The sequence below is a fragment of the Pararhizobium sp. PWRC1-1 genome (assembly GCF_049897905.1).
Lineage (GTDB): Bacteria > Pseudomonadota > Alphaproteobacteria > Rhizobiales > Rhizobiaceae > Pararhizobium.
On record NZ_JAFCXE010000002.1, the window covers coordinates 1 to 55,411 of the forward strand.

Consider the following 55,411-nt stretch of genomic DNA (forward strand, 5'->3'; position numbering starts at 1 on the left):
TTGTATTCGCCGAAATACTTCGTGATCGCTGCCGTCAGCGACGTCTTGCCATGGTCGACGTGGCCGATCGTGCCAATGTTAACGTGCGGCTTATTGCGCTCAAATTTGCTCTTTGCCATGGGGTCAAGTTTCCTGTGATCAATGAGAATGCACCATACCGGCGGCGCCGGTTTGGGGAGGCGTTTAAGGGTTTCGGGCGGAATGCGCAAGACTTAATTATTTTGCGCGCCGTCAGGCCCTTGCGGCCTGGATGATGCGTATGTGGGGATGGTAACGCCCGATTCCAATGCCAACCACATCAAACGCGGAAACCGGATCAAAACAACGACTTGCTGATTGATCTTAAAGCAACGCAATAGGCACAGCAGATGGTGGGAGCATTTTGATGGAGCGGGTAGCGGGAATCGAACCCGCGTATTCAGCTTGGAAGGCTGCTGCTCTACCATTGAGCTATACCCGCGGGTCAAGATCCGTGTGACAGAATGGTGGAGGGAGTTGGATTTGAACCAACGTAGGCTGAGCCAACGGATTTACAGTCCGTCCCCTTTAACCACTCGGGCATCCCTCCATTATTCTGTCGGGATCAAGCGACCAAGCTTTGCAGATCAAAGTGTTGTTTGCCGGGGCAAGTCAGCCCTTCAATCTGCGCCGGGTATATGACGGTCCCGTTTCATCCTGTCAACACGGCGTCTCAGAAAAAGTTGGGAAAATCGCGATAAAGATTGCCAGCCGCCGATTTCGCGAAAAACGGTTCCACGCGAACCGCATCGTCAGTATAAGACGGGTATGAGCAAAGATAATCTGGGCGACAAGAACGCCAAAGACACCCATTACGCCACTCTTCGCCGCGCGCATCGCGATGGCAAACGCGAACGCGGCGAAATTCCAACACCTGTGCAGGACAAGCGCAAGAGAAGCGCTGCGCCAGACTGGAAGGCGCCGCAGCTGGCGCCCGATCAGGTGCTGCTCTACGGCATCCACACGGTGCGCGCAGCCCTTGACAATCCCGAGCGCAAGATCACCAAGCTTTCGGTGACGCAGAATGCGCTGGTGCGGCTGGAAACCGGACTGGTCGAAGAACTCGGTTTTCCCGTGGAGATCGTCACGCCGCAGGATCTCGACAAGATTCTGGGACCTGACGCCATCCATCAGGGCGCGATGCTGGAAACCGTGCCCCTGCCCGTCCGCAGCCTTTCGGCGCTCAACGACAGCCCGCTGATCCTCGTTCTCGACCAGGTGACCGATCCGCACAATGTTGGCGCCATCATGCGCTCGGCCGTTGCCTTCAATGCCGGTGCATTGATCACGACGCAGCGCCACAGCCCGACCGAATCGGGCGTCATGGCCAAATCAGCCTCCGGCGCGCTGGAAATGATCCCCTATATCCAGATCACCAATCTGGCCGACGCGCTGGAAGAGCTGCACAAGCTCGGCTTCGTTTCGATCGGTCTTGATTCGGAAGGCCCAGAGCCGCTCGAACAGGCACTCTCCGGTGCAAAGATCGCACTCGTTCTCGGCGCCGAGGGCAAAGGGTTGCGGCAGAAGACGCGCCAGACCGTCAGCACGCTTGCCCGTGTTGAGATGCCGGGCGCCATCAAATCGTTGAATGTATCCAATGCTGCCGCGATCGCCATGTATGCGGCACGCGGCCATCTGGCCAAGGCCTGAGCGGCGGCTACCGGGTCAACGGCAATAGCGCAACCGACAACCGGGCTTCGGGACAACCATCCCGAAGCTTGCGCCATGTGGTGACATTGAGTTCCATTTCGCAACGCGCCAGATAGGCGACATCGCCCACCCGGATACAGGCGGTCTGGCCGAGTTCGAGTTTGGAGCCATCACGGTTTCGGCAGGTGCAGCCCGCATCCGGCGGTGCCGCAAGGGACACGCCAAGAGAGGTTCCGGCAAAGGCCGAAACCAGCGCGACCATCAAGAGTGCCAGAACACATTTCATAAGCAGAGTTTAATACAAAAATTCCGGGCGTCCAGCCCCGGCCGGCCGCCGGGCTCGCGTGGGCCACCGATGCTGGATTTTCCCAGGCCGAATCTTGAACTCAGGCTTTCTTGAGGAACTCCGTGCGCAGCACTAGGCCCTTGATCTTGGCATGCCGGCATTCGACCTCATCCGGATTTCCGGTCAGGTGAATGCCCTTTATCACCGTGCCGCGCTTCAAGGTTTCGGATGTGCCCTTGACCTTGAGATCCTTGATCAGGGTGACATTGTCTCCCTCGGAAAGGATCGTGCCGTTGCTGTCCCTGACATCCGTCATTGCCATTCCAATCTGTAGTCTGAGGGTCGAAGTCCTGTGATCCGGGCTCTATCCCCTCGCGACAGGCGTGTCCAGCCTGCGATGCAACAGCATCGGCAGGACAGGAAAAAGCCCGGCAGCGGATGCCCGGCTCAGACTGTCTGACAAAGTTATTCTCTCACCATTTACCAGGTTGTTTGGGAAATTATGCGATTGCCAAATCCTCCGTCATTCCTGTGCCCGTCACAGGGATCCAGCCAGCTCAAGTCCTTGAGCTGAAAGAGTCTTGTGACCCGACAGACGTCGGGTCGCTGTATCCCCGCCACAAGGGCGAGGATGACGGAGAGTGGGATGCCGATTTCGCCAGATAATCATTTTCAGAGTCTGTCGGCAGCATACCGGCTATCAGTTCACACCGGCTAAAACCGTCTGTTCAGGCCGCGATATCGAAATGCCCGCGGCCGGCAATGGCCTTTTCAGCTTCCGTGATGGCGGCTTCCTTCGAATCCGGGCTGATGGCCAGGCCTTCGGCACGGACGAATTCGACATTGATGATCCCAATGAAACCGAACACCGTGCTCAGATAGGTTTCCTGGTGATCCATGGCGCTGATCGGCGACGTGCCGGAATAATGGCCGCCACGCGTCGAGGCGACGATCACCTTCTTGCCCTTGGCAAGGCCTTCGACGCCCGTCTCTGTGTAACGGAAGGTGGTTCCGGCTACGAGGATGCGGTCGATCCAGGTCTTCAACTGGCTGGGAATGGCGAAATTGTACATCGGCGCACCGATGACGACGACATCGGCAGCAAGAAACTCGTTGAGCGAGGTACGGCCGGCGTCAAGCTCGGACACCAGCGTCGCGTCCAGGCCTTCCGGATTGGCGGAAGCCGCCATCAGGTGCGAGCCGTTGAGATGGGCAAGCGGAGCGGCGGCCAGATCGCGATACGTGACACTATCGCTTGGACGCTCCGCCTTGATCCGTGCGACGATCGATGCCGTCAGGCGGCGGGAAACGGAATGATCTCCGAGAATGCCGGAGTCGATATGGAGAATGTTCATGGTAGGCACCTTCGGTTGATTGTTTAGTCTGCGCTTGTGTGGCGTTTGGGTGCATCACATATGAATTCAAAACAATCGGCCGATAAGCCGCCCCTTTTTCGACAGGCTGTTTCCTGATAGAAACAATAATGGTCAATCATCGATGGACATGAAGGTGTGACATGCAGGATCTGAACGATCTCGCGCTCTTTGCCGCCGTGGTGAAACACAAGGGCTTTTCCTCTGCCGCCCGTGTCCTCAACATTCCCAAATCCAAGCTCAGCAAGCATGTTGCGCGACTGGAGCAGCAGCTCGATGTCCGCCTGATCGAACGCTCGACCCGCAAGCTACGGGTGACCGAAATCGGCCAGGCCTTCTATGAGCGCTGCGAGACGATCCTTTCCGGCGTCGAAGCTGCCGAAGCAGTGGTCGCCGCTGCCAAGAGCGAGCCGACCGGTGTCGTGCGGCTCGCCTGCCCGATCGGCTTTACGCCGTTGCTCGGCCATATCCTGCCGGTCTTTCACCAGCGCTACCCGGGCGTGCGACTGCTGATCACCGCGACCAACCGGCGGATCGATCTCGTCGAGGAGCGCATCGACATCGCGCTGCGGGCACGCGACCAGCTGGATACCGACAATAATCTGATTGTGCGCAAGCTCGGCGAAGCGCGCCAGTTTCTCGTGGCGAGCCCTGCGCTGATGGCGCGGATCGGCAATGTGACGATCGATACGCTGGGCACCTTGCCGACGCTGTCGATGAACGAGCAGCATCTGACCGATACCTGGCAATTGAACCATACCGACGGGACGAAACGCGACATCGCGCATCAGCCCGTGATCGGCTGCGGCGATTTCGGCATTCTGGAGCGGGCCGCCATCGAGGGGGTCGGCATCGCCCTTCTTCCGGATCATCTGTGCAACCGGGGCATCAGGACCGGGGTACTGGTGCCTGTGCTGCCGGAGTGGTGCTCGAACACCACTATCGCTCACCTGGTCTTCACCTCCCGTCACGGCATGCTGCCCTCGGTCCGTGCGCTGATCGATTTCATTGCCGAGAACCTGCCGACTGCAATGTCGCACTGCACCGAACTCGATCCGCCGACAGCCATGCGGGAAGCGGCGGAGTAAGAAATGGCTCTCAAGGGGCCAGGCCTATGATGCGGGCGTTTCACACAATCGAATCATATCCGGCGGAGGCAAAGTAGAATCATGACACGGGAGCGGCGGCGCCGCGTCATCTGGAGACGGCGCACGGGACTGGGCATCGTTCTCGTTGCCGCCATCTCCTTTCTTGCCGGCATGACGGATGCGGCCGGCCTTTTAATTGCCGGCAGCTTCGTCTCCTTCATGAGCGGCAATACCACCCGCGCCGCCGTCGCGCTCGCTGATGGGCAACCGGGCTATGCGGGGATTTTGCTGGGCGCCCTTTGGATGTTCGTCGCCGGCAATGCCCTCGGGATCATCATTGCCCATAACGCGGCCCGGCGCGCGTTTCGCGTCCTTTCCGGCGTTACCGTCCTGCTCTCGCTTGCGGCCATCATCACCGATCCGGATTTTGCAACGCTGCAATTCTACGCGATCGTGCTGGCCATGGGGCTCGTCAATGCCGCCGTCGAACACATCGAAGGATTGCCGATCGGGCTGACCTACGTCACGGGCGCCCTCTCCCGCTTCGGTAAAGGCATCGGCAGCTGGATGGTCGGCGCGCCGCGGCGGGACTGGTCCCTGCAGATCGTCCCCTGGCTTGGTATGGTGTCCGGCGGCATATGCGGCGCCTTTCTCGAACGGGCGCTTGGCGCCAATGTACTTTGGCTGGTCTGTGCGCTGTCGGCAGCGCTGGCGATTCTTACTTTTTTCATCCCCCCGCGCCTGCAGCGGCGCCTTGCGCCCCGCGCGCCGCTGCAGGCGGCAAAAATGCGGCCGACAAAACCCGGCCTGTAATCACCGCAAAACAACGATCGATGCGCACCCAACCGGTGCCGGTGCGAAAAAGCAGCTGCCGGACAGCATTTTTGCTTTACACACGACCAGAATATGCTAATTCCCAGCCGCAAGTGCTGCCCTTATAGCTCAGTTGGTAGAGCACCTGATTTGTAATCAGGGGGTCTCGGGTTCGAATCCTGATGGGGGCACCATTTTTTCTTCCCGCGATGCGATCGTTGGCCCTCACAAGCAGCCGTTGTTTCCACGTTCATCTGCGCCGTTGTTTTCCTTTCATACGTTGATGTTTTATGCATGATACCGGTGGTTTGCTGGCGGTGACATCATCCGTTGGATGCCCAGTTGACGGCAGGGGTGGTTTTGGGCTTTCAGTCCGCTGTCGCCCATTTCATAAAATATGACAGGCATTTCATGGCTCGCACGTTCAAAACCATCGCCTTCGCCGCTTCGGCAACCGACGAGGCACAGGCGGCGGAGGCGGAGCTGGTGGCCCTCTATGGCCAGGAAGATCCGGCCGAAGCGGATGTGATCGTGGCGCTCGGCGGCGACGGGTTCATGCTGCAGACGCTGCACGAGACGATGAATTCCGGCAAGCTGGTCTATGGCATGAACCGCGGCTCGATCGGCTTCCTGATGAACCGGTACAGCACCGATAACCTGCGGGAACGGCTGGCGGACGCCGTGGAAAACACCTTCCGGCCACTGGAAATGCAGACCATCGATACCGACGGCAACAGCTTCAAGGCATTGGCGATCAACGAGGTCTATCTGTTCCGCCAATCCTACCAAGCAGCCAAGCTGCGGGTCGTCGTCGACGATCGCGTGCGGCTGGAAGAACTGATCTGCGACGGGGTCCTGCTCTCCACACCCGCCGGCTCGACGGCTTACAACCTCTCGGCCCACGGCCCAATCCTGCCGCTCGAAGCACCGCTTTTGGCTTTGACGCCGGTCAGCCCCTTCCGGCCGCGGCGCTGGCGCGGCGCGCTGCTGCCCAACAAGGTCACCGTCGATATCGAGATTCTCGAATCGGAAAAACGACCGGTCAACGCGGTCGCCGATCATGTCGAGGTGAAGTCAGTGGTTCAGGTGCGCATCGCCGAATCGGAAAACATCACTGCGCATATTCTTTCGGATCCGGATTATTCCTGGTCGGACCGCATTCTTGCCGAACAGTTCTCCAACTAGAATCAGCCGGGCGCCCTCGCCTCACGTTGCCGCAATGCCTTGATTTCGAATCGATTTCGGCCGAAGGTTGTGGCAGAGTTGATTGTGTCTTGATGTCCGAGCGGGATAGAGACACCGGGCATCCAGCTTTTCACACGCGTTTACCTGAGGCGAAGACGATGCTCCCTATCCGATGTTTCAGTGCGCCTTTATTCAGGTATGGATTGGCCCCGCGGGCGCATGCGTTTGACGGCCAGAGACGTATGGCCTCTCGTTCCGTGCACCGCCTGGCCGGTCTCCTTCTGATGCTGCCGTTTGCAGCGGGGGCACCTTCTCGCGCGGACGAGACCGTGCTGATGCCTGCCAATATCATTTTCGTGACAAGCACCGGATATTGGGAAGAGAGCGGCGACCCGCTGAGTTCACTTGATCAAAACAGTGCAACGACGACGGAGAACAAACCGGCCTCACCGGCGCCGGCTCAGCGGGGTTATTACAAGCTCGTTGCGGTGCGCCAGCCCGAGGGCAACGCTCACATCTTCCTGCAACAGGTGGCGCTGGATGCCGCAGGGCCGAAGGTGGTGTCGTCAGCGGAGCTTGAAGAGTTTTCCGCGATGAAGGCGTATGTCACCGAAATCAGACCGGAAACATCCGATGGCGTCGCAGCCCAGCCGGGACTGTTTGCCACGGTCTATCTGAAGACGTATCCGACGGCCGGCGACCCTGAGACCTGGACTGTGCTGATAGACGACATCGGCGATATCAAAGTCGAACGCGAAACGAACTGACTGGCCACAGCGATCAAAAGAAAAGCCGGGCGATCGCGCCCGGCTTTTGCAATTTTCAGATGGGTTGGCAATCAGGCTTACGCCAGATCATCGACCACGGCGTCGGCACCGCCGTTGACGCGGTGGGCGAGTGCCGCCTCCATGAATGCGTTCAGGTCGCCGTCCAGCACATCGTCAGGTGCCGTGCTGGCAACCCCGGTGCGCATGTCCTTGACCAGCTGGTAGGGCTGCAGCACGTAGGAGCGGATCTGGTGGCCCCAGCCGATATCGCTCTTCGATGCGGCTTCAGCATTGGCCGCTTCTTCGCGCTTCTTCAGTTCCGCTTCGTACAGACGGGCGCGCAGCATGTCCCAGGCCTTCGCCTTGTTCTTGTGCTGCGAACGTTCCTGCTGGCACTGCACGACGATACCGGACGGCATATGCGTGATGCGCACGGCCGAATCGGTGGTGTTGACGTGCTGGCCGCCAGCGCCCGACGAGCGGTAGGTATCGATACGGCAATCGCTCTCGTTGATATCGATCTGGATCGAATCGTCGATGACCGGGTAGACCCAGATCGACGAGAACGAGGTGTGACGGCGGGCGTTGCTGTCGAACGGCGAGATGCGAACCAGGCGGTGAACGCCCGATTCGGTCTTCAGCCAGCCATAGGCATTGTGCCCCTTGACCAGAAGGGTCGCCGACTTGATGCCGGCTTCTTCGCCGTCATGAACTTCCAGAAGCTCGACCTTGTAGCCCTGGCGTTCGGCCCAGCGCGTGTACATGCGCAAGAGGATGTTCGCCCAGTCCTGGCTCTCGGTGCCACCGGCGCCGGAATGGACTTCCAGATAGGTGTCATTGCTGTCGGCTTCACCTGACAGCATCGCTTCCACCTGTCGGCGGGCCGCTTCGGTGCGCAAGACGCGCAGCGCATCTTCGGCTTCCTTGATGATGTCGGCATCGCCCTCTTCCTCGCCGAGTTCGATCAGGTCGATGGCATCCTGCATCTGCTGCTCGAAGGCGCGGACGCTGGTGATGCCGTCGTCGAGATGCTGGCGCTCGCGCATCAGCTTCTGGGCTTCCGCCGCATCGTTCCAGAGGTTCGGATCCTCCGACTTGTTGTTCAACCAGTCCAGCCGTCTTACCGCCTGATCCCAGTCAAAGATGCCTCCTCAGCAGGCTTATGGCCTGCTTGATTTCGTCGACAATATTCTCGATTTCGGTCCGCATGATCCTGCTTCTTGCGCTCGTATGGAATGTGCGCCGTGAATAGCGACGCCTGCCTCTTATGTAAAGACCGGCAGGCGTCTGCAAATGGGAAGGGTGGGTTAAAACAGGCCGCTGGAGCCACGGTTGATGGCGTCGTTTGCCTGCGGCGACGCCTTCAGGATTTCCTCTGGCGGGATATATTGATCGGCACCACCGATCACCGAGAAGGTGTCGGCCGGGCCGGTGCCGGGCTTGAAGGCCTCGATGATCGTATCCGGATCGCCGTCCGCCGCAGCCATGCCGGTCTTGCGGTTGACCGGGATCAGGCTCATGCCTTCCGGAACGACAAACTGGACCGGGCGCGTGCCCTGCATTGCGGCCTGCATGAAATCGTTGAAGACGGGGGCCGCCAGACCGCCACCGGTCGCACCGCGGCCGAGCGGTGCCGGGCTGTCGAAGCCGAGATAGAGGCCTGCGACCAGGTCCGGCGTATAACCGACGAACCAGGCGTCTTTTTCGTCATTGGTGGTTCCGGTCTTGCCGGCCACCGGGCGGTCGAGCTTAATCTTGCCGGCGGCAGTCCCGCGGGAAATCACGCCTTCCATCATCGAGGTGATCTGGTAGGCGGTCATCGGGTCGAGGACCTGTTCGCGGTTATCGGTCAGAACCGGCTCTTCCTGTTCTTGCCAATCGGCAGCATTGCAATTGTCGCAGGTGCGATCTTCATGACGGAAGATCGTCTTGCCGTAACGGTCCTGGATGCGGTCGATCATCGACGGCTTGATCTGCTTGCCGCCATTGGCGAGCACGGAATAGGCCGAAACCATACGCAGAACCGTCGTTTCGCCCGAGCCGAGCGACATGGCGAGCACCGGCAGCATCTTGTCGTAGATACCGAAACGTTCGGCATATTCGGCAACGAGGTTCATGCCCATGTCGTTGGCAAGCCGCACTGTCATCAAGTTACGCGACTTTTCGATGCCGAGGCGCAGGGTCGAGGGACCGGCCGAACCGCCGCCATAGTTTTCCGGGCGCCAGACCTGACCGCCGGTGACGAGCTCGAAGGGTGCATCAAGGATGACGGATGCGGGCGTATAGCCGTTATCCAGCGCTGCCGCATAGACGAAAGGCTTGAAGGAGGATCCCGGCTGGCGCATCGCCTGCGTCGCCCGGTTGAATTCCGATTGGCCATAGGAGAAACCGCCGGCCATTGCCAGCACGCGGCCGGTCTGCGGGTCCATGGCGACAAGGCCGCCCTGCACTTTCGGCGGCTGGCGCAGGCGATACTCTCCGGCAGCATCGGTTGGCTCGACATAAACAACATCGCCCGGACCAACGACGCCTTCCGGCGATTTTGCCGACTTGCGGTCACCGGCGGAGGAACGGTAGGCCCATTGCATGTTCTTGGCAGTGATATGGCCGGTCAGGCGGTCGGCGCCGACCTTGCCGCCTGCGTCCTTTTCCGGCTGGATGCCGATATCGGCGCCGTTGCCATCGACGGAAAGAACAACTGCCAGCTTCCATTCGGGCACATCGGACAATGCGTTCAGCTTGCCGAGCGGCTCGCCCCAGTCTCCACCGATCTCGATTGCCTTCATCGGGCCATGGAAACCACGGCGCTCGTCATAGGAGACCAGTGCATTCTGCAAGGCCTTGCGGGCTTCGACCTGCAGTCTCGGGTCAAGCGACGTGCGAACGGAGAGACCGCCTTCATAGAGAGCGTTGTCGCCGTAGCGCTGGATGATCTGGCGGCGGACTTCCTCGGCGAAATAGTCAGACGCGAACAGATGCGATCCGCCACGGCGAACGCTGACGCCGAGTGGCTGCTTCTTGGCTTCTTCGCCATCGCTCTTGGCGACGTAGCCATTCTCGACCATGCGATCGATGACCCAGTTACGGCGCTCGATAGCGGCTTCGGCCTTGCGGAACGGATGATAGTTTGCCGGCCCCTTCGGCAGGGCTGCAAGATACGCCGTTTCGGCAATGGTCAGTTCGGTAACCGACTTGTCGAAATAGGTCAGTGCTGCGCCGGCGATCCCGTATGAGTTCAGACCGAAGAAAATTTCGTTCAGATAAAGTTCGAGAATGCGGTCCTTGCTATACGCCTGCTCGATACGGAACGACAGGATCGCTTCCTTGACCTTGCGGTCTATCGTCTGGTCGGCGGACAGGAGAAAGTTCTTGGCAACCTGCTGGGTGATCGTCGAGGCGCCGACCGGGCGGCGGCCGGAGCCGAAATTCTGCAGGTTGACGAAGATGGCGCGGCCAAGGCCGGTGATGTCAACGCCGGGATGCTGGTAGAAATTCTTGTCTTCAGCCGAAATGAAGGCAGCCTTGACGCGATCTGGAATGGCCTGGATCGGCAGATAGAGGCGGCGCTCGCGGGCATATTCGGCCATCAGCGCACCGTTGCCGGCATGGACGCGGGTCGTTACCGGCGGCGAATAGCTGTTGAGGACCTCATAGTCTGGCAGGTCCTTGGTCACATGGCCAAGATAGATGGCAGCGGCTGCGGCAACGCCGAGCACCAGAAATGCGCCAATGCCGAAGAAATATCCAATCAGTCTGATCATCAGCCAGGTACCGGTATCCAGTTATCGTTTATCTATGCGGAACACACGTTGCCGGTGGGCCTACCCCGCACCTTGCCCGAATGCAATCACGCCAACGAATTTAACAACGAATGAAATGCGTTCCAGATGGTCCGCGACGCTTCCCCACGTTGCATGTTTACGGCCGGCGATCGTCTTTCGGATCACCGCCGCGCAATTCAGACTTCCGGATAGCGACCGGATTGTGAGTAAAATAGGGCTTGCGGCAGATTAAACATAGGTCATCCCGTTGAAAACGATATCGCTGTTACTCCGGCGACACAAATCACAACACACGTTATTGCCGGTCTAAACCGTGGCGCGGCAACGGATGAAGTCCCAGCCAAACGCCCTCAACCGCCGTTTGCCACGGCCTCGCCGCGATAGCCACGCACGGCAACTGCGAGCAAACCGGCGACCTTGCTGCGCCAGACTGGATCGACGAGGAGCTTTTCATCTTCCTTGTTGGACAAAAAGCCCAGTTCAAGCAGAATCGACGGCACATCCGGCGCCTGTAGCACACGGAAACCGGCATGGCGGTGGGGATTATTGATCAGGTTGATCTGTCCCTCGAACGAGGAAACGACGGAGCGGGCCAGGTTGACCGAGAATGCCTGCGTTTCGCGGCGTGTCAGATCAATCAGAATGTCGGCAACTTCAGCCGGCTCGCTCTTGAAGGTAACGCCGGCGATCTCGTCCGACAGGTTTTCGCGGGCGGCGAGATTGGCTGCCAGGTGGTCGGATGCCTTGTCGGAGATTGTATAGACGGTGGCGCCGCGAATATCGCGCTGCTTCAGCGTATCCGCATGAATGGAGATGAACAGGTTGGCGCTATGCTGGCGGGCGACCTGTACACGTTGCGGGAGAGAGAGAAACTCATCACTGTTGCGCGTCAGGAATGCCTTGACGCCCTTTTCCTTATTGAGCGTCTCGACAAGCTGCGTGGCGAAAGCGAGCGTGACGCTCTTTTCTTCCATCTTGGTCTCACTGCCGATCGCGCCGGTATCGATACCGCCATGGCCTGCATCAACGGCAACGATGAATGCGCCTGGTGCCGCCGGCTCGACCAGCCTGTCGGTCTTTGCGGCCGTGACCGTGCCTGTCCACTTCTGCTCTTCGATCAGGCTGGAAAAACGTGCCTCGGTCACGCGCTCGGCATCGAGAACCAGGCGAAAGCCCTTCCCTTCCTCGTCCGCCTTGACATCGGCGACCGTGACCGCGACGGGTTTGCTTGCCGTGAGCACCACACGGGCGCTGCCCGGGCCCATGGCGCCATAGCGGATTTCGGTGAACAGGCCGCGCGCCTTCAGATCCTCGGGCTTCAGACCGAAGGAGGTTTCAGGCAGATCGACGATGACACGGGGCGGATTGGCAACATAGTGGACGAAGAAAATCGGCTTGCGGTCGAAATCGATCACCACCCTTGTGCGGGCATCGTCACCGGCGATCCGGGCACCATAAGCGAGCAACGGTGCATCCGCAGCTTGGGCTATCGGCGCTGCCGAGAGAACCAAGAGGCCCAGCAGGCACCGTCGTATCATCGCTGACAGGATCAAATCCGCTCTTCCTTGTTGCACACGCCCGCCGGAACCCTGTGGTAGCGTCTTCCGCAATCCGGTCTTCGACGTCTCATTTCGGGACATAGCTTACGCCTGGCGTGCTGCCGCCTGTAGCATCCATGACGCCATATGGTTAATCAAACCTTGCTTTCTCTACGCTCAAGGTGCGACGCCTGCGCTCTTTCAACGCTGCTAAAGCGCATAAAGACGGCGGCAAACCGGCACTCCGGCAGTACACACCCCGACAAGCGAATCAATCAATATTATGGCGGCTCCGGCTTTTCCCTTGCCATTGTGACATAGAAAACATAAAAGCCTTGCAGGGAGAAAGTGTTGACGGGATAGAATCGACGACCGGCAGCCAAAGGGTTTTTTAAGCCCTGGCGCCAGAGCGTGATCGGGGACGGGTAAAACCGCTTCAAGGCAGATCACGTCTCGGACAAGCAGTCGCGCTTCATCCGCCGTCGCTCCACTTTTTCTTCGCATGCTGAATCGAGAAATTCCGGCGGTGGCCGGAGCGTTTATGGTGACGATCACCGCAGGCCCGTGACCGGGCACATTCATCGGGCCTTCAGGGCCTACTACATTGGCATTCTTGTTTGGTCATTAACGTTGTCCCAGCAGTATCGGTCAGAAGTAAACAGGCCCCGGAACAGACTAGTTCCGGCTGCTGTCTGGCTGTTGGACGATCTTCCCAACCATACAGGAACATTCACATCCGGCGAAAAACCTGAGCTGTATGGAAAGTCTCCTCCGGGAGGCTATTTTCCTGCTGTTTCCAGGGTGCGCCGAGGAGCACCACTTACATGGCAGAGAAAATGCTTATCGATGCGTCTCACGCTGAAGAGACGCGCGTCGTTGTCGTACGCGGAAGCCGCATAGAAGAATTCGACTTCGAATCCGAACACAAGAAACAGATCCGCGGCAATATCTACCTCGCGAAAGTGACGCGCGTAGAGCCGTCGCTGCAGGCGGCCTTCGTCGATTACGGCGGCAACCGCCACGGCTTCCTGGCCTTCGCCGAAATCCACCCCGACTATTACCAGATCCCGCTCGCCGACCGGCAGGCCCTTTTGCGGCAGGAAGCCGAAGACGCGCGCCGCGATGACGACATCGAGCACGTCGAAACCGGCACGGATCTCGGCCCGGACTTAGAAGATGAAACAGTAGAGACGACGGTTGAAAACGTCGTCGAGATCATCGAGGCGGCTGCCGAGCCGGTCGAGACAGTGGAAACGGATGTCGAGGCTGAAGAAAAGCCGAAGGCAAAAGCCAAGCGCCCGCGCCGCACCAAGAAGGCTGCTGCCGCTGAAGCCGAAGCAGCCGTTGTTGACGGCGACGAAGGCAACGGCGGCGAAATGGCTGCCATGGTCGATACCGACAGCATTTCGGAAGATACCCGTGGCGGACGTCGTGGTCATGACGACGATGATGACGATGGTCATCACGAGGAAAAGGAAGTCATCGAGTCCGTTGGCGCCGAAGACGCTATGGAAGAAGTGCCGGACCGGCAGGTCAGCCGCCGCCCGCGCAAGCAGTACCGCATCCAGGAAGTCATCAAGCGCCGGCAAATTCTGCTGGTGCAGGTGGCCAAGGAAGAACGCGGCAACAAGGGCGCAGCCCTCACCACTTACCTGTCGCTTGCCGGCCGCTATTCGGTTCTGATGCCGAACACGGCGCGTGGCGGCGGTATCTCCCGCAAGATCACCAACCTGCCGGACCGCAAGCGTCTGAAGGAAATCGCCCGCGCGCTCGACGTGCCGCAGGGCATGGGCGTCATCCTGCGCACCGCCGGTGCCAACCGCACCAAGGTCGAAGTCAAGCGCGACTTCGAATACCTGATGCGCCTGTGGGAAAACGTCCGCACGCTCACGCTGTCCTCGACAGCCCCTTGTCTCGTCTATGAGGAAGGCTCACTGATCAAGCGCTCGATCCGCGACCTTTACAACAAGGATATCAGCGAGATCATCGTTGCCGGTGAGGAAGGCTACAAGGAAGCCAAGGGCTTCATGAAGATGCTGATGCCGAGCCACGCCAAGGTGGTTCAGCCCTACCGCGACGTGCACCCCATCTTCTCGCGCTCGGGCATCGAAGCCCAGCTCGATCGCATGCTGGTGCCGCAGGTAACGCTGAAGTCCGGCGGCTACATCATCATCAACCAGACCGAAGCGCTGGTTGCAATCGACGTCAACTCGGGCCGTTCGACCCGCGAACACTCGATCGAAGACACGGCTCTCCAGACCAACCTCGAAGCCGCCGAAGAAGTCGCCCGCCAGCTGCGCCTGCGCGACCTTGCCGGTCTTGTGGTCGTCGACTTCATCGACATGGAAGAAAAGCGCAACAACCGTTCGGTTGAAAAGCGCCTGAAGGACCATCTCAAGAACGACCGCGCCCGCATTCAGGTCGGCCGCATCTCGCATTTCGGCCTGCTCGAAATGTCGCGCCAGCGCATTCGCGCTTCGGTGCTGGAATCGACGATGCAGGTCTGCTCGCATTGCAACGGCACGGGCCATGTTCGCTCGCAGTCCTCCGTCGCCCTGCATGTTCTGCGCGGCGTCGAGGAATATCTCTTGAAGAACACCACGCACAACATCACCGTGCGCACGACCCCGGATATCGCGCTCTACCTGCTCAACCACAAGCGCGGCACGATCATCGATTATGAAGAGCGCTTTGGCATTCAGATCATCATCGAGGCGGACGCCCATGTCGGTGCGCAGCATTTTGCCATCGATCGCGGCGAAGCCGTCGAGAACCCAGTCAAGATCGATCAGATCATCCAGTTCGAGCCAGAAATCGACGAAGACGATGATATCGTCATCGAAGAGGATATCGAGGACGAAGAAGAGGTTGTGGCGGAAGCCAAGCCGGAACGCGCTGAGCGGGCCGAGCGTAGCGAACGGGCACCTGCCGAGCAGAGTGACGACCAGGGTAACCGCAAGCGCAAGCGCCGGCGCCGCCGGCGTGGCGGCCGCCCTGGTAGCGACCAGGCAACGGAAGCCGGTGTCAGCGCCGACGATGCATCCGATGAGGATGGCGACGAGGACGAAGCAGATGACGTTGCTGCACAGGCAGGTTCCGAAGATGCGCAGGATGCAGGCCTGAGCGAGGAAGAACGCCAGAAGCGCAAGCGCCGCCGTCGCGGCAAGCGTGGTGGCCGCCGCAATCGTCCGGACGAGGCAGAAGGTGAAAACCTGGCAGCCGACGGCGAAGCCGCCGGTGACGAAGCCTCGACCGATGCGCCAGAAGCGGACGCTGATGCTGCCGTTTCAGCCGAAGCTGTTGTTTCCGCCGTTGTCGTCGAAGAGATCGCTGAAGCCCCGGTTGTTGCCGAGGAAGAGGTGAAGCCAGCAAAGCCGAAGCGCAGCCGCAAGAAAGCCGTGGCTGCCGTCGAAGAGGCCGTTGACGAGCAGGTGCCCCTCGCTTCCGCCGATGCGGATGCCCAGGCTGCTGTCGAAGCAAAGCCGGAAGCGGTAGCTGCCGTCGAGGAACCGGCTGTCGAGAAGGCGGCCGCAGACCTCGAGGACACAAAGCTCGACGACACGAAGCTGGTGCGCGCCAACCGCAATATCGAGACGATTGCCAGCGAGCCGGTGGTCAAGTCGTCCACCGTTAAGAAGGACGAAGGCGACGCTGATCCGGCAAAGCCCAAGAAGGGCGGCTGGTGGCAGAAGCGCGGCTTCTTCTGAGCCGAAACTGACGCCTAAGAGTTGAAAAACCGGCCAAGCGATTGGCTGGTTTTTTCGTTTCAAGCCTGTTCCATAAGTAACTGCGAAAATACCAGAGCTGCGACAGATTGTGCTTCGCTGGACGAGATGGGCTCGCCCGGCACCAGCCGGAGGAGGCAATTATGCGACGTTTCCTTGTCGCAGCGGCGCTCGTCGCCATTCCCACCATTTCGCTTGCAACGACATCCCAGGCCGACAGCAATGGCCGCCAGCGTTACAATGACTTCTACTACAGGAGCTATGACACAGCCTTCGAACCGGTCTGTGTGATCAGGACAGTCCGCAAGACTGACGAGCACGGCAACTCCGTCATCCAGAGGGTGCGAATCTGCCGCTGAGGCAAGCGGGTTTGACAGGCGCTACAGGCATGCGCGTCCGCTGGGTGCGCATGAAACGCGGGCGGCCTCGCCGCCGATCCACTTGCCAATCCGATTCACAGCCGTGACAGACTGAATCCGGAAAAACCTTTAACAGCCTGAGATCGCTACAGGATCACGCCAGCCAACGGGCAATTCGGTCCATTGCAATGATCATGTCAGCTTCTGCCCCCGCATAGGAAAACCGCATCGCGCGATGCCCTTCGACAGGATCGAAATCCAGCCCCGGCGTTGCTGCCACATTGATCTCGGCCAGCATCTTGCGGGCAAAATTCATGCTGTCATTGGTGAAGCGGCTGACGTCGGCATAGGCGTAGAAAGCGCCATCCATCGGCGAAGCGATGGTAAAACCGATCTCCGGCAGGCGCTTCAGCAGAAGATCACGATTGGCGGCATAGGATGCCTTGTAGACATCCAGTTCCACCTCGCAGCCGAGCGCTGCTTCCGCCGCGATTTGCGACAGTTCCGGCGGCGAAATATATAGGCTCTGGGCGATCCGCTCGAAGGCGCGAACCTGGTTCTCCGGCAGGATCATCCAGCCGATCCGCCAGCCAGTCATGCAATAATATTTCGAGAACGAGTTGATGATGACCGCTTCATCGGTCACCGCCAGCGCCGTCGTCTCCTCGCCGGCAAAAGTCAGGCCATGATAGATTTCGTCCGAGATGAAGGCAATATTATTGTCATGGCAATAGTCGGCAAGCGCCTTCAGCCCTGCCCTGCCGGTCACCGTGCCTGTCGGATTGGCCGGGCTGGCGAGCAGAACGCCGTCCAACCGTTTGCCGGCTTTTACCGCCGCGGCTTCCAGGCTTTGCGGCGTCAGTGTGAAGCCGCTTTCCGCATCCGCCTCGACCTCGACGACACTCATACCGAGAGTTGTCAGGATGTTGCGGTAGGCCGGGTAGCCCGGGCGGGCGATGGCAACACAATCGCCGGGATCAAACAGCGCCAGGAAAGCCAGATTGAAGCCGGCCGATGATCCCGTCGTGACGGCAACGCGCTGTGGATCGATATCAATACCGTAGCGTGAACGATAATGCCGGGCGATGGCTATTCTCAGCGACGCGGTTCCCAATGCATCGGTGTAACCGAGACGGCCGTGGCCGAGTGCCGTTCGTGCCGCCTCCAGCGCTGCCTTCGGTGCGGGATGGCTCGGCTGGCCGACGGCCATGGAGATGACCGGATAACCGGCTTCGCGGCGCTTGGTGGCCTCGGCCAGAACGTCCATGGCATGAAACGGTTCGACGGAACTGCGGGCGGACAGAGGCTTCAACGGCACATCCTCGATATTTTTGACGTGACAGGCATGTGCCTGATCGCAAAGGGCTTCACAAGTGCGCGAGCGCCGCATTTCCGCCGATTTTGCGGTTTCGTTTGGCGCCGCGCCACCCTATGGTCGGCAGCGATATTCTGTTGTCCTTCAAACAAGCCTGTTGACGCGGCCTTAGCACTTGAACGACAGACTGCAGCAACGAAAGACAACGAGGACTACCATGCCATTCAACCTTCGCAAGATCATCGCCGCTTCGCTTATCCTTTTGACGGCGAGTGCTGCTGCCTCTCCGGCGGCCTACGCGCTGGATGCCAAGCAGAAGCAGGAAATCGGCGATTTCATCAAGGAATACCTCGTCGCCAATCCGGAAATCCTTCTCGAAGCCCAGCAGTCGCTGAAGAAGAAGCAGGCCGACGAACAGTCGGCGCAGGCGCAGGCTGCCATTACAGACAATGAAAAGGCGATCTTCCAGTCGCCCTATGACGTGACGCTTGGAAATCCGAATGGCAATGTGACCATCGTCGAGTTCTACGACTACAATTGCGGCTACTGCAAACGCGCTTTGTCGGACATGGAAACCATTCTGGAAAAGGACAAGAACGTTCGCTTCGTCCTGAAGGAGCTGCCGATCCTCGGACCGGATTCGATGGCGGCGCACAAGGTCAGCACCGCCTTCCGCGCCATCGCGCCGGAAAAATACGGCGACTTCCACCGCGCTCTGCTTGGCGGCGAGGACCGTGCCAATGAAGAAACGGCGATGGCCGTGGCCACCGGTCTCGGCGTTACTGAGGCCGACCTGCGCAAGAAGATGGCTGAAAACACCCAGGACGACGCCGTCAAGGAAGTCTACACGCTTGCCAACGATCTCGGCATTACCGGCACGCCGTCTTACGTTATCGGTAAGGAAGCCGTCTATGGCGCGGTCGGTGCCGAGGAAATTGAAACTAAAGTCGCCAATGTCCGTAGCTGCGGCAAGACCGTCTGCTAAGCCTCGTTTTTTGGGCGAAGCGACGCGTTATGGCTTGTGGACAAATGCCGAGGAGGGCCAAAGGGCTTTTCCTTGGCAGTTCGCCGGTCTATAGGTAGCGCTCGATTATCGGACCGGATCCCATATGCCATCGACCATTTTCGTGCTGAACGGCCCCAACCTCAACGCGCTCGGAAAACGCGAGCCCGGTATTTATGGGGGCCAGACGCTGGCCGACATCGAGGCAATGTGCGTCGAGCATGGCAATGCACTCGGCCTCAACGTCGTCTGCCGCCAGAGCAATCATGAGGGCGATCTCGTCGACTGGTTCCATGAGGCAGGCAGCGTGGCGCAGGGCATCGCCATCAATGCCGGCGCCTACACCCACACATCGATCGCATTGCACGATGCAGCAAAGGCGATCGGTATTCCGGTCGTCGAAGTGCACCTGTCCAATGTTTATGCCCGTGAGGGATTCCGGCACAAATCGATGCTGGCACCCGCCGCGAAAGGCGTGATCTGCGGCTTCGGTGCCGACAGTTACATTCTGGCGCTCAATGCGCTAAAGACACTCACACAACACACGAAATAAAAAGAACACGAGGCTCATATCCATGGCTGACAAGAAACCCGGCATCGACCAGTCGCTGATCCGCGATCTCGCCAACATTCTGAACGAAACCGATCTCACCGAAATCGAAGTGGAACAGGATGACCTGCGTATCCGCGTTTCCCGCGCCGGTACGCCGCAATACGTGTCCGCTCCTGTTCCGGTCGCTGCACCGGTCCAGGCCGCTTCGGCCGGCGTTTCTGCGATCTCCGCTGCAGAAACCGCACGGGCGTCCAAGAACGCCCTGACCGCACCGATGGTCGGCACGGCTTATCTGTCGCCTGCTCCCGGCTCGCGCCCCTTCGTCGAAGTCGGCGCCACCGTCAAGGAAGGCCAGACGATCCTGATCATCGAAGCCATGAAGACCATGAACCAGATCCCGGCGCCCCGCTCCGGCAAGGTTACCGAAATCCTCGTTGAAGACGGCGCACCGGTCGAGTACGGCGAAGCGCTTGTCGTCATCGAATAGGCCGCGCAGATGATTTCAAAGATCCTCATCGCCAATCGCGGCGAAATCGCCCTTCGGGTGTTGCGCGCCTGCAAGGAACTTGGCATCGCCACCGTCGCGGTTCATTCGACCGCCGACGCCAACGCGATGCATGTGCGGCTTGCCGACGAGAGCGTCTGCATCGGCCCCCCGCCCTCGCGCGACAGCTATCTCAACATCCACCAGATCGTTGCTGCCTGCGAGATCACCGGCGCCGATGCCGTGCATCCGGGCTACGGCTTTCTGTCGGAAAATGCCAAGTTCGCCGATATCCTCGACGCCCATGGCATCACCTTCATCGGACCGACCGCCGATCACATCCGCATCATGGGTGACAAGATCACGGCCAAGGAAACCGCCAAGTCGCTTGGCATTCCGGTCGTTCCCGGTTCGGCCGGTGAAGTGTTACCGGAAAATGCACTTGAGATCGCCCGCGAAATCGGCTTCCCCGTACTGATCAAGGCCACCGCCGGTGGCGGCGGACGCGGCATGAAGGTGGCGAAGAACGAGGAAGAACTGTCCGAGGCGGTTTCCACAGCACGTTCAGAAGCGCTTGCCGCTTTCGGCAACGACGCCGTCTACATGGAAAAGTATCTCAGCAAGCCACGCCATATCGAAGTTCAGGTCGTTGGCGACGGCGAAGGCAATGCCATTCACCTCGGTGAACGTGACTGCTCTTTGCAGCGCCGCCACCAGAAGGTCTGGGAAGAAGCCAATTCGCCGGCCCTCAATGTCGAGCAGCGGATGAAGATTGGCGAAATCTGCGCCGATGCCATGCGCAAGCTGAAATACCGCGGCGCCGGCACGATCGAGTTTCTCTACGAAAATGGCGAGTTCTTCTTCATCGAGATGAACACCCGCCTGCAGGTCGAGCATCCGATCACCGAAGCCATCACCGGCATCGACCTGGTGCACGAGCAGATCCGTGTCGCTTCCGGCGGCGGTCTCTCGGTGACGCAGGACGAGATCGTCTTTTCCGGCCATGCCATCGAATGCCGCATCAATGCCGAGGATCCGCGCACCTTCGTGCCGTCGCCCGGCACAATCACGCATTTCCATGCGCCTGGCGGTCTCGGTGTTCGCGTCGATTCAGGCGTCTATCAGGGCTACAAGATCCCGCCCTATTACGACAGCCTGATCGGCAAGCTGATCGTGCATGGACGCACCCGCGTCGAATGCATGATGCGCCTGCGCCGCGTGCTCGATGAATTCGTCATCGACGGTATCAAGACGACCTTGCCTCTGTTCCAGGACCTGATCAACAATCAGGACATCGCCAACGGCGACTATGACATCCATTGGCTGGAAAACTATCTGGCCAAGACGGCCGAATGAGGTTTTGAATGAAGGGGACCCGCAGCAGGCAGCCGGACATTACACCGGATTTGCTGTTGCGGGCCTATTCTATCGGGCTGTTCCCGATGGCCGACAGCGCTGACGATCCCGAACTGTTCTGGGTCGAGCCTGAATTGCGCGGCATTATCCCGCTCGACGATTTCCACATTTCCAAAAGCCTGGCCAAGACGATCCGGCGCGCGCCTTTCGATATCCGGTACGACACGGCCTTCGAGCAGGTCATGGACGGATGCGCCGCCCCTGCCCCCGACCGCCCGACCACCTGGATCAACGCCAGGATCCGCTCACTCTATGCAACCCTGCACAGCATGGGCCATGCGCATTGCGTGGAAGCCTGGGACGGTGACGAGCTGGTCGGGGGTCTCTACGGCGTCTCGCTCGGCTCGGCGTTCTTCGGCGAAAGCATGTTTTCGCGCCGCACCGATGCCTCGAAGATCTGCCTCGTGCATCTGGTCGAGCGGCTGCGAAAGCAGGGTTTTGTCCTGCTCGACACGCAGTTCACCACCGAACACTTGAAAAATTTTGGCGCAATCGATGTACCCAAGTCGCGCTATGAAAAGATGCTGGCACGGGCGATTGCAACGCCGCATCTGAAGTTTTGATACGCAGGCTCGCGTCACTGCGGTGGCGAGCGTCACTCATGACACCGCAACACACGCACGGCCCCTCATCCGGCCTGCCGGCCACCTTCTCCCCGTTTTGACGGGGAGAAGGGATCAGCGGCAAACTCCGTCATCCCCTCTCCCCGTTTACGGGGAGAGGGTTAGGGTGAGGGGCAACCCAGCGCGAAAAAACACGCCGAGCCTATCGCAGCTTCATCAAACCCGCTTCAGTCTTGCCAAAACCGCAGTTGCGATAGAAGTTGGCCAGATGCTCTTCGAAATCCACATGCAGCCACAGCGCTCCCCGTTCACGGGCGAGCGTTTCGGCTGCCTTCACCAAGCGGGTAGCGATACCCATGCGGCGCTTGGCGGGATGCACGCAGGTGTCGAGAATGAACGCGTGGATACCGCCGTCCCAGGCGACGTTGACGAAACCGATCAGTTGCCCATCGTCATAGGCGCCGACATGAGCAAGGCTTCGCGGCAGGATGCCCGAAAAATCTCTCGGCGTGTGTTCGCCCCAAGCGGCGGCCCACAGAGCATTCATCTGGTCGTTCGGGGGAAACGGATCGGTGCGGATTTCGATGGTCAACGCGATCCTCGAAGCATTACTGCTTGGCTGCGGAATCCGGCGGCGGCAGGTCGGACTTTGCTTTGCAGCTGTTCAGCCAGACGTCATAGACGGGGTGCTCGACGGCGTTCAGGCCGGGGCTGTCGGCAAACATCCAGCCGGTGAAGATGCGGCGGATCTTGCGGTCGAGTGTGATTTCATCGACCTCGACAAACGTGTCGGTCTTTGGGGCTTCGGTTTCATCGCGGCTATAACAGACGCGCGGCGTCACCTGCAGCGCTCCGAACTGGACGGTTTCGCCAATATAGACGTCGAAGGTGGTGATGCGGCCGGTGATCTTGTCGATACCGGAAAAAACGGCAACCGGGTTGGTGATCCGGGCTGCGTCGGCGACCGTCACCATCGACAGAACGGCGGTACCGGCAATCGCGAACAGCGAGGCTGCCGCAAACATCCGGCGCTTTAGAATTCGCTGACTTGAAACTACCATTCTAACGCCCGTCTCCCGCGCAATTCCCGGCCAAGGTGCCGGGTATCAGGCGCTAAACATCAAATGTGGCCGAGGCATGGTGCCTGCGGTGCAATCAACAATCCCAAGGAACTGTTTGCAGATCCGGTTCAGGAGCGTGGCGTCCAGGCATCATAGTCACCGGTGACGCGCGGACGCTCGCCCGTCGAGTTGATCGAGCCCGGCGGCCGGTAGGCTTGGGCGGAGCCGGTGCCGTTGGGCTGGTGCGGCTTCTGCCACTCGCGCGCCGTGTAGCTCTCGTCTGCCGGTGAAACGTCAGTGCGGTGATGCATCCACCCGTGCCAGCCTGGCGGAATAGCGGACGCATCGGCATAGCCGTTGTAGATCACCCAGCGGCGGGTGCGGCCCTCGGAATCAGTGCCGCCCTGATAGTAGACGTTGCCGGCCGCATCTTCGCCCACTCTTTTGCCGAAGCGCCAAGTGTGAAAGCGGGTGCCGATCGTCTGTCCATTCCACCAGGTAAAAATCTGCAGCAGAGACTTCATGATGTCCGTCCTTGACCGCGCCAAACAGTGCGCGGGATATCCTAGATTACTGCTCCGCTTATGCCGCGCAGCCTGCCGCTTGTCCAGTGATTCCGTTGCAACGCCGTTATTTCAACCGAATCTTGAAGCCGAGATGGGAGGGCTCGAACCCTACCCGCTCATAGAACCGATGGGCATCAATGCGCTCCTTGTTCGAGCTCAATTGCACCTTGGAAAACCCTTGCGCACGGGCCGTATCGACAGCAAACCGCATCATTGTCTCGCCGATCCCCTTGCCGCGCATGTCCTTTCGGGTCTGCACGGATTCTATCAGCAGGTTGGAGCTACCCCGGCCGGAGAGCGTCGTCAGGACCGTGGTCTGGAACGTCCCGACCACCGCGCCATCCAGATCGGCGACATAAAGCGTCTCGTTGGGGGTGGCGATAATGCGCTCAAATGCCGCGAGATAGTCGGCAAAGGCATCCGGCGCAGTGGTGTCGCCGTGACCACCGAGCGTATCGGATGCGAACAGTGCGATAATGTCAGTGAGGTCTTCGCGGTTGGCCTGCCTGATCGACACATTGAGCTTTGGTGCGTGCATCTCTTCCGATTCCCGATTTCTGGCCGTGGCTTGCCAGCGGATGAAGAAGGAAATGTGACAACGGCATAGGACAGCTCCCAGCCGGCTTCAGTCCAGAGGCTTTTCCATCACGATCGTTGCAATGCCCCAGGTCGCAGCACCAACGCCTGCCCCGACGAAGCCATGCGCCTCATAGAAGCCGATGGCCTTAGCGTTGTTCTCCTCGACTTCCACCCGCATCGTGCCCGCATAAGGAAAGCAGGTTTCGAGCTCGGCAAAAATATCGCGGGCGATCCCCTGCCGCTGAAACTGCGGCAGGACATAGAGTTGGTGCAGCACGGCCGTCTCGTGCAGCGTTTCGGACATCGACGCAAAGCCCATGCCGCCAATCTTCTTGCCGTCGTCTGCAACGAGGAATTCGCCATTCTTGCGCTGAAGATTGGCCTTCAGCGCTGTCACAGAATGCCACTTGGCCGTCATCTCGTTGATCTTCTCGGCACCGTACAGCGCATCATAGGTCGCATGCGCGGTCTCACCCAGAAGCGCCGAGACTTTCGCCAGATCGCGCTCGGTCGCTGTGCGGACAAAGAACATGTTTTAGGCCTTTCAATCGCAATTCCGGACGGAAAACCGTTTCACACTTTTCCTGGAATTGCTCAGTCCTCGATTTTCGATCGCAATTCCGGACGGAAAACCGTTTCACACTTTTCCTGGAATTGCTCAGTCCTCGATGCCGAGCTTGGCCTTGACCAGAGCCTGTACGGCCTGCGGGTTGGCCTTGCCGCCGGTCGACTTGATCACCTGGCCGACGAACCAGCCGGCAAGCGAGGGCTTGGCCTGAACCTTGGCGACCTGATCGGGGTTGGCGGCGATGATCTCGTCAACAGCCTTTTCGATCGCACCGGTATCTTTGACCTGCTTCATGCCGCGGCTTTCGACCAGCTCGGCCGGGTCGCCGCCTTCGGTCCAGACGATTTCGAACAGGTCCTTGGCGATCTTGCCGGAGATCACTTCCGACTTGATCAGGTCGAGAATGCCTCCGAGCTGGGCGGGGGAAACCGGAGTCTCTTCGATGGTTTTGCCGGCTTTGTTCAAGGCGCCCAGCAGGTCGTTGATGACCCAGTTGGCGGCAATCTTGCCGTCGCGGCCAGCGGCCACGGCCTCGAAATAATCGGCAACCGCCTTTTCCGACACGAGCACGGATGCGTCATAGATCGACAGACCGAGATCGCGCACGAAACGCTCCTTCTTGTCGTCGGGCAATTCCGGCAGATCGGCCTTCAGCGCTTCGATGAAGGCGTCGTCGAATTCGAGCGGCAACAGGTCCGGATCGGGGAAATAGCGGTAGTCATGCGCGTCTTCCTTCGAGCGCATCGACCGCGTCTCGCCCTTGCCCGGGTCAAACAGGCGGGTTTCCTGGTCGATCGAGCCACCATCTTCGAGAATGCCGATCTGGCGGCGGGCTTCGTATTCGATCGCCTGGCCGATGAAACGGATGGAATTGACGTTCTTGATTTCACAGCGCGTGCCAAAATCTTCACCCGGACGGCGTACGGAGACGTTGACGTCGGCGCGCAGCGAGCCTTCGTCCATATTGCCGTCGCAGGTGCCGAGGTAACGCACGATCGACCGCAGCTTGGTGACATAGGCCTTGGCTTCATCGGAGGAGCGCATGTCGGGCTTGGAGACGATTTCCATCAGCGCCACGCCGGACCGGTTCAAATCGACATAGGACATGGTCGGGCTCTGGTCGTGCATCGACTTGCCGGCATCCTGTTCCAGATGCAGCCGCTCGATGCCGATTTCGATATCCTCGAACTGGCCCTGACGATCCGGGCCGACGGAAATGACGATCTGGCCTTCGCCGACGATCGGATCCTTGAACTGGGAAATCTGGTAGCCCTGCGGCAGGTCCGGATAGAAATAGTTCTTGCGGTCGAAGATCGAGCGCTTGTTGATCTGCGCCTTCAGGCCGAGACCCGTGCGCACCGCCTGCTTGACGCATTCCTCGTTAATGACGGGCAGCATGCCGGGCATCGCCGCATCGACCAGTGAGACGTTGGAGTTCGGTGCATTGCCGAATGTCGTCGAGGCGCCCGAAAACAGCTTCGAATTGCTCGTCACCTGGGCATGGACTTCCAGGCCGATGATGACTTCCCAATCGCCAGTGGCGCCTGGAATATAGCGTTTCGGTTCTGAGATGCGGACGTCGACGAGGGTCATGGAATGCTCTTCTGTAAGCTTCAATTCGTGTGTCTCTGGGTAGAACAATTGGCTTTGGGGTGCAAGGCTTGTCACATCCGGTATGGCGCATTGATGCCCAATCTCCGGGCGTTTGCGATCTGTTCAATTTTTTGAGGCACTCTGCCCGAATGGCCATCTGTCTCTTGCTCATCGTTGTGTTTCTTGTCCTCAACCTCGTGACGTTCTGCGTCTTCTGGTGGGACAAGGCGGCGGCACGCGGTGGAAAATGGCGCATCGCCGAAAACAAGCTTTTGAGCCTGGCGTTTTTCGGTGGAAGCCTCGGTGCCTTCGCCGCCCAGCGGCTGTTGCGGCACAAGACCCGCAAGGAACCCTTCCGCACCCGGCTGGCGGCAATCCTCGTGATGCACGCCGCCGTTGCCTCGGTCGGACTTCTGGCATTGCCGTGGGTGCTTGCCGGTCACGTTTTCCACTCTTGAGCCCCCCAATAGCTGGCTGATTTTTGACGCGGCGACAGCAGCTTGACTCGCGTGACGATTCGTAACTATTATTATTACATGAAAAGAAACAGCCGCCTTTCCGCGGTGCTGCACGCACTGCTGCACATGGCAGAACGCGAACGGCCGATGACATCGGACGAGCTCGCCCTCTGCCTCCACACCAATCCCGTCGTCGTCCGGCGTACCATGGCCGGGCTGCGCGAGGCAGGCCTTGTCACCTCCGGCCGTGGTCATGGCGGCGGCTGGACGCTTGGCCGGCCGCTGGAAGACGTCACCATGCGCGACATCTATGCGGCACTGGGCGAGCCGATGCTGTTCCAGATGGGCAATGTCAGCGAAAGCCCCGGCTGCCTCGTCGAACAGGCGGTCAACCATGCGCTGGACGACGCCTTTCGCGATGCCGAGGCCATGCTGATCGCCCGCCTCGGGCAAGTGACACTCGCGACGCTCGCCGATGATTTCAAACGGCGCTTTGCCGAACACAAGACCGCGCTGAAACAGCCCGGCTGACATTTCACATCACCACAAAAGTCTCCCGCACCGGACCTTCTCAAGTTGCCGGCGGGCGGAGCTATGGAAGGAAAGACTATGCAACAGGATGCAGTCATCATTGGCGGCGGTTTTGCCGGACTGTCGGCTGCCTATATTCTCGCCCGCGCCCGTCGGCATGTCACGATCATAGACAGCGGCACGCCGCGCAACCGGTTTGCCGCCCATTCCCACGGCGTGCTGGGGCTCGACGGCAAATCAGGACTGGAGATCCTTACCGATGCACGCGCCCAGCTTGCCGCCTACCCCACGGTTACCTTCGTAGAGGGCGAGGCTGACGCTGCGGAAGGCACAATCGACGACTTCCATGTCAGCGTTGCCGGACACGGCTCGATTGCCGCCCGGCGGCTGCTTCTCGCCAGTGGCATCGAAGACCGCCTGCCCGATATTCCAGGCCTTTCCGAACGCTGGGGCAAGACCGTGCTTCATTGCCCCTATTGTCACGGCTATGAAATCGGCGGCGGGCCGATCGGCGTCCTGGCGACACAGCCGATGTCGGCGCATCAGGCAGCCGTCGTTGCCGAATGGGGCGATGTCACCCTCTTTACCAACGGCATGCCGGAGCCGGACGCAGAAACGCTTGCACTGCTCGACAGACGCAATGTCCGCCTCCAGCCCGGCGCGGTCGGCGTCATCGAAGCCGGCACCTGCGACAGGCTGCGGATACGGCTGGAGAACGGCCGGACCTTCGACGTCAAGGCGCTGTTTATCGCCGCCGATCTGCATAGGCGCGGCACGATCGCTGAAAGCCTCGGCTGCGCGCTGACGGAGACGCCCGCCGGTACGATAATCGTTACCGACACCGTTAAGGCGACCAGCGTCGCCGGGGTCTATGCGGCCGGCGATAATGCCCGCGCCTTCGGTAACATCACGCTTGTTTCCGCCGATGGTGTCATGGCCGGTCTCGGCATGCACCAATCATTGATGTTCGCATCGCATTCTTGACGGCGCGGCTGTCCTTCGCTTAAAAGCGGCCGTCCTTATGGAGTTTTGATGTTTTCTATATCTGAGATTGCCTGAAGGCCCCTGCGCGCAAGCTTTTTTGCGTGCACGGGCCGAGAAAACGAAGCCCTGACGTTCGACAGAACGGCAGACCCGTTTTCATGCGTTCAAGCGAACGCTTTTCGGATCTCATCATCAATGGACATTTCACGCGAAGAACAGCGTATTCTACATCTCATGGCCCAAGGCGGCCGCATCGAAATCCTCCGCTCGGGTACGAAGACGATCGAGGACGCCCGATGCTTCACCCGCGACGGCTGGCTCTATCCCGGCTTCGGCCTTGATATGTTTCGCAAGCTGAAGCGGAAGAAAGCGATTTCCTCATCGGGCGGCAAGCCGTACCGGATCACCCAACGCGGCCTCGTTCTCGTGCGCTCGCAGTTAAACAACCGCTAAAGAGAAATCGGCGAGACCGTTCATTCGGTCTCGCCGATTTTTCACATTCAAAACCACTGCTGGTCCTGATGAACAGCAGGCTTTCCCAGCATTTTGGTCATACCGACCGATTCGACATCCCGGTCGAGCTTCGGCGCATAGGCCGTCGATAGCGAACTGATCGCATATCCGTGCTTGCGGAAAAATCCGATCGCCTTGTCATTCTGTGCATGCGTCCGGATGACGGCAGCCTCGAAACCGCCTACCAGAATCCTGTCTTCCAGATCGGCAAGCAGCGATGAGCCGAGACCATTTCGCTGCATCGATGGTTCGATCCAGAGATCGGAGATCGTGCCGTCCTTGTCTTCACGCGCCGCCCATCCGGCAACCGAGCCGCCCGTTTCGACGACGCTTACCGAAAACCAGTTCGAACGCAGGAAGGACAGAAAGGACAATTCGGCGATGCGGCGCATGGCCTGCGCATCGGCGACGCTGGAAACGGCCTTTTCCCAGGCATCAAGTCCGATCGCCGCAAGGGCTGGGACTTCATTTTCGCGCGCAAGGCGGACGATGATCATGCAGCGGTTCCCTTCCGCCGCAAGTAGAGCATCACGGAAGCGATTTTTCCAGACGCAGCTTGGCCTGATCCAGCCCTAGCGACGGAGAAAATTCGGTGCCGTGCCAGACCTCGGTGAAACCCAGCTTCTTGTAGAGAGACAAAGCCGAATGATTGGAGATGTCGGTTTCGATGCTGGCGACGCCCAGATTTTCAAAGCGCATCCGCGCAAGAAGCTCGCCGATCAACGCAGAGCCGATGCCCCTGCCCTGCCAAGGCGGAGCGATCCAGATATCGGAAATATAGTCCCAGCCGCGTGACCGGTCGCCGGGATGTTCGCGGCTGTCGCGGGCGCCCCAGCCGATCACCTCGTTTGCCGCAACGGCCACCACGACTTCGGCATCCGGGCGGCTGGCAAATGTCAGAAACCCATCTTCGACGCGCGTTTCGACAGTGGGCTCAAACCAGTTCTTGTGAATGCGGTTCGATTTCCAGGCCTCAAATCCGATCAGCGCGATTGCCCCGGCATCCGAGGCAGTCATGTTGCGAAGGCGGAAGCCCGCTTCTACCACCACTTCGTCGGCTGGAATTTGCCGGCGGCCTGCTCGATGACATGCGCCGTCTTGAACAGCGTTTCCTCCTCGAACGGCTTGCCGATAAGTTGCAGACCGAGCGGCAGACCTTTGTGATCGAGACCGGCGGGAACGGCGATGCCCGGAAGACCAGCCATGTTCACCGTCACCGTGAAGATGTCGTTGAGGTACATCTTGACCGGATCGGATGCCAGATCCTCGTCGGCAATACCGAAGGCCGACGATGGCGTGGCGGGAGTCAGGATCGCATCGACACCGGCATGGAAGGCCAGTTCGAAGTCGCGCTTGATCAGCGTGCGAACCTTTTGCGCCTGCAGGTAGTAGGCATCGTAATAGCCGGCCGACAGCACATAGGTGCCGATCATGATGCGGCGCTTGACCTCGGTGCCGAAGCCGGCCGCGCGGGTTTTTTCGTACATGTCGGCAATGTCCTTGCCATCGACGCGCAGGCCGTAGCGGACGCCATCATAGCGGGCAAGGTTGGACGAGGCTTCAGCGGGCGCCACGATGTAATAGGCCGGAAGCGCATATTTGGTGTGCGGCAGGCTGATATCGACGATCTCGGCACCGGCGTCCTTCAGCCAGGCAATGCCTTGGCTCCAAAGGGTTTCGATCTCTTCCGGCATGCCATCGACGCGGTATTCCTTCGGAATGCCGATCTTCATGCCCTTCAGCGACTGGCCAAGCGATGCTTCATAGTCCGGCACCGGCAGATCGACGGAGGTCGTGTCCTTGGCATCGACTGATGCCATCGACTTCAACAGGATGGCCGCATCGCGCACGTCGCGGGCGATCGGACCGGCCTGGTCGAGCGAGGAGGCAAAAGCGACGATGCCCCAGCGCGAGCAGCGGCCATAGGTTGGCTTGATGCCGACCGTGCCGGTAAACGCTGCCGGCTGGCGGATGGAGCCTCCGGTATCGGTTGCGGTGGCACCGGCGCAGAGGAACGCCGCAACGGCTGCTGCCGAACCGCCGGAGGAGCCGCCCGGAACCAGATCGAGGTTCGAACCGGTGGCGCGCCAGGGGTTTTTCACCGGGCCGTAATAGGAGCTTTCGTTCGACGAGCCCATGGCAAACTCGTCCATGTTGAGCTTGCCGAGCATGACGGCGCCGTCGTTCCAGAGGTTTTGGGTGACAGTGGATTCGTAGCGCGGCTTGAAGCCGTCGAGAATGTGGCTGCAGGCCTGGGTATGGATGCCTTCGGTGCCGAATAGGTCCTTGATCCCGAGCGGAATACCTTCGAGCGCGCCGGCCTTGCCGCTCGCGATGCGGACGTCGGAAGCCTTCGCCATCTCGCGCGCCTTATCCGGCGTCGTGACGACATAGGCATTCAGCGCACCATTGGCAGCGTCGATCGCACCGATATAGGCTTCCGTCAGTTCGACGGCGGAGATTTCCTTGGCGCTCAGCTTGGTGCGCGCTTCAGCGATGGTCAGGCGGGTCAGGTCGGTCATGGCAGGCTTTCAAAATCGGGGGCGTTCGGGCGGCGGCAGCGGCAAGGCTTATTCGACAACCTTCGGGACGAGGAAGAAATTACGATCCTCGTTCGGCGCATTGGCAACGATATCGTCGGCCTTGTTGCCATCGGTTACCGCATCGACGCGCTTCTTCATTGCCATCGGGGTCACGGATGTCATCGGCTCGACGCCATCGACATTGACCTCGGAAAGCTGCTCGACGAAACCGAGGATACCGTTCAGTTCGCCAGTCATGCGCAGCACTTCCTCTTCGGTGACGGCAATGCGGGCAAGGCGCGCGACGCGCTTCACGGTGGCGAGGTCTACGGACATGGGTGTCTCCGGTCTTCAAGGAACTTTCCCCCGCTATAATAGCCGCAGTGCTGCCACGCAACGGGGGAATGCATGCACAGGCCGCTTAGACGGCAACAATACCGCCGACTGCGGGCGCCTCAACCTTCGCTGAAGCGCCGTCCATGCCGGCGATGAACAGGTCCGGCGTCTGGTCGATGATGCCGAACGAACCATAGTGGCAGGGGAAGACCGTCGCGAACTTGAAGAAGCGCTGGCAGGCAAGGGCTGCCACGGCACCGCCCATGGTGAAGCGGTCACCGATCGGCACAAGGCCGATTTCCGGCTGGTGCAGTTCCTGGATCAGCGCCATGTCGGAGAAGATGTCGGTATCGCCCATATGATAGAGCGTCGGCTCGTCCTCGAAATGCAGGACAAGGCCGTTGGCGTTGCCGAGCGAATGCGACACGCCATCTTCGGTCAACTGCGCCGAGGAGTGCAGCGCATTGACGAAGGTGGTGGAAAAGCCGTCGAGATGGATCGTGCCGCCGGTATTGCCCATTTCGATCGCCTGAACGCCCTTCGAGCCCAGCCATGCGGCGAGATCGGCATTGGCGACCACGGTCGCGCCGGTTTCCTTCGCGAGCGCAATCGTATCGCCGACATGGTCGCCATGGCCGTGGGTGAGCAGAATATGGGTAAGCCCGGCGGCGGCATCCTTGCGGGAGGATTCGTCGAAGGATGGATTGCCGGTGAAAAAGGGGTCGATGAGGATTTTCGATTTGGCGGTTTCCAGATGGAACGCGGAATGTCCGAGCCACTTGATCTTCATGACAATACTCCTTGATTTATGGCGGGGTGATTTGGGATTTATGGCGGGGATGATTTGGCGGCAGGATAGGGATATGGATCACCCGAGTAATCCTAAAAGACCGAATCGGCAAATCACATGGCTGTTCTCAGCATCGAAGACCTCGCATCCGCCCTCCTGCCCAGCCAGGCCATCGCCGGGCTTGATCTCGGCACCAAGACGATCGGCATTTCGGTGTCCGATCTCGGACGGCGGTTCGCCACGCCGCGCGCAGTGATCAAGCGGGTCAAGTTCGGGCTGGACGCGCAGGCGCTGCTTGCGATGGCAGAAAAGGAGAAGATCGCCGCCTTCATTATCGGCCTGCCGATCAACATGGATGGTTCGGCCGGTCCGCGCGCGCAGGCGACCCGGGCTTTCGTGCACAACATGGCGCAGAAAACGGAACTGCCGTTCATCTACTGGGACGAACGGCTATCGACCGTGGCGGCCGAACGGGTGCTGATCGAGATGGATGTCTCGAGAAAAAAGCGGGCGGACCGGATCGATTCGGCCGCCGCCTCCTTCATTCTTCAGGGCGCGCTGGACAGGTTGGCATCCTTGGCGAAGGCTGCAGCCACAGATTCGGACGGCTGAGCCGGCGGAAACCGCTTGTTATACCAGGCGCGGATTTCACGGCGCTTGCGGTAGGCGATGATGGCAAACACCAGCAGGCTGTCGAAGGCGATGGCGCGGGCCACCAGCGGCGGAATAGTCTCCGGCGGAATGCCGAGCACGTTGCCATATATGGTAAAAACCAGATCATGCGCCTGACGCGTCAGCATGAAGATGCCGAAACTCATGTCGTAATAGGATAGGCCGTACCAGCCGGTGAGCAGGATGACCGGGCACGCCCAGAGGATCAGGAACCACTTCATGCTGCTCTCCCCTCCACCAATGCGCCGTGTTTGAACTGCGCCGACAACCGGTCCAGAGCGAGCAAGCTCACCAGGATGACAGCCGGAACCGCCAGATCGAGCGCGAGGCTCGCAAAAAACATCGTCATGATGATGACCAAGCCAGTTCTCACCGAACGTGCTCCATTCCGAAAGCGTTAAAAATCTCTTCACGGCCACTCTTGACCGTTAACCCTGACGGCGCAACGTAAACCATTTGTTAAGGTTAATTTCCGGGCAGCACGGTTGCCGCGCTGTGGACAAGCGTCTATCGGTGGCCTCTCCCCATGCGTTCAGGCCCTCCCCATGACGATCATCTTCGAAAGCATTTTGCCGATCTTCCTGCTCGTTTCGCTGGGCGTCTGGCTGAAGCGTTCATCGCTGGTCGACAATACGCTGTGGGAAGGACTGGAGCAGCTCGGCTATTATATCTTGTTCCCTGCCCTGTTGTTTTCGACACTGGCAACGGCCGACTTTGCCGGCATGAAGACCGATTCGACCGCGCTCGCGACGATCGGCAGCATTACCTTGATGTCGGCAGCCTTGCTGCTCCTTTGGCCACTGCTGCGCGCCCGCCACGTCTCGTCCGCCGCCTTCACCTCGATCTTCCAGACGGCAACGCGCTGGAACGGTTTCATGGCGCTGGCCATCGCCCAGAAGCTCTATGGGCCGCTCGGCCTCAGCCTGACGGCGCTGGTGATGACGTTGGTGATCATTCCCATCAATCTCTACAATATCGGCGTTTTGATCGGCTTCAACGGCGGACCGAGGGGCCTGCGATTCTTCGTCTTCAAGATCGCCACCAATCCGCTGATCGTTGCTTCGGTGCTGGGTATTGCGCTGAATTTCTTTCAGGTTCCCGTCTACGGTCCGGTGCTGACCGCAGTCGAGATGTTGGCCAGCGCTTCGCTCAGCCTGGGGCTGGTGATGGTTGGAGCCGGGCTGAAGGTCTCGGACGCGCTGCGGCCAAGTTTGGTCGCCCTGCTCGCGGTCTTTCTGAAACTGATCATCATGCCGGTGTTCATGGTCGGCACCGCCTATCTGCTCGGTATCCGCGGCGATGCCCTGCTGGTGATCGCGCTGGGCGCCAGCGTACCGACGGCGATGAACGGCTATCTGCTGGCCAAGCAGATGGGCGGTGACGCGCCGCTCTATGCTGCCGTCGCTACCATCCAGACAGTCGTGTCGTTCTTTACCATACCGCTGGTTCTAACCGTGACCGGCTATATCGCCGCCGGATAGAGCAGATCGACGATATAGGCGGAATCAAAGCGCGAATCGAGCATGCCATAGGTCGAGCGCCAGCCGGCGGCCAATCGCGACTCCAGGAACGCATCGGCAATCCGCCCTGCGCCGAGCCGATAGAGTTCGGCAGCGGCAGCGGCGAGCGCCAGCTGTTCGACTAGCATGCGGGCTGCCCCCTCGTCGCGCTCGCAGAGCGACATCGCCGCCCTGAGCACATCGACGGTCTTCTTGGCGGATGGGCCAAGATCGCGGCTGATCACCTGGAACAGCAGTTCGAACAGATCCTTGCCACGGGTAAGGACACGCAGCACATCCAGCGCCATGACATTGCCGGAGCCTTCCCAGATCGCATTGACCGGGGCCTCGCGATAATGCCGGGCGATCGGGCGTTCCTCGACATAGCCGCTGCCGCCGATGCATTCCATCGCTTCGGCGATCAGAGCAGGTGCAATCTTGCAGCTCCAGTATTTGGCAACCGGCGTCATGATCCGCGCGTAAGCGGCGTCTTCGGCGCTGTCGCGCGCCCTGTCGAAGGCTTCGGCAAGACGGAACGACAATGCGCTGGCAGCGGCAACATCGAGCGCCATGTCGGCCAGAACCCGGGTCATCATCGGCTGCGCCACCAGCGGCTTGCCGGAGACCTTGCGGCCGCGCACATGGTGCACGGCTTCGGCCAGCGACGCGCGCATCATGCCGGCGGAGGCCAACGAGCAATCGAGGCGCGTCAGCGTTACCATGTCGAGGATGGTGCGGATGCCGGCATCGGGCGAACCGAGCACGAAACCGAACGTATCGGAGAACTCGACCTCGGAGGACGCATTCGAGCGGTTGCCGAGCTTGTCCTTCAGGCGCTGGAAGCGCAGGCCATTGGCCGAGCCGTCTTCGAGAAGCCGCGGAACGAGGAAGCAACCGAGACCGTCACGGGTCTGCGCCAGCATCACGAAGGCATCACTCATCGGCGCTGACATGAACCATTTGTGACCGTTCAGCCGGTAGATGCCCTCGCCCACCCGCTCTGCCGTCGACGTATTGGCGCGCACATCCGTGCCGCCCTGCTTTTCCGTCATGCCCATGCCGACGGTGACGGAGGCTTTCTGCATCCACGGCCGATTGGACGAATCATACTTTCGCGACAGGATTTTTGGTGCCCATTCCTTCTGGACGGCCGGCGACGCGGAGATCGCTGCCACCGATGCGCTGGTCATGGTCAGCGGGCAGAGATGGCCGCATTCGAGCTGCGCCGTCAGGTAGAAACGCAGGGCGCGTGCCTTGTGCGAGCGGCCGCGCTCGTCGGCGATGTTTTCCCAGGCCGAGGCATGCAGGCCCGATGTCACCGAGCGGCGCATTAACGCGTGCCAGGCGGGGTGGAATTCGACCACATCAAGCCGCTCGCCGCGCGGCCCATGGGTGCGCAGCTTCGGCAGGCCCTCGTTGGCCATGCGCGCCAGATCCTGCGCCTCGGGCGAGGTCACGTAACGGCCGATCGTCTCGAAATCGTCGCGCAGGGGACGCGGCATCGACGCGGCGATATCGACCAGCAATGGGTCGGAGCGGAAGGCATTGATCCCCGACCAGGGTTTCGGCTGGTTCAGATCGGCGAATTTCTGTTCGGTGCGGTTCAGAGTCATGTCGCGTTTCTAACCCAAGTCCCTATGCTTAGGAACAGCAGCGGGATGCGATAAATGCCCCTTCCCGCAACAATTTGCGCGCGGTGCGTTATCGCCACAAAAGCGTGGGGATGCGGCCGGTTTGCGCAGCCTTTGCCTTGCCGGTTGGGGATACAGTCATTATAGACCCACGCAACTTCACCAAATGAGGCGGCTCCCCATGGATTTCTTTCCGCATCGCCACCTGCTCGGCATCAAGGGCCTGACGGAACAGGACATCACGCTCCTGCTCGACCGGGCCGACGAAGCCGTCAAGATTTCGCGCCAGCGAGAAAAAAAGACCACGACGCTGCGCGGCCTCACGCAGATCAACCTGTTCTTCGAAGCCTCGACCCGGACGCAATCCTCCTTCGAACTCGCCGGCAAACGGCTGGGTGCCGATGTGATGAACATGTCGGTCAGCAATTCCTCGGTGAAGAAGGGCGAAACGCTGATCGATACGGCGATGACGCTGAACGCCATGCATCCGGACGTTCTGATCGTGCGCCATTCGTCTGCCGGCGCCGCCGCGCTGCTGGCTCAAAAAGTCTCCTGCTCCGTCGTCAATGCCGGAGACGGCCAGCACGAACATCCGACCCAGGCACTGCTCGACGCGCTGACAATCCGCCGCGCCAAGGGCAAGCTGTCGCGCATCATCGTCGCCATCTGCGGCGACGTTTTGCATTCGCGCGTTGCCCGCTCCAATATCCTGCTCCTCAACCAGATGGGCGCCCGCGTCCGTGTGGTCGCTCCGGCAACCCTCCTCCCCTCCGGCATCGCCGACATGGGCGCCGAGGTCTACCACTCGATGGAAGAAGGCCTGAAGGATGCCGATGTGGTGATGATGCTGCGCCTGCAGCGCGAGCGCATGGCCGGCTCGTTCGTGCCTTCGGTGCGCGAATATTTCCGCTATTACGGCCTCGACGCCGAAAAACTGAAAGCTGCCAAGGAAGACGCGCTCGTCATGCATCCCGGCCCGATGAACCGCGGCGTCGAGATCGCTTCTGAGATCGCCGACGGACCGCAAAGCGTTATCGAGCAGCAGGTTGAAATGGGGGTTGCGGTGCGCATGGCCGTGATGGAAACGCTTCTTCTTTCGCAGAACCAGGGGCCACGCACATGAGCAACGCCCTCGTCCTGAAAAACCTGCGCATCATCGACCCCTCGCGCAACCTCGATGAAACCGGCGATATCATCGTCGAAAACGGCGTCATCGTTGCTGCCGGACAATCAGCCCAGAACCAGGGCATTCCTGAAGGCGCCGAAATCAAGGACTGCACCGGCCTCGTTGCCGTGCCCGGCCTGGTCGATGCACGCGTTTTCGTCGGCGAGCCCGGTGGCGAGTATCGCGAAACCATCGAATCCGCATCACGGGCTGCGGCCGCCGGTGGTGTCACCTCGATCATCACCATGCCCGATACCGATCCTGTCATCGACGATATCGCGCTGGTGCAGTTCGTCCAGAAGACGGCGCGCGACAAGGCGCTGATCAATGTCTATCCGGCGGCAGCGCTGACCAAGCATCTCGACGGCGAGGAAATGACCGAGTTCGGCCTTTTGCGTGAAGCCGGTGCCGTCTGCTTCACCAATGGCCGCCGCCCGGTGCACGACACGCTCGTCCTTCGCCGCGCCATGACCTATGCCCGCGAATTCGGCGCCGTCATCTCGCTCGAAACCCGTGACAAATATCTCGGTGCGGATGGCGTCATGAACGAAGGGCTGCTCGCCAGCTGGCTTGGCCTCTCGGGCGTGCCGCGCGAAGCCGAGATCATTCCGCTGGAGCGCGACCTGCGCATCGCCGGACTGACCAAGGGCGCTTATCACGCCGCGAAAATCTCGCTGCCGGAATCGGCCGAAGCCATCGCCACCGCCCGCAAACGTGGCGCCAACGTCACTTGCGGCATCTCGATCAATCATCTGACATTGAACGAGAACGATATCGGCGAATACCGGACCTTCTTCAAGCTGTCGCCGCCGCTGCGTGGCGAAGACGATCGCGTCGCGATGGTCCAGGCTCTGGCCAACGGCACGATCGACATCATCGTTTCGTCGCACGATCCGCAGGACGTCGATACCAAGCGCCTGCCGTTTGCCGATGCTGCGGACGGCGCGATCGGGCTGGAGACCTTGCTGGCTGCCGCCTTGCGCCTGCACCACAGCGGCACCGTGCCCCTGATGCGCCTGATCGATGCCCTATCGACCCGGCCTTCGCAGATCTTCGGGCTCGATGCCGGTACGCTAAAACCCGGCGCCAAGGCCGACATCACGCTGATCGATCTGGAAGAACCTTGGATTTTCGGTAAGGACTCGATCGTCTCCCGCTCGAAAAACACGCCGTTCGAAAATGCCCGCTTTACCGGCCGGGCCGTTCAAACCTATGTTGCGGGAAAACTGGTTTATTCGCTGTAATCAAGCGACGGAGCTGCCCCTCATCCGCTCTATCGGGCACGCTCTCCCGGCAATCGGGGAGAGGGTTTTGCGGCAAGCTTCGTCGTCCCCTCGCCCCACATCCGGGAGAGGGTAAGGGTAAGGAGCAATATCCGCCGAGGCGGAATTGGGGAGGCAATAGGTGTCTGACATATTTTCCTGGCAACTCGGGCTGGCGCTGACGGCGTGTGCCGCAATCTTCGGCTATCTGCTCGGCTCCATCCCCTTCGGCCTGATCCTCACCCGCATGGCCGGGCTGGGCGATGTGCGCAAGATTGGCTCCGGCAATATCGGCGCGACCAATGTGCTGCGCACCGGCAACAAGAAGCTGGCTGCCGCGACATTGCTGCTCGATGCCCTGAAGGGAACTGCTGCAGCGGCCATTGCCTCACGCTGGGGCATCGAGGCCGGTATTGCCGCCGGTTTCGCGGCCTTTCTCGGGCATCTCTATCCCGTCTGGCTCGGCTTCAAGGGCGGCAAGGGCATTGCGACCTATATCGGCGTGCTGCTCGGACTGGCGCCGATCATGGTTCTCCTGTTCGCAGCCATCTGGCTGGCGATGGCCAAAATCACCCGTTACTCTTCTCTTTCGGCACTGGTTGCAACGTTGATCGTTCCGGTTGTATTGTTGGCAACGGGCTACGGAAAGATCGGCCTGCTGTTCGTGGTGATGAGCATCATCACCTGGATCAAACACCGGGCAAATATCCAGCGGCTATTGGCCGGCACGGAAGGCCGGATCGGGGAAAAGGGATAGGGCAGAATGTCGAACGACGGCGCAGGACGAAATGGGATTGCGCTTTCGGAACGACAAAGGATTGCCTGGCTGAGGCTGATCCGCAGCGACAATGTCGGCCCTGCGACCTTCCGCGATCTCATCAACCATTTCGGCTCGGCCGAAACCGCGCTCGAAATGCTACCCGAACTATCGCGGCGCGGCGGCTCGACCCGCGCCATCCGGGTCGCCTCCACCGCTGAGGCGGAAAAGGAGCTTTCTGCGGCCTATCGCTTTGGCGCCCGTTTCATCGGCATCGGCGAGCACGATTATCCGCCGGCCCTGCGCCAGATCGACGGCGCACCACCGCTTCTTGCTGTTAAGGGCAATGCGGCCATCAGCGCCGTCCCTTCCCTCGGCATCGTCGGCTCACGCAATGCCTCGATCAGCGGCGCGAAATTCGCTGCGATGATCGCCCGCGACGTCGGACGGGCCGGATACTCCATAATATCCGGGCTTGCACGCGGCATCGACACGGCGGCACACCGCGCCAGCCTGGAGACGGGGACGATCGCGGCGCTGGCCGGCGGTTTGGACCAGCCCTATCCGCCCGAGAATATCGGCCTGCTAGACGAGATCATCGAGGGCAATGGCCTGGCAATCAGCGAAATGCCGTTCGGCTGGGAGCCGCGTGCGCGTGATTTCCCCCGGCGCAACAGGTTGATTGCCGGCGTCAGCCTCGGACTTGCCGTCGTCGAAGCGGCATCCCGGTCCGGCTCCTTGATCACGGCGCGCTATGCCGCCGATTTCGGCCGGCTGGTCTTTGCGGTGCCCGGCTCGCCGCTTGACCCGCGCTGTCACGGCACCAACGGGCTTTTGAAGGATGGCGCGATCGTCACGACGGAGGCGCAGGATATCCTACAGGCCCTTGCACCCCTCAGCCGCATTGATCTCTTCACACCACCGCAGGCGGAGGAACCGGGAGAGCATGATGTTGGGCCGATGGCGCCGCCCAGTGAGAACGATCGTATTCGCATCACCGATGCGCTCGGCCCAACCCCTGTCGAGATCGACGACATCATCCGGCATACCGGCCTTTCGGCATCGGCCGTCTATCTGGTGCTGCTAGAACTGGACCTTGCCGGACGACTTCACCGGCATCCCGGTGGCCTCGTTTCCCTCAACATTGGAGAATGATAGCTGCCGTTTACCCGAGAGAATGTCGCCGGCTTCGACAGCGGCCATCTCGATCAGATAGCACAGCATGTCCGCGCCTTCAGTGGCGGCGACGCCTCGTAATTCACCCAGCATCTGCCGGACATACGAGATTTTTTCGCGTGCCAGAGCGTCTCTCTTGCCGGCCCCGGGTGAATTCGGAATCATCGGTTTTCCCTGTGGTGCATTCAAACCTGCCTGTAAAAAGGCACATAATATTCGAGCGGAACCCCATACAACACCGTCCGGTTGTGTCAGCCGCAACCTTGAAACAAGGGCCGAAAGCATCACTTTCCGTCAACTTGCCGCGAGATCAGACTACACTTCAACGACGATAGCGCATTTATCTGTAATTGCAATATACACGTAATCTCTCATAGGTTGTATCGCGTTGTAGTGGCTAATTTTGGGTCCGGCACTTGACCGCAGACGAATCCCTGTCCATGTCGGGGCATCGATATTTCCCATTGTGCCGCCTCTCCCCGGCCTGGCACAGCTTTGAACGGTTGCTTTGAGAATATGACCATGAATGTCGTCGTCGTGGAATCGCCTTCAAAGGCGAAGACCATCAACAAATATCTGGGTCCTGGTTACAAGGTTCTCGCTTCCTTCGGTCACGTCCGCGATTTGCCGGCCAAGGATGGCTCGGTGCTGCCGGATGACGATTTTGCCATGCTGTGGGAAGTGGATACCAAATCCGCCAAGCACATGAAGGATATCGCCGACGCCCTGAAATCCGCTGACCGCCTCATTCTCGCAACCGACCCGGATCGCGAGGGAGAGGCGATTTCCTGGCACGTGCTCGATCTGCTCAGGAAGAAGAAGCTGATCGGCGACAAGCCGGTGAGCCGCGTCGTCTTCAACGCTATCACCAAGAAGGCCGTGCTCGACGCCATGGCCAATCCGCGTGATATCGATATCCCGTTGGTCGATGCTTATCTGGCGCGCCGGGCGCTCGATTATCTCGTCGGCTTCAACCTGTCGCCGGTGCTGTGGCGCAAGCTGCCCGGCGCCCGCTCGGCCGGCCGCGTGCAATCGGTGACGCTGCGCCTCGTCTGCGACCGCGAAGCTGAAATCGAACGCTTCATTTCCGAAGAATACTGGAACCTTTCGGCGCTCCTGAAGACACCGCGCGGCGATGAGTTCGAAGCCCGCCTCGTCTCCACCGGCGGCAACCGCCTGCCGCCGCGCGGCGTCACCAATGGCGAAGACGCCGGCAAGCTGAAAGCCTTGCTGGAAGGCGCCGCCTACACGGTCGATAGCATCGAAGCCAAGCCGGTCAAGCGCAATCCTTCACCGCCCTTCACCACCTCGACGCTGCAGCAGGCCGCTTCCTCCAAGCTCGGTTTTTCGGCATCACGCACCATGCAGGTTGCGCAGAAGCTCTACGAAGGTATCGATATCGGCGGCGAGACCGTCGGTCTCATTACCTATATGCGTACCGACGGCGTACAGATGGCCGGCGAAGCGATCGACGCTGCACGCAGCGCCATCGGCGACCAGTTCGGCAGCCGCTATGTGCCGGACAAGGCCCGTATCTACACGACCAAGGCGAAGAACGCCCAGGAAGCGCACGAGGCAATCCGCCCGACCGACTTCACCCGCATTCCCGACCATGTCCGCAAGTTTCTCGATGCCGACCAGTTGCGTCTCTATGACCTGATCTGGAAGCGCGGCATCGCCAGCCAGATGGCCTCGGCTGAAATCGAACGGACCACCGCCGAGATCACCGCCGACAACAAGGGCGAGAAGGCTGGCCTGCGGGCTGTCGGCTCCGTCATCCGTTTCGACGGCTTCATCGCTGCCTATACGGATGCCAAGGAAGATGGCGAGCAGAGCGATGGCGACGACGAGGATGGCCGTCTCCCGGAGATCAACGCGCGCGAAAACCTCGCCAAGCAGAAAATCAACTCGACCCAGCACTTCACCGAGCCGCCGCCGCGCTATTCGGAAGCATCGCTGATCAAGAAGATGGAAGAGCTCGGCATCGGCCGTCCTTCCACCTATGCTGCAACGGTGACGACGCTGCTTGATCGCGAATATATCGTCAACGACAAGCGCAAGCTCATCCCCGAAGCCAAGGGCCGGCTGGTCACGGCGTTTCTTGAAAGCTTTTTCGCGCGCTATGTCGAATATGATTTCACGGCATCGCTGGAAGAAAAGCTCGACCAGATTTCCGCTGGCGAGCTCAACTGGAAAGATGTTCTTCGCGATTTCTGGAAGGATTTCTTCGCCCAGATCGAAGACACCAAGGAACTACGCGTCACCAACGTGCTCGACGCCTTGAACGAAGAACTGGCACCGCTGGTCTTCCCGAAGCGCGAGGACGGCAGCGATCCGCGGATCTGCCAGGTCTGCGGCACCGGCAAACTATCGCTGAAGCTTGGCAAATACGGCGCCTTCGTCGGCTGCTCGAACTATCCGGAATGCAATTTCACCCGCCAGCTGTCCTCCGACAGCAATGGCGGCGACGAGGCTGCCGTGTCCAACGAGCCGCTGGCACTCGGCAAGGATCCGCATACGGGCGAGGAAATCACCCTGCGTTCCGGCCGTTTCGGACCCTATGTCCAGCGCGGCGATGGCAAGGAAGCCAAGCGCTCGAGCCTGCCCAAGGGCTGGACGCCGGCGAGCATCGACCATGAGAAGGCGCTGGCCCTTCTATCGTTGCCGCGCGATATCGGCGCGCATCCCGAAAGCGGCAAGATGATCTCGTCCGGTCTTGGCCGTTACGGGCCGTTCATCCTGCATGACGGCAAATATGCCAATGTCGAGAGCATCGACGACGTGTTTTCCATCGGCCTCAACCGTGCGGTCTCGGTTCTTGCCGACAAGCAGGCAAAGGGGCCCGGCGGACGCGGCGCCTCGGCTGCTCCGCTCAAGGAAGTCGGCGATCATCCGGATGGCGGACCGATTACGGTCAAGGACGGCAAGTACGGTCCCTACGTCAACTGGGGCAAGGTCAATGCGACCCTGCCGAAGGGCAAGGACCCGGTGTCGGTAACGATCGAGGATGCCCTCATGCTGATCGCCGAGCGCATTGCCAAGGGCGGCATCAAGCCAGCCAAGGGTAAGGCGACCAAGACCGCCAAGCCGAAGGCCGCGGCGAAGACCGACGCGACAGAAACGAAATCGGCAAAGCCGAAAGCTGCTGCGAAACCGAAGGCTTCGGCCAAACCCAAAGCTGCCGCCAAGCCCAAGACAGCAGCAGCAAAAGCCAAGAAGGCCTGAATACCGTGACCAGAACTCCACGCGATCGACCCGAACGGCCCGGTAAACCCGCAGTCCGGATCGGACGCGGGGGCAAGAAGGCTTTGACGCCGGCAGATGACACCGTGATCATTCACGGCGCCGTTCCCCCGCGCGATGTGCTGATGCGCTTCATTTCGGAAAACCCGGACAAGGCGTCGAAACGCGAAATCTACAAGGCTTTCGGCCTGAAGGGTGAAACGCGCATCGAGCTGAAATCCCTTTTGCGCGAGATGGAACAGGACGGGCTTCTGGAAAAGAAGCGCAACTCGCTGGTACGTCCGGGCGCCCTGCCCCCCGTCACCGTTCTCGACATCACCACCCGCGACAAGGATGGCGAACTGATCGGCCGGCCGGCCGAATGGCCGGATGATGCGGGCGTTGCGCCCGCCGTGTCGATCCGTCAATCGAGTGTCGGCCAGTCCAAGGGCAAGATGCCCGTCGGCGGCATTGGCGACCGGGTTCTGGCCAAAATCTTTCCGGCCAAGGATCGCGGTGGCCCGGCCTATACGGCACGCATCATCAAGGTGCTCGACCGCAAGCGCAATAACAACGCAGCGCTGGGTGTCTTTCGCGCCTCGCCGGATGGCGGCGGCCGGATCATGCCGATCGAGAAGCGCGGTGAAGAAATGCAGGTCGATGCCGAGCATCAGGGACCGGCCAAGGACGGCGATCTCGTCGAGGTCGAAATCGTCCGTTCGGGCCGTTTCGGTCTGCCGCGTGCCGCAGTCAAGACCGTTATCGGCTCGGTTGCTACCGAAAAGGCGATCTCGATGATCGCCATTCATGCGCATGGCATTCCCTACATCTTCCCCGAGAGCGTCATCAAGGAAGCGGACGCTGCCGGTCCCGCCACCATGTCGCACCGCGAGGACTGGCGCTCGCTGCCGCTGATCACCATCGATCCTGCCGACGCCAAGGACCATGACGACGCGGTTCATGCCGAGCCCGACCCGTCGCCCGACAATGAAGGCGGTGTCATCGTTACCGTCGCGATCGCCGACGTCTCCTGGTATGTGCGGCCGAAATCGGCGCTCGACCAGGAAGCAGCCAAGCGCGGGAATTCCGTCTATTTTCCCGACCGCGTCGTGCCGATGCTGCCGGAGCGGATTTCCAACGAACTGTGCTCCCTGAAACAGGGTGTAGACCGACCGGCGCTCGCCGTGCGCATGCGGTTTTCCAAGGAAGGCCGCAAGGCCGGCCACACCTTCCATCGCATCATGATGAAGAGCGCTGCCAAGCTCTCCTACAATCAGGCGCAGGCGGCGATCGACGGCAATCCGGACGATCAGACCGGACCGCTGTTGGAGCCGATCCTGAAGCCGCTGTGGAACGCCTATGCGATTTTGACGCGCGGCCGTGAACGGCGTCAGCCGCTTGAGCTCAACATGCCCGAGCGCAAGATCGTACTGAAGCCCGACGGCACCGTCGACCGGGTTTTCGTGCCGGACCGCCTCGATGCCCATAAGCTGATCGAAGAGATGATGATCCAGGCCAACGTGGCGGCGGCCGAGACGCTGGAGATCAAACGCCAGCCGCTGGTCTACCGCGTCCACGACGCGCCGTCGCTCGCCAAGCAGGAAACGCTGCGCGAATTTCTGGCCACGCTCGACCTCTCGCTCGTCAAGGGCGGCAACCTGCGTTCCAACCATTTCAATGGCATCCTGTCGCAGGCCGTGGACAAGCCGTTTGAAACCATGGTCAATGAGATGGTGCTGCGCTCGCAGAGCCAAGCGATCTACAGCCCGGAAAATATCGGCCATTTCGGCCTCAACCTGATGAAATACGCCCATTTCACCTCACCGATCCGCCGCTACGCCGATTTGATCGTGCACCGCGCGCTTGTCGGCACGCTGGGGCTCGGCGAAGGCGGCATCACGCCGGCCGAGGAAGCCGCGCTCAACGATATCGCGGCCGAGATTTCCACGTTCGAGCGGCGGGCGATGGCCGCCGAGCGCGATACGGTCGACCGGCTGATTGCCCATCATCTCAGTGGCCGGGTCAACGAGGAATTCGACGGGCGCATATCCGGTGTGACCAAAGCGGGACTATTTGTCACTCTTCCGGCCTATGGCGCCGACGGGTTCGTACCTATATCTACGCTGGGACGCGATTATTTCATCTATGACGAGGCACATCAGGCCCTTTCTGGCGAAAAAACCGGACTTGGCTATCGTCTTGGCGATCAGATCCGCGTCAAACTGGTGGAAGCTGTGCCGCTTGCCGGCGCGCTCCGCTTCGAGATGATCAGCGAAGGACGCAAGATGCCCACGGCAACGCGCTCCTTCCACAAGTCCGGCCGCCGGGATCGCAGCGGCGCTCGCAAGATGCCGGGAACGCGACCACCGCGCGGCAAGCGATAAAGGATGTGAGGGATTTGCCTTGCATCCGCAGATTGAGGATATGGACATGCAGGCGACTGGCAGCACTCCGGAAACAGTCCGCTTCGAACAGACGCGGGAAGCCGATCGTCCCGTTGGCCGATCGATCAAGCGCGGGCTTTTGAACCAGTGCCCAGCCTGCGGCAGCGGCAAGCTGTTCGGCCGTTTTCTCAAGACCGTGCATGCCTGCTCGTCCTGCGGCGAGCAGCTCGACAAGCATAGCGCCGACGACTTTCCGCCCTATATCGTCGTCACCATCATGGGTCACATCGTACTTGGCGGCTTCATGGCAACCGAAATGATCCTGCCAATGTCGAACTGGGGGCACCTGGCGATCTGGGTGCCGATCACCATCATCGGCTCGCTCGCCATGATGCAGCCCGTAAAGGGCGGCGTCGTCGGCCTGCAATGGGCCTTGAAGATGCATGGCTTCGGCGATCATGACGACCAGCCGGCCGACGTCCTGCCGGTACCGGACCGGGCTGCGTGACGACCAGCAGCGACGGGTCGGTCAACGACACGCCCTCGGATATGGTCAAAACTCGCTCGCCGCGGCCTCGTGAAGCCGCGTCGATCATGCTGCTCGATCGCTCGCAGGACTGCGTGCGCGTTCTCGTCGGCCGGCGCAACAAGGCGCATGTCTTCATGCCCAACCTGCATGTCTTTCCGGGCGGGCGCAGGGACAGGGACGACCACCGGCTCGCCTTTAGCGGCGATATCCATCCAGCCGTACTGGAACGCCTCAAAACCGCTTACAAGCACTCTGCCTCCGAAAGCCGGCTGCGCGCCATCGCGCTCGCCGCCATCCGTGAACTGCACGAAGAGGCGAGCATCGCAGTCGGCACCAAAGACTGCGGAAACACTCTGTTACCCTTCCTTCCCGATCTGACAAACTTGCGCTATATGGCACGGGCGATTACGCCGCCGGGACATCCGCGCCGGTTCGACACCCACTTCTTCGCCCTGTTTACGGACGAGGCGGGCGTCGATCCGGGCGATATCCGCGACAGCCGGGAGCTCGAAGATTTGAGATGGATTGATGTGAACGATGTCTCGGCCGTCCGGTTGCCGGACATTACCGGGATCATCCTTGCGGATTTGAGGGCAAGCCTTCAATCCGACGCATCTCTGCCCTTCGGGAGACCGGTACCGTTCTATTACACGCGTCATGGGCAATTTGTCCGCGACCTCCTTTAGGGAAATTCATTGCATGTCACAGCCGCCGTCCGGCACGCCTGCGCCGGTTGAGGAAATACACTGGCCATCGCTGGTTGCTGCCATCGCCGCCATCTCGGCCGTTGGTATCGCGATCGGCCTCGGTCTGCCGCTGCTCAGCATCATCATGGAAAAGCGCGGCATCTCCTCGACGATGATCGGCCTGAACTCGGCGATGGCAGGTCTTGCGTCGATGGCGGCAGCGACCGTCACGGCGAAGATCGCCCACCGCTTCGGCGTCGCCAATACGATGCTGCTCGCCATTGTCTTTGCCGCGATCAGTGCGCTTGGCTTCTATTATATCGAAAACTTCATACTGTGGTTTCCGCTGCGCGTCGTCTTTCACGGCGCTATTACCGTGCTGTTCGTTCTCTCCGAGTTCTGGATCAACGCGACGGCACCACCAAGCCGCCGCGGGCTCGTTCTCGGCATTTATGGCACTGTCCTGTCGCTCGGCTTTGCAGCCGGCCCCCTGCTCTTCTCCATTCTCGGCAGCGAGGGCATCCTGCCCTTTGCCTTTGGCGCCAGCGTCATTCTTCTGGCCGCCATTCCGATCTTCCTCGCCCGCAACGAAAGCCCGGAACTCGACGAGAAGCCGGAGCTGCATTTCATGCGCTACGTGTTCCTGGTGCCGACCGCCACCGCAGCCGTGTTCATTTTCGGCGCCGTCGAATCGGGTGGCCTGTCGCTCTTTCCGATCTACGGCACCCGCAGCGGGTTCACCGAATCGCAGGCAGCGCTGCTTTTGACCGTCATGGGCATCGGCAACGTGATTTTTCAGATTCCACTGGGCATGCTGTCCGACCGAATGAAAGACCGGCGCAATCTTTTGGCCCTGATGACCGTCGTCGGCTTGATCGGCGCGCTCTGTCTGCCCCTCCTGCAGGGTAACTGGTGGCTGATGGCGATTGTACTGCTGTTCTGGGGCGGAAGCGTCTCCGGCCTTTATACGGTCGGCCTCAGCCATCTCGGCTCGCGCCTCACCGGTGCTGACCTTGCAGCCGCCAATGCGGCCTTCATCTTCTCCTATGCGGTTGGGACGGTTGCTGGACCCCAGGCGATCGGTGCCGCCATGGATATTTCGGGGAATAACGGGTTTGCCTGGGCAATCGCCGGATTCTTCGGGCTTTATGTGCTACTTTCCGTGGCGAGAATCGTTTTCAATCCAAAACGGACTTGACTTTTCGGGCGCGATTTGTAGTTTCGCGCCAAGTTTGCCGGGACCCTTCCTTTGGAAGTCCGCGGCTTTGTTTTTTTTGTAAAGGCAGGACGACCATGGCGAAAGCTGCAAAAATCAAGATCAAGCTGCTGTCGACGGCCGACACAGGTACTTTCTACGTGACCTCGAAGAACAGCCGCACGAAGACGGACAAGATGTCTTTCACCAAGTATGACCCGGTCATACGCAAGCACGTTGAATTCAAGGAAACCAAGATCAAGTAAGATCTGGTTTCCCTTGTGGAATTAAGAAGGCGCCGGCTGAAAAGCATGGCGCCTTTTTCTTGTGGCTCTGCCTGATTTGGCTGCGACAGACAATGCGGCGTTATCGCCGGGGTGTGGCCTAAAACAAAAAACGCCGCCCCCATGACAGGGACGGCGTTTTAATGGGCGTCGGCTGACCGCAACCGCGGCACGAGGAACCGCATTGGTAACGAATCAGCCGACAAACCCCACGACCCAGGAGATGCGGCGGACCTGACATCATGGGGTAACCGATGGGAGTTGTTTTCTCCCTTGCCTAGGAGAATTGACCGAAAATAAAAAAAAATCAATGAATTCTTAACTACGGCGCACGGGAACACCTAGGAATGGTTAATTTGACCATTACCTAATAGACCATCCAGCACTATTTCTGCAGTGAGCCGATCCTCGAAAGATTGCTTTCTAAAACTAGTATTACTTTTTCACATAATGAAAAAATGGCAATGCGAAAAGCCTCATTAAGATAATCGAAATATTTAAATATCTGATTTGTATATTTTATTTCAGAATACTAGAAATCACCCGTTATTTTTCCCGTCTGCATAGCAGAGATTACAGGCGAATCCGACCACCTTTGCGCGACATCTTATCCACAGGCACGTTTTGCGGTTAGCTTATCGCGCATCGGAAGGACGACTATCTTTTTCCTGTGGAAAACACCATCAAAGGCCGGTCTCCTGCTCAAATCAGGCTCAGGCGGCAGCAGCGACCACCTGATTCCGGCCATTGTTCTTGGCCTGATAAAGCGCCATGTCAGCGCGTTTCAGCAGGGCTTCAGCCGTATCTCCTGCTGGATTGAGCGTAGCGATGCCAAGGGAAGCAGTGATCGACAGCGGTGTATTCGTGTTTGGCAAGACAAATGGCCTGTCCTCGACGATTGTCCGCAGGCGCTCGGCAATAGCCGTCGCCGCCTCTGCTGAGGTATCAGGCATGACCACCACAAACTCTTCGCCGCCAAAACGGCAGGCAAGGTCGGCGCCACGCACGGTGGAACGGACCCGGTGCGCAAAATCGCGCAGGACTTCATCTCCGGCGTCATGACCATGGGTATCGTTGACGCTCTTGAAGCGATCGATATCGGTTATGCAGATCGACAACGGCCGGCCACGCGCAATGGCGCGATCCACCAGCAACTTCAGATGATTGTCCAAATAGCGCCGATTGTGCAGGCCGGTGAGGCCATCCGTGACTGCAAGCTCGATGGTCTGCTTGACGCTCGCCCGCAGCCGGTCATTGCAATGCTTGCGGCGGATTTGCGTCAGGCTACGCGCCACCAGTTCATTCGGATCGACAGGCCGCATCAGATAGTCGGTGACGCCGAGATCGAGCGCCCGCACGACCATCTCATCATCCCCTTGCTCCGCGATGATCAGAAGCGGGATATAGCGCGTGCGCTCCAGCGAGCGAAGCTGAGAGCAGAGCCGTAAAGGATCGTAGTCATCGAAATTCGAATTGACGATGACGAGATCGAAGCTGTTTTCCGCAGCCTCGAACAGCGCCGCCTGCGGATCGGACATGGCTGTGACATCGGCGACCGGTTTTAACGCGCGGATGATGCGTTCCTGCGAACTGCCCCTGCCATCAACGAGCAGGACATTGCCGAGTTCGTCTGGCCGATCCGTGGAGGTCAGATCCTGCAGGCCGACATTGTGGGCAGTTTCGGCGCGAAGGCGCAGTTCGTCACTGACATTCTTCAGCCGAACCAGGCTTTTGACGCGCGACATCAGTTGCAGGTCGTTGACCGGCTTGGTCAGAAAATCGTCGGCGCCGGCTTTCAGCCCCCTCACCCGATCCGATGGCTGATCAAGAGCTGTCACCATGACGACGGGAATATGCGCGGTGCGCGGGTTCGACTTCAGCCGCTCGCAGACTTCAAAGCCGTCGATGCCCGGCATCATGATATCAAGCAGGATGAGATCGACCGGCTGCTTCTCGCAGATTGCCAAAGCCTCATAGCCGTCGGCGGCCGTCAGGACGTCAAAATACTCGGCCACAAGACGGGCCTCGAGCAACTTGACGTTGGCCGGGATGTCATCAACGACAAGGATCCGTGCAGTCATGCAATCTTTCCTGCCAATAAGCGCCTGAAACAGAAAGCCGGTTCAACTTTCAATGTCGTTTCACGCGCAAGAATATCGTTGAGGGGCATTCTTGCCGGAAGCCCCTGGCGCTGCATCAGGCATCGCCCAAATAAGTTTTGATCGTCTCAATAAATTTCGGCACCGAGATGGGCTTGGAAACATAGGCCTCGCAGCCCCCCTGCCGTATGCGTTCTTCGTCACCCTTCATCGCAAAGGCCGTAACGGCGATCACCGGGATGACATGCAATTCGTCATCTTCCTTCAGCCACTTGGTCACCTCAAGCCCGGAAACCTCCGGAAGCTGGATGTCCATCAGGATCAGGTCAGGACGATGTTTGCGCGCAAGATCAAGGGCTTCCATACCATTTCGGGTCTGAATCGTGGTGTATCCGGATGCCTCGATCAGGTCACGAAAGAGCTTCATGTTCAGCTCATTGTCTTCAACAATCATAACCTGTTTGGGCATTTTGATCCCTTGATTTGCGGTTCCGGCTTGCATGGCGGTCGCATCGCTATAAGTTGCGGCGCGGTTGGGCTCATCGCCCCGGAAGCTTGAAGCTACAGCGATTTGGTTGAAAAACCGGTAATATTCCGTAGAAAATTGCCCGAATGCAAGAAGGACATCTGGACGTGACCCCATCCGAAGAAACAGCGATTTCTATCCTCGGCTGGCTTGCAAACGAACCGGAACTGCTCGGACGTTTCCTGGCATTGACGGGCACCGATCCATCGTCGCTGCGCCATGCCGCCGCCGACCCCGGTTTCCTTGCCGGCGTCGTCGATTTCCTCATGGGCCATGAGCCGACCCTCATGGACTTCTGCGCGGCGACCGGCACGCGGCCCGAGGATGTGGTTCGGGCGCACCTCATGCTGTCGGGACCGGACAATCCGGGAGATTTCTGACCGTGACGGATACGCTTGATCTCAACCATATCCACTTGGCGGACCGTCCGCTGATCGTCTGCGACATCGATGAAGTGGTGCTTGAATTCCTGACACCGTTTCGCAACTTCCTGCGCGCGTCCGGCCGTGACCTTCTGCCCCGCTCCTTTCGCCTGCACGGCAATGTCGTCAAGCTCGACAGCGGCGAGCCGGAAGCCAATGAGGCGACAAGCGAACTGCTGGAGACATTCTTCCGATTGCAGGACCAATGGCAGACGCCTGCCGATCGCGTTGTCGATACCTTGGCAGCACTTTCCACTGAAGCGGATATCATCTTCCTGACCGCGATGCCGCCACGCCACAGTAGCGTGCGCCGGTCGCTTCTCGATCGCCATGGCTTGCACTATCCTCTGCTTGCCAGCGAAGAGCCCAAGGGACCGATCATCAGGCGCCTGCACGATGCCCGGGATGTGCCGCTGGTCTTCATCGATGATATCCTGCGCAACTTGCAATCTGTCCGGACCCATACGCCGGATTGCCTGCTGATCAACCTGATGGCGAACGCCCAATTCCGTGCCATGGCGCCGGATCCGGGCGACGGTATCGCCAAGGCAGACAGCTGGACGGACGCAGCCACGATCATCCGCACGCATTTCCTGCGCTGAATGCCGGCCGGCAAACCGTTGCTGGGCAAAAAAATCGCTCAAGCTCACCTTTCCTGGGAAGGTCATCAAGATTGCCTTTCCATGCCTTGAGACTCGTCAGCTTAGGGCGTATCGTGAAAATGTTCAACTTTTGTTCTGACCGATGCAAACAGACGCGCAGCAATTTCCAGGGTTTTGCCGAGACTGTCTCACGGGCCAACCAGCCGGCATTCGCCGTTGCCGGGCCTGCGGCAGCCCGCGCCTGCTGTTCCACTCCGAATTGTACCAACTGACGCTCGCCCATATCGACTGCGATGCGTTCTATGCCTCGGTAGAGAAACGCGACAATCCGGACCTTGCCGACAAGCCGGTGATCATCGGCGGCGGCAAGCGCGGCGTCGTCTCGACCGCCTGCTACATCGCCCGCATCCATGGGGTGCGCTCGGCCATGCCGATGTTCAAGGCGCTGGAGGCCTGTCCGCAGGCCATCGTCATCAAGCCGGACATGGAGAAATACGTGCGGGTCGGCCGCCAGGTGCGCACCTTGATGCAGGAGTTGACGCCGCTGGTTCAGCCTCTGTCGATCGACGAGGCATTTCTGGAGCTGAAAGGCACCGAGCGGCTGCATCACGATCCGCCTGCCCGGACACTGGCAAAATTCGCCCGGCGGATCGAACAGGAAATCGGCATTACCGTTTCGGTCGGCCTGTCCTATTGCAAGTTCCTTGCCAAGGTGGCTTCCGACCTGCAGAAGCCACGCGGTTTTTCGGTCATTGGCGCTGCCGAGGCGCTGGATTTCCTGAAAGACAGGTCGGTGACGCTGATCTGGGGGGTCGGCAAGGCCTTTGCGGCAAGCCTGGAGCGCGACGGTATCCGCACCATAGGCCAATTGCAGACAATGGACGAAACCGACCTGATGAAGCGCTACGGCACGATGGGCCAGCGCCTCTATCGGCTATCGCGCGGTCAGGACGAACGCACCGTCGATATCGATGGAGAGGCCAAGAGCGTTTCCTCGGAAACGACATTCAACGACGATCTCTGTGACTATGACGACCTGGTCACGCATCTGCGCCGCCTGAGCGAACAGGTGGCGCACCGGCTGCGCAAGGCCGACATTGCCGGCCAGACCGTCGTGCTCAAGTTGAAGACCGCCGATTTCAAGAGCCGGACGCGCAACCGCCGGCTAGACAGCCCGACCCGGCTTGCCGACCGGATTTTCCGCACCGGCATGCGGCTTCTGGACAAGGAAACCGACGGCACGAAATTCCGCCTTATCGGTATCGGCGTCTCCGACCTCTCCAATCCCGACCTCGCCGATCCGCCCGATCTCGTCGATACGCAGGCGACGCGGCGTGCGGCTGCGGAAGCCGCAATCAATACGTTGCGCGACAAGTTCGGCAAGGCGACGGTGGAGACCGGCTATACGTTCGGCAAGGACCGGCGAAAATAACCGGCTTCACATTCCCGTGTTCCGCTGCGGAACAGCAAAGTTTCCTTAAACCTCTCAAGGTAGGCTGACCTTCTGTTTGTTGCGTCCGGATGTTCCTCATGGTTTTGCGTTTTACATTTGGTCTCGGCGTCGCCTTCGCCTTGTCTGCCAGCGTGGCACTTGCGGGCGAGCAGGCTCCCCTGCAGATCGTCGTTTCCCGGGACCAGCAATCGCTGGTGGTCTATGACGGCAACACAGTCGTCGCCACGTCGAATGTTTCGACGGGCAAAGCCGGCCATTCGACGCCGACCGGCATTTTCTCGATCCTCGAAAAACGCCGGTTCCACAAGTCGAACATCTATTCGAACGCACCGATGCCGTTCATGCAGCGGCTGACCTGGTCGGGCATCGCGCTCCACGCCTCCAATCACGTTCCGAGCTACCCGGCCTCGCATGGCTGCGTACGACTACCGGACGCGTTTGCCAAACAGCTGTTCAAGATGACCGGGCGTGGTGTGCATGTGCTGATCTCGGACCGCCAGCTGACGCCGGTTGCGATCTCCGATCCGTTCCTGTTCCAGCCGAAAGAGAAAGAACCGGAATTGCTGTCCGACGCGACGTTGCGGCCAAGTGTTTCACAGATCCCCACCCAATCCGTCGAAGTTGCAACGATAGAGCCCGCACCGGAAAAACCGGCTGCCGTCGAGACGGAAAAGCTGCCGCCGATCCGGATGCTGATCACCCATCGCGGCACACGCGAAATCACCATGGATATCCAGAGCCTGCTCAACGCGCTTGGTTATGCCGCCGGACTTGCCGATGGATACGCGGGCATGCAGACCACCGATGCCATCAAGGCATTCCAGACTGCGGAAAAGCTCCCCGTCGATGGCAAGCCGACGCCTGCCTTCATCGAAGCGCTCTACGCTAGGGCAGGCAAGGGCAAGCCGCCGAACGGCCAGCTTCTCGTTCGCCGCGATTTCGAGCCGCTGTTCGAAACGCCTGTGCTGATCGACAGGCCAGAGATCGCACTCGGCACGCACTTCTTCCAGTTCCAGGATATCGATGCCACCACCGGCAAGGGCGAATGGTTCGCCATGACGCTCGACAACACACCATCAGGGCCGATGAAGAAACGCCTTGGAATCACCGCCGAAGAAGACCCGGCGGCATTCAATGCCGCTGAACGGACGCTGGACCGCATCACGGTGCCGGACGAGACGCGCCAGCGGATCGAGGAGCTGCTCGCCGAAGGCTCGTCGCTGACCATCTCGGACATGGGGCTCGGCCAAGAAACCGGCGCCGGCACGGACTTCGTGACGGTCACCCGTACCCGATCAAAGTCCTGACGGTCCGCCGCTATACCAGCTCGACATCGAGGACACCGGGCGCTGTCCTCAGCGCCGCCGCGATCTCAGGCGAGATGCGATACCGCTCGTTCAGCTCCACCTCGATCTCGCGCTGGCCGTT

General features: G+C 60.0%; 58 protein-coding genes and 3 tRNA genes (1 of these 61 cut by a window edge). 33 read left to right on the forward strand and 28 right to left on the reverse strand.

The annotated features are described in order from the left end of the window. The 3 genes from ACP7E0_RS03545 to ACP7E0_RS03555 form a co-directional block, all read right to left on the reverse strand. Positions 1–119: GTP-binding protein (locus tag ACP7E0_RS03545; protein ID WP_426123582.1), on the reverse strand; the 119-nt coding region annotated here is incomplete at its 3' end. Positions 120–386: 267 nt separating this feature from the next. Then, positions 387–460 (reverse strand) — tRNA-Gly (locus ACP7E0_RS03550). Positions 461–483: 23 nt separating this feature from the next. Then, a tRNA-Tyr gene (locus ACP7E0_RS03555) sits at positions 484–568 on the reverse strand. A 218-nt stretch (positions 569–786) separates the two neighbouring features. Between ACP7E0_RS03555 and rlmB the strand changes: the two genes are divergently transcribed. After that, the gene (rlmB, locus tag ACP7E0_RS03560) at positions 787–1,668 is read left to right on the forward strand and encodes a 23S rRNA (guanosine(2251)-2'-O)-methyltransferase RlmB (RefSeq protein ID WP_426123044.1); all 882 of its coding nucleotides are present in this window, start codon (positions 787–789) and stop codon (positions 1,666–1,668) included. A gap of 7 nt (positions 1,669–1,675) precedes the next feature. On the opposite strand, the gene ACP7E0_RS03565 is transcribed toward rlmB, so the two are convergent. The 3 genes from ACP7E0_RS03565 to ACP7E0_RS03575 form a co-directional block, all read right to left on the reverse strand. Further along, positions 1,676–1,954, reverse strand: coding sequence for a hypothetical protein (locus ACP7E0_RS03565; RefSeq protein WP_426123045.1), 279 nt, complete (start codon positions 1,952–1,954; stop codon positions 1,676–1,678). Between the two features lie 100 nt (positions 1,955–2,054). Next, positions 2,055–2,270, reverse strand: coding sequence for an alkylphosphonate utilization protein (locus ACP7E0_RS03570; protein ID WP_426123047.1), 216 nt, complete (start codon positions 2,268–2,270; stop codon positions 2,055–2,057). Positions 2,271–2,682: 412 nt separating this feature from the next. Further along, complete coding sequence (locus ACP7E0_RS03575; protein WP_426123049.1) at positions 2,683–3,309, reverse strand: FMN-dependent NADH-azoreductase; 627 nt, start codon at positions 3,307–3,309, stop codon at positions 2,683–2,685. A 161-nt stretch (positions 3,310–3,470) separates the two neighbouring features. Between ACP7E0_RS03575 and ACP7E0_RS03580 the strand changes: the two genes are divergently transcribed. The 5 genes from ACP7E0_RS03580 to ACP7E0_RS03600 all read left to right on the forward strand — a co-directional run bounded on the left by ACP7E0_RS03580 (position 3,471) and on the right by ACP7E0_RS03600 (position 7,180). Then, the gene (locus ACP7E0_RS03580; protein ID WP_426123050.1) at positions 3,471–4,415 is read left to right on the forward strand and encodes a LysR family transcriptional regulator; all 945 of its coding nucleotides are present in this window, start codon (positions 3,471–3,473) and stop codon (positions 4,413–4,415) included. 81 nt (positions 4,416–4,496) lie between these two features. Further along, positions 4,497–5,228 carry a YoaK family protein gene (locus ACP7E0_RS03585; protein WP_426123052.1) on the forward strand — a complete coding sequence of 244 codons (732 nt, stop codon included), beginning with the start codon at positions 4,497–4,499 and terminating at the stop codon, positions 5,226–5,228. A gap of 118 nt (positions 5,229–5,346) precedes the next feature. Next, positions 5,347–5,422: transfer RNA gene (locus ACP7E0_RS03590), tRNA-Thr, on the forward strand. A gap of 217 nt (positions 5,423–5,639) precedes the next feature. After that, a complete protein-coding gene (locus ACP7E0_RS03595; protein ID WP_426123053.1) occupies positions 5,640–6,413 on the forward strand; it encodes an NAD kinase in 774 nt (257 codons plus the stop codon). Between the two features lie 257 nt (positions 6,414–6,670). Further along, a complete protein-coding gene (locus ACP7E0_RS03600; protein WP_426123583.1) occupies positions 6,671–7,180 on the forward strand; it encodes a hypothetical protein in 510 nt (169 codons plus the stop codon). A 77-nt stretch (positions 7,181–7,257) separates the two neighbouring features. On the opposite strand, the gene prfB is transcribed toward ACP7E0_RS03600, so the two are convergent. From prfB to ACP7E0_RS03615, 3 genes are all read right to left on the reverse strand, one after another. Next, positions 7,258–8,389 (reverse strand): peptide chain release factor 2 gene (gene prfB, locus ACP7E0_RS03605; RefSeq protein WP_426123054.1). Its coding sequence is split into 2 segments (ribosomal slippage): positions 7,258–8,319 and positions 8,321–8,389, totalling 1,131 coding nucleotides; the frame shifts between segments, so codons are not numbered across the junction. Between the two features lie 98 nt (positions 8,390–8,487). Next, complete coding sequence (locus ACP7E0_RS03610; RefSeq protein WP_426123055.1) at positions 8,488–10,941, reverse strand: penicillin-binding protein 1A; 2,454 nt, start codon at positions 10,939–10,941, stop codon at positions 8,488–8,490. A 371-nt stretch (positions 10,942–11,312) separates the two neighbouring features. Beyond that, complete coding sequence (locus ACP7E0_RS03615) at positions 11,313–12,500, reverse strand: N-acetylmuramoyl-L-alanine amidase (protein WP_426123585.1); 1,188 nt, start codon at positions 12,498–12,500, stop codon at positions 11,313–11,315. An 824-nt stretch (positions 12,501–13,324) separates the two neighbouring features. Here ACP7E0_RS03615 and ACP7E0_RS03620 point away from each other — a divergent pair. Together ACP7E0_RS03620 and ACP7E0_RS03625 are read left to right on the forward strand one after the other, a co-directional pair. Next, entirely contained in the window at positions 13,325–16,207 is a 2,883-nt protein-coding gene (locus ACP7E0_RS03620; RefSeq protein ID WP_426123056.1) for an Rne/Rng family ribonuclease, read from the forward strand. A 161-nt stretch (positions 16,208–16,368) separates the two neighbouring features. Then, positions 16,369–16,584 (forward strand): hypothetical protein, encoded by a 216-nt coding sequence (locus ACP7E0_RS03625; RefSeq protein WP_426123058.1) that lies wholly within the window; start codon positions 16,369–16,371, stop codon positions 16,582–16,584. Between the two features lie 154 nt (positions 16,585–16,738). On the opposite strand, the gene ACP7E0_RS03630 is transcribed toward ACP7E0_RS03625, so the two are convergent. Further along, positions 16,739–17,851: a pyridoxal phosphate-dependent aminotransferase gene (locus tag ACP7E0_RS03630; protein WP_426123587.1), complete on the reverse strand. Its 1,113-nt coding sequence runs from the start codon at positions 17,849–17,851 to the stop codon at positions 16,739–16,741. Positions 17,852–18,116: 265 nt separating this feature from the next. On the opposite strand from ACP7E0_RS03630, the gene ACP7E0_RS03635 reads away from it, so the two are divergent. From ACP7E0_RS03635 to aat, 5 genes are all read left to right on the forward strand, one after another. Next, positions 18,117–18,884, forward strand: coding sequence for a DsbA family protein (locus tag ACP7E0_RS03635; RefSeq protein ID WP_426123059.1), 768 nt, complete (start codon positions 18,117–18,119; stop codon positions 18,882–18,884). Positions 18,885–19,008: 124 nt separating this feature from the next. Then, positions 19,009–19,455 carry a type II 3-dehydroquinate dehydratase gene (aroQ, locus tag ACP7E0_RS03640; RefSeq protein WP_113314479.1) on the forward strand — a complete coding sequence of 149 codons (447 nt, stop codon included), beginning with the start codon at positions 19,009–19,011 and terminating at the stop codon, positions 19,453–19,455. Positions 19,456–19,477: 22 nt separating this feature from the next. Further along, the gene (accB, locus tag ACP7E0_RS03645) at positions 19,478–19,942 is read left to right on the forward strand and encodes an acetyl-CoA carboxylase biotin carboxyl carrier protein (protein WP_426123060.1); all 465 of its coding nucleotides are present in this window, start codon (positions 19,478–19,480) and stop codon (positions 19,940–19,942) included. Between the two features lie 9 nt (positions 19,943–19,951). Continuing rightward, complete coding sequence (accC, locus tag ACP7E0_RS03650; protein WP_426123062.1) at positions 19,952–21,295, forward strand: acetyl-CoA carboxylase biotin carboxylase subunit; 1,344 nt, start codon at positions 19,952–19,954, stop codon at positions 21,293–21,295. Positions 21,296–21,303: 8 nt separating this feature from the next. After that, positions 21,304–21,918, forward strand: coding sequence for a leucyl/phenylalanyl-tRNA--protein transferase (aat, locus tag ACP7E0_RS03655; RefSeq protein ID WP_426123063.1), 615 nt, complete (start codon positions 21,304–21,306; stop codon positions 21,916–21,918). A 202-nt stretch (positions 21,919–22,120) separates the two neighbouring features. On the opposite strand, the gene ACP7E0_RS03660 is transcribed toward aat, so the two are convergent. The 6 genes from ACP7E0_RS03660 to gatB form a co-directional block, all read right to left on the reverse strand. Next, a complete protein-coding gene (locus ACP7E0_RS03660; protein ID WP_426123588.1) occupies positions 22,121–22,465 on the reverse strand; it encodes a GNAT family N-acetyltransferase in 345 nt (114 codons plus the stop codon). Between the two features lie 61 nt (positions 22,466–22,526). Continuing rightward, positions 22,527–22,943, reverse strand: a complete 417-nt coding sequence (locus ACP7E0_RS03665) for a DUF2155 domain-containing protein (RefSeq protein WP_426123590.1) — start codon at positions 22,941–22,943, stop codon at positions 22,527–22,529. Between the two features lie 164 nt (positions 22,944–23,107). Beyond that, a complete protein-coding gene (locus ACP7E0_RS03670) occupies positions 23,108–23,503 on the reverse strand; it encodes an NADH:ubiquinone oxidoreductase subunit NDUFA12 (RefSeq protein ID WP_113314474.1) in 396 nt (131 codons plus the stop codon). A 106-nt stretch (positions 23,504–23,609) separates the two neighbouring features. Then, the gene (locus tag ACP7E0_RS03675) at positions 23,610–24,083 is read right to left on the reverse strand and encodes a GNAT family N-acetyltransferase (RefSeq protein WP_426123065.1); all 474 of its coding nucleotides are present in this window, start codon (positions 24,081–24,083) and stop codon (positions 23,610–23,612) included. A gap of 87 nt (positions 24,084–24,170) precedes the next feature. After that, positions 24,171–24,656 carry a GNAT family N-acetyltransferase gene (locus tag ACP7E0_RS03680; protein ID WP_426123067.1) on the reverse strand — a complete coding sequence of 162 codons (486 nt, stop codon included), beginning with the start codon at positions 24,654–24,656 and terminating at the stop codon, positions 24,171–24,173. 126 nt (positions 24,657–24,782) lie between these two features. Next, positions 24,783–26,285 carry an Asp-tRNA(Asn)/Glu-tRNA(Gln) amidotransferase subunit GatB gene (gene gatB / locus ACP7E0_RS03685; RefSeq protein WP_426123069.1) on the reverse strand — a complete coding sequence of 501 codons (1,503 nt, stop codon included), beginning with the start codon at positions 26,283–26,285 and terminating at the stop codon, positions 24,783–24,785. Between the two features lie 149 nt (positions 26,286–26,434). Between gatB and ACP7E0_RS03690 the strand changes: the two genes are divergently transcribed. From ACP7E0_RS03690 to ACP7E0_RS03705, 4 genes are all read left to right on the forward strand, one after another. After that, entirely contained in the window at positions 26,435–26,743 is a 309-nt protein-coding gene (locus tag ACP7E0_RS03690) for a DUF1294 domain-containing protein (protein WP_426123070.1), read from the forward strand. A 78-nt stretch (positions 26,744–26,821) separates the two neighbouring features. Beyond that, entirely contained in the window at positions 26,822–27,274 is a 453-nt protein-coding gene (locus ACP7E0_RS03695; RefSeq protein ID WP_426123592.1) for an Rrf2 family transcriptional regulator, read from the forward strand. Between the two features lie 78 nt (positions 27,275–27,352). After that, a complete protein-coding gene (locus ACP7E0_RS03700) occupies positions 27,353–28,258 on the forward strand; it encodes an NAD(P)/FAD-dependent oxidoreductase (RefSeq protein WP_426123071.1) in 906 nt (301 codons plus the stop codon). 195 nt (positions 28,259–28,453) lie between these two features. After that, positions 28,454–28,711 carry a YjhX family toxin gene (locus ACP7E0_RS03705; protein WP_426123072.1) on the forward strand — a complete coding sequence of 86 codons (258 nt, stop codon included), beginning with the start codon at positions 28,454–28,456 and terminating at the stop codon, positions 28,709–28,711. 47 nt (positions 28,712–28,758) lie between these two features. Here ACP7E0_RS03705 and ACP7E0_RS03710 read toward each other — a convergent pair whose 3' ends face one another. The 5 genes from ACP7E0_RS03710 to ACP7E0_RS03730 all read right to left on the reverse strand — a co-directional run bounded on the left by ACP7E0_RS03710 (position 28,759) and on the right by ACP7E0_RS03730 (position 32,419). Then, entirely contained in the window at positions 28,759–29,268 is a 510-nt protein-coding gene (locus ACP7E0_RS03710; RefSeq protein WP_426123073.1) for a GNAT family N-acetyltransferase, read from the reverse strand. Positions 29,269–29,299: 31 nt separating this feature from the next. Next, positions 29,300–29,818 carry a GNAT family N-acetyltransferase gene (locus tag ACP7E0_RS03715; protein WP_426123075.1) on the reverse strand — a complete coding sequence of 173 codons (519 nt, stop codon included), beginning with the start codon at positions 29,816–29,818 and terminating at the stop codon, positions 29,300–29,302. Continuing rightward, positions 29,812–31,293 carry an Asp-tRNA(Asn)/Glu-tRNA(Gln) amidotransferase subunit GatA gene (gene gatA, locus ACP7E0_RS03720; protein WP_426123076.1) on the reverse strand — a complete coding sequence of 494 codons (1,482 nt, stop codon included), beginning with the start codon at positions 31,291–31,293 and terminating at the stop codon, positions 29,812–29,814. Before gatA ends, ACP7E0_RS03715 begins: the two co-directional genes overlap by 7 nt. 48 nt (positions 31,294–31,341) lie before the next feature. Then, the gene (gene gatC, locus ACP7E0_RS03725; protein WP_426123077.1) at positions 31,342–31,629 is read right to left on the reverse strand and encodes an Asp-tRNA(Asn)/Glu-tRNA(Gln) amidotransferase subunit GatC; all 288 of its coding nucleotides are present in this window, start codon (positions 31,627–31,629) and stop codon (positions 31,342–31,344) included. 85 nt (positions 31,630–31,714) lie between these two features. Further along, positions 31,715–32,419 carry a metal-dependent hydrolase gene (locus ACP7E0_RS03730; protein WP_426123078.1) on the reverse strand — a complete coding sequence of 235 codons (705 nt, stop codon included), beginning with the start codon at positions 32,417–32,419 and terminating at the stop codon, positions 31,715–31,717. Positions 32,420–32,536: 117 nt separating this feature from the next. On the opposite strand from ACP7E0_RS03730, the gene ruvX reads away from it, so the two are divergent. Then, positions 32,537–33,031, forward strand: coding sequence for a Holliday junction resolvase RuvX (gene ruvX / locus ACP7E0_RS03735; RefSeq protein WP_426123080.1), 495 nt, complete (start codon positions 32,537–32,539; stop codon positions 33,029–33,031). Here ruvX and ACP7E0_RS03740 read toward each other — a convergent pair. Next, complete coding sequence (locus ACP7E0_RS03740; RefSeq protein WP_426123082.1) at positions 32,968–33,312, reverse strand: DUF6105 family protein; 345 nt, start codon at positions 33,310–33,312, stop codon at positions 32,968–32,970. The two genes, ruvX and ACP7E0_RS03740, sit on opposite strands and share 64 nt — an antisense overlap. Then, positions 33,309–33,452, reverse strand: a complete 144-nt coding sequence (locus ACP7E0_RS03745; protein ID WP_426123083.1) for a hypothetical protein — start codon at positions 33,450–33,452, stop codon at positions 33,309–33,311. The genes ACP7E0_RS03740 and ACP7E0_RS03745 overlap by 4 nt, the downstream gene beginning before the upstream one ends. 184 nt (positions 33,453–33,636) lie before the next feature. Here ACP7E0_RS03745 and ACP7E0_RS03750 point away from each other — a divergent pair, with 184 nt between their 5' ends. Next, positions 33,637–34,572, forward strand: coding sequence for an AEC family transporter (locus ACP7E0_RS03750; protein ID WP_426123084.1), 936 nt, complete (start codon positions 33,637–33,639; stop codon positions 34,570–34,572). On the opposite strand, the gene ACP7E0_RS03755 is transcribed toward ACP7E0_RS03750, so the two are convergent. Then, positions 34,554–36,203: an acyl-CoA dehydrogenase family protein gene (locus ACP7E0_RS03755; RefSeq protein WP_426123086.1), complete on the reverse strand. Its 1,650-nt coding sequence runs from the start codon at positions 36,201–36,203 to the stop codon at positions 34,554–34,556. The two genes, ACP7E0_RS03750 and ACP7E0_RS03755, sit on opposite strands and share 19 nt — an antisense overlap. A gap of 199 nt (positions 36,204–36,402) precedes the next feature. On the opposite strand from ACP7E0_RS03755, the gene ACP7E0_RS03760 reads away from it, so the two are divergent. The 4 genes from ACP7E0_RS03760 to dprA all read left to right on the forward strand — a co-directional run bounded on the left by ACP7E0_RS03760 (position 36,403) and on the right by dprA (position 40,560). After that, entirely contained in the window at positions 36,403–37,344 is a 942-nt protein-coding gene (locus ACP7E0_RS03760; protein ID WP_426123087.1) for an aspartate carbamoyltransferase catalytic subunit, read from the forward strand. Continuing rightward, entirely contained in the window at positions 37,341–38,630 is a 1,290-nt protein-coding gene (locus ACP7E0_RS03765; RefSeq protein WP_426123088.1) for a dihydroorotase, read from the forward strand. The genes ACP7E0_RS03760 and ACP7E0_RS03765 overlap by 4 nt, the downstream gene beginning before the upstream one ends. Positions 38,631–38,790: 160 nt before the next feature. Continuing rightward, positions 38,791–39,405 (forward strand): glycerol-3-phosphate 1-O-acyltransferase PlsY, encoded by a 615-nt coding sequence (plsY, locus tag ACP7E0_RS03770; protein ID WP_426123089.1) that lies wholly within the window; start codon positions 38,791–38,793, stop codon positions 39,403–39,405. A gap of 6 nt (positions 39,406–39,411) precedes the next feature. After that, positions 39,412–40,560, forward strand: a complete 1,149-nt coding sequence (gene dprA, locus ACP7E0_RS03775; RefSeq protein ID WP_426123090.1) for a DNA-processing protein DprA — start codon at positions 39,412–39,414, stop codon at positions 40,558–40,560. Here dprA and ACP7E0_RS03780 read toward each other — a convergent pair. Continuing rightward, on the reverse strand, positions 40,489–40,866 hold the full coding sequence (locus tag ACP7E0_RS03780; RefSeq protein ID WP_426123091.1) for a hypothetical protein: 378 nt from the start codon (positions 40,864–40,866) through the stop codon (positions 40,489–40,491). The two genes, dprA and ACP7E0_RS03780, sit on opposite strands and share 72 nt — an antisense overlap. 237 nt (positions 40,867–41,103) lie before the next feature. Here ACP7E0_RS03780 and topA point away from each other — a divergent pair, with 237 nt between their 5' ends. The 6 genes from topA to rpmG all read left to right on the forward strand — a co-directional run bounded on the left by topA (position 41,104) and on the right by rpmG (position 48,863). Next, complete coding sequence (topA, locus tag ACP7E0_RS03785) at positions 41,104–43,806, forward strand: type I DNA topoisomerase (protein WP_426123092.1); 2,703 nt, start codon at positions 41,104–41,106, stop codon at positions 43,804–43,806. A 5-nt stretch (positions 43,807–43,811) separates the two neighbouring features. Then, a complete protein-coding gene (rnr, locus tag ACP7E0_RS03790; protein ID WP_426123093.1) occupies positions 43,812–46,187 on the forward strand; it encodes a ribonuclease R in 2,376 nt (791 codons plus the stop codon). Between the two features lie 46 nt (positions 46,188–46,233). Then, positions 46,234–46,695 (forward strand): DUF983 domain-containing protein, encoded by a 462-nt coding sequence (locus tag ACP7E0_RS03795; protein ID WP_426123094.1) that lies wholly within the window; start codon positions 46,234–46,236, stop codon positions 46,693–46,695. Positions 46,696–46,736: 41 nt separating this feature from the next. Beyond that, entirely contained in the window at positions 46,737–47,402 is a 666-nt protein-coding gene (locus ACP7E0_RS03800) for an NUDIX hydrolase (RefSeq protein WP_426123593.1), read from the forward strand. A gap of 13 nt (positions 47,403–47,415) precedes the next feature. Next, the gene (locus ACP7E0_RS03805) at positions 47,416–48,600 is read left to right on the forward strand and encodes an MFS transporter (RefSeq protein WP_426123095.1); all 1,185 of its coding nucleotides are present in this window, start codon (positions 47,416–47,418) and stop codon (positions 48,598–48,600) included. A gap of 95 nt (positions 48,601–48,695) precedes the next feature. Then, complete coding sequence (rpmG, locus tag ACP7E0_RS03810) at positions 48,696–48,863, forward strand: 50S ribosomal protein L33 (RefSeq protein ID WP_113314447.1); 168 nt, start codon at positions 48,696–48,698, stop codon at positions 48,861–48,863. Between the two features lie 731 nt (positions 48,864–49,594). Here rpmG and ACP7E0_RS03815 read toward each other — a convergent pair. Both ACP7E0_RS03815 and ACP7E0_RS03820 read right to left on the reverse strand, forming a co-directional pair. Continuing rightward, positions 49,595–50,962 carry a PleD family two-component system response regulator gene (locus ACP7E0_RS03815; RefSeq protein ID WP_426123097.1) on the reverse strand — a complete coding sequence of 456 codons (1,368 nt, stop codon included), beginning with the start codon at positions 50,960–50,962 and terminating at the stop codon, positions 49,595–49,597. 115 nt (positions 50,963–51,077) lie between these two features. Then, a complete protein-coding gene (locus ACP7E0_RS03820; RefSeq protein WP_003547430.1) occupies positions 51,078–51,449 on the reverse strand; it encodes a response regulator in 372 nt (123 codons plus the stop codon). A gap of 143 nt (positions 51,450–51,592) precedes the next feature. Between ACP7E0_RS03820 and ACP7E0_RS03825 the strand changes: the two genes are divergently transcribed. The 4 genes from ACP7E0_RS03825 to ACP7E0_RS03840 all read left to right on the forward strand — a co-directional run bounded on the left by ACP7E0_RS03825 (position 51,593) and on the right by ACP7E0_RS03840 (position 55,290). Next, the gene (locus ACP7E0_RS03825; protein WP_426123098.1) at positions 51,593–51,886 is read left to right on the forward strand and encodes a DUF3572 domain-containing protein; all 294 of its coding nucleotides are present in this window, start codon (positions 51,593–51,595) and stop codon (positions 51,884–51,886) included. Continuing rightward, entirely contained in the window at positions 51,883–52,530 is a 648-nt protein-coding gene (locus tag ACP7E0_RS03830; RefSeq protein WP_426123597.1) for a hypothetical protein, read from the forward strand. Before ACP7E0_RS03825 ends, ACP7E0_RS03830 begins: the two co-directional genes overlap by 4 nt. 142 nt (positions 52,531–52,672) lie before the next feature. Next, a complete protein-coding gene (locus tag ACP7E0_RS03835) occupies positions 52,673–53,962 on the forward strand; it encodes a DNA polymerase IV (protein WP_426123099.1) in 1,290 nt (429 codons plus the stop codon). Positions 53,963–54,066: 104 nt separating this feature from the next. Further along, positions 54,067–55,290 carry a L,D-transpeptidase family protein gene (locus tag ACP7E0_RS03840; RefSeq protein WP_426123598.1) on the forward strand — a complete coding sequence of 408 codons (1,224 nt, stop codon included), beginning with the start codon at positions 54,067–54,069 and terminating at the stop codon, positions 55,288–55,290. Positions 55,291–55,300: 10 nt separating this feature from the next. On the opposite strand, the gene dnaE is transcribed toward ACP7E0_RS03840, so the two are convergent. After that, on the reverse strand, positions 55,301–55,411 hold the final stretch of the coding sequence (dnaE, locus tag ACP7E0_RS03845) for a DNA polymerase III subunit alpha (protein WP_426123100.1). Its footprint extends 3,396 nt past the window's final position; 111 of the gene's 3,507 nt are visible here — the last part of the coding sequence; its start codon lies off the right edge, out of view — the gene reads right to left on this strand; its stop codon occupies positions 55,301–55,303.

Bases quoted from the DNA above. Each gene is read 5' to 3' on its own strand.
- ACP7E0_RS03595 (WP_426123053.1), top strand. From the start codon at position 5,640: ATGGCTCGCACGTTCAAAACCATCGCCTTCGCCGCTTCGGCAACCGAC.
- ACP7E0_RS03760 (WP_426123087.1), top strand. From the start codon at position 36,403: ATGGATTTCTTTCCGCATCGCCACCTGCTCGGCATCAAGGGCCTGACG.
- ACP7E0_RS03780 (WP_426123091.1), bottom strand. From the start codon at position 40,866: ATGCTTTCGGCCCTTGTTTCAAGGTTGCGGCTGACACAACCGGACGGT.
- ACP7E0_RS03710 (WP_426123073.1), bottom strand. From the start codon at position 29,268: ATGATCATCGTCCGCCTTGCGCGCGAAAATGAAGTCCCAGCCCTTGCG.
- rlmB (WP_426123044.1), top strand. From the start codon at position 787: ATGAGCAAAGATAATCTGGGCGACAAGAACGCCAAAGACACCCATTAC.
- ACP7E0_RS03675 (WP_426123065.1), bottom strand. From the start codon at position 24,083: ATGCACGCACCAAAGCTCAATGTGTCGATCAGGCAGGCCAACCGCGAA.
- gatB (WP_426123069.1), bottom strand. From the start codon at position 26,285: ATGACCCTCGTCGACGTCCGCATCTCAGAACCGAAACGCTATATTCCA.
- ACP7E0_RS03695 (WP_426123592.1), top strand. From the start codon at position 26,822: ATGAAAAGAAACAGCCGCCTTTCCGCGGTGCTGCACGCACTGCTGCAC.
- ACP7E0_RS03660 (WP_426123588.1), bottom strand. From the start codon at position 22,465: ATGAATGCTCTGTGGGCCGCCGCTTGGGGCGAACACACGCCGAGAGAT.
- gatA (WP_426123076.1), bottom strand. From the start codon at position 31,293: ATGACCGACCTGACCCGCCTGACCATCGCTGAAGCGCGCACCAAGCTG.
- ACP7E0_RS03835 (WP_426123099.1), top strand. From the start codon at position 52,673: ATGCAAACAGACGCGCAGCAATTTCCAGGGTTTTGCCGAGACTGTCTC.
- aroQ (WP_113314479.1), top strand. From the start codon at position 19,009: ATGCCATCGACCATTTTCGTGCTGAACGGCCCCAACCTCAACGCGCTC.
- ACP7E0_RS03610 (WP_426123055.1), bottom strand. From the start codon at position 10,941: ATGATCAGACTGATTGGATATTTCTTCGGCATTGGCGCATTTCTGGTG.
- ACP7E0_RS03820 (WP_003547430.1), bottom strand. From the start codon at position 51,449: ATGCCCAAACAGGTTATGATTGTTGAAGACAATGAGCTGAACATGAAG.
- ACP7E0_RS03755 (WP_426123086.1), bottom strand. From the start codon at position 36,203: ATGACTCTGAACCGCACCGAACAGAAATTCGCCGATCTGAACCAGCCG.
- ACP7E0_RS03565 (WP_426123045.1), bottom strand. From the start codon at position 1,954: ATGAAATGTGTTCTGGCACTCTTGATGGTCGCGCTGGTTTCGGCCTTT.
- ACP7E0_RS03815 (WP_426123097.1), bottom strand. From the start codon at position 50,962: ATGACTGCACGGATCCTTGTCGTTGATGACATCCCGGCCAACGTCAAG.
- dprA (WP_426123090.1), top strand. From the start codon at position 39,412: ATGTCGAACGACGGCGCAGGACGAAATGGGATTGCGCTTTCGGAACGA.
- ACP7E0_RS03690 (WP_426123070.1), top strand. From the start codon at position 26,435: ATGGCCATCTGTCTCTTGCTCATCGTTGTGTTTCTTGTCCTCAACCTC.
- ACP7E0_RS03800 (WP_426123593.1), top strand. From the start codon at position 46,737: ATGGTCAAAACTCGCTCGCCGCGGCCTCGTGAAGCCGCGTCGATCATG.
- gatC (WP_426123077.1), bottom strand. From the start codon at position 31,629: ATGTCCGTAGACCTCGCCACCGTGAAGCGCGTCGCGCGCCTTGCCCGC.
- rpmG (WP_113314447.1), top strand. From the start codon at position 48,696: ATGGCGAAAGCTGCAAAAATCAAGATCAAGCTGCTGTCGACGGCCGAC.
- ACP7E0_RS03615 (WP_426123585.1), bottom strand. From the start codon at position 12,500: ATGATACGACGGTGCCTGCTGGGCCTCTTGGTTCTCTCGGCAGCGCCG.
- ACP7E0_RS03730 (WP_426123078.1), bottom strand. From the start codon at position 32,419: ATGAAGATCAAGTGGCTCGGACATTCCGCGTTCCATCTGGAAACCGCC.
- ACP7E0_RS03625 (WP_426123058.1), top strand. From the start codon at position 16,369: ATGCGACGTTTCCTTGTCGCAGCGGCGCTCGTCGCCATTCCCACCATT.
- ACP7E0_RS03635 (WP_426123059.1), top strand. From the start codon at position 18,117: ATGCCATTCAACCTTCGCAAGATCATCGCCGCTTCGCTTATCCTTTTG.
- ACP7E0_RS03750 (WP_426123084.1), top strand. From the start codon at position 33,637: ATGACGATCATCTTCGAAAGCATTTTGCCGATCTTCCTGCTCGTTTCG.
- ACP7E0_RS03630 (WP_426123587.1), bottom strand. From the start codon at position 17,851: ATGGACGTTCTGGCCGAGGCCACCAAGCGCCGCGAAGCCGGTTATCCG.
- ACP7E0_RS03740 (WP_426123082.1), bottom strand. From the start codon at position 33,312: ATGAAGTGGTTCCTGATCCTCTGGGCGTGCCCGGTCATCCTGCTCACC.
- ACP7E0_RS03805 (WP_426123095.1), top strand. From the start codon at position 47,416: ATGTCACAGCCGCCGTCCGGCACGCCTGCGCCGGTTGAGGAAATACAC.
- ACP7E0_RS03765 (WP_426123088.1), top strand. From the start codon at position 37,341: ATGAGCAACGCCCTCGTCCTGAAAAACCTGCGCATCATCGACCCCTCG.
- ACP7E0_RS03680 (WP_426123067.1), bottom strand. From the start codon at position 24,656: ATGTTCTTTGTCCGCACAGCGACCGAGCGCGATCTGGCGAAAGTCTCG.
- ACP7E0_RS03665 (WP_426123590.1), bottom strand. From the start codon at position 22,943: ATGTTTGCGGCAGCCTCGCTGTTCGCGATTGCCGGTACCGCCGTTCTG.
- ACP7E0_RS03580 (WP_426123050.1), top strand. From the start codon at position 3,471: ATGCAGGATCTGAACGATCTCGCGCTCTTTGCCGCCGTGGTGAAACAC.
- ACP7E0_RS03570 (WP_426123047.1), bottom strand. From the start codon at position 2,270: ATGACGGATGTCAGGGACAGCAACGGCACGATCCTTTCCGAGGGAGAC.
- ACP7E0_RS03620 (WP_426123056.1), top strand. From the start codon at position 13,325: ATGGCAGAGAAAATGCTTATCGATGCGTCTCACGCTGAAGAGACGCGC.
- ACP7E0_RS03700 (WP_426123071.1), top strand. From the start codon at position 27,353: ATGCAACAGGATGCAGTCATCATTGGCGGCGGTTTTGCCGGACTGTCG.
- aat (WP_426123063.1), top strand. From the start codon at position 21,304: ATGAAGGGGACCCGCAGCAGGCAGCCGGACATTACACCGGATTTGCTG.
- accB (WP_426123060.1), top strand. From the start codon at position 19,478: ATGGCTGACAAGAAACCCGGCATCGACCAGTCGCTGATCCGCGATCTC.
- ruvX (WP_426123080.1), top strand. From the start codon at position 32,537: ATGGCTGTTCTCAGCATCGAAGACCTCGCATCCGCCCTCCTGCCCAGC.
- ACP7E0_RS03670 (WP_113314474.1), bottom strand. From the start codon at position 23,503: ATGAAGTCTCTGCTGCAGATTTTTACCTGGTGGAATGGACAGACGATC.
- ACP7E0_RS03795 (WP_426123094.1), top strand. From the start codon at position 46,234: ATGCAGGCGACTGGCAGCACTCCGGAAACAGTCCGCTTCGAACAGACG.
- ACP7E0_RS03575 (WP_426123049.1), bottom strand. From the start codon at position 3,309: ATGAACATTCTCCATATCGACTCCGGCATTCTCGGAGATCATTCCGTT.
- ACP7E0_RS03705 (WP_426123072.1), top strand. From the start codon at position 28,454: ATGGACATTTCACGCGAAGAACAGCGTATTCTACATCTCATGGCCCAA.
- ACP7E0_RS03825 (WP_426123098.1), top strand. From the start codon at position 51,593: ATGCAAGAAGGACATCTGGACGTGACCCCATCCGAAGAAACAGCGATT.
- ACP7E0_RS03585 (WP_426123052.1), top strand. From the start codon at position 4,497: ATGACACGGGAGCGGCGGCGCCGCGTCATCTGGAGACGGCGCACGGGA.
- accC (WP_426123062.1), top strand. From the start codon at position 19,952: ATGATTTCAAAGATCCTCATCGCCAATCGCGGCGAAATCGCCCTTCGG.
- topA (WP_426123092.1), top strand. From the start codon at position 41,104: ATGAATGTCGTCGTCGTGGAATCGCCTTCAAAGGCGAAGACCATCAAC.